The organism is uncultured Modestobacter sp., assembly GCF_947486615.1.
Lineage (GTDB): Bacteria > Actinomycetota > Actinomycetes > Mycobacteriales > Geodermatophilaceae > Modestobacter.
The window spans coordinates 395352-452729 of the sequence record NZ_CANKUD010000001.1 but is presented as its reverse complement, the minus strand read 5'-3'; the positions used below and the strand labels follow the sequence as shown (position 1 = coordinate 452729).

The window sequence follows — 57378 nt, the reverse complement described above, 5'->3', positions numbered from 1 at the left end:
CGGGGTGCACGGTCAGGTCGACGCCGGTGAGGACGGCGTCCCGGCCGTGCCCGAAGCTGCCGCCGCGCACGGTCAGCGCACTGTCACAGGCCACCGGGACGGCGGCGGGCGCCCGGCGGGGGCGGACGCTCAGGAGCACGTCTGCCCCTCCTGCAGGCTGGCCAGGTTGGCCCGCATCAGCGCCAGGTAGTCCCCACCCGCCGACTCGTCGGTCAGCCCCTCGATCGGGTCCAGCTGCCGGGTCTGCGCGCCGGTCTCCCGGGCCACGGTCTCGGCGACGGCGGGGCTGACCAGCGTCTCGAAGTAGAGGGTGCGCACGTCGTGCTCCCGGACGAACTCGGTCGCCTCGGTCAGCGCGTCGGTGGCGGGCTCGGCGTCCGGCGCCAGCCCGCTGATGCCGAACTGCTCGAGGTCGTAGGCGTCGGCGAGGTAGCCGAAGGCGGTGTGGCTGGTGACCAGCTCGCGGCTGGCGCAGTCGGTCAGGCCGGCGCGGAACTCCCCGTCCAGCTCCTCGAGCTGGGCCCGCAGGTCCGCGGCGTTGGCGGTGTACTGATCGGCGTTGGCCTCGTCCGCGGTGGCCAGGCGCTCGGCCAGCGCGTCGCCGACCGCCGCCATCCGCATCGGGTCGTGCCAGAAGTGCGGGTCGGTCACCGGCTCGTCGGCGTGCTCCTCGTCCGCGTGCTCGTCCTCGGCGTGCTCATCCTCCGCGTGCTCGCCGTCCGCGTGCTCGTGGTCGTGGGCCTCGTAGGTGAGCGACAGGTCGGCCGGCTCGCCGGCGTCGAAGGCCCGCTCGGCGGCCTGCTGCTCGACCGCGGCGTCCACGGCGGGCTGCAGCGTCGGCAGGAAGACCACCACGTCGGCCTCGGCGGTGGCGGCGACGTCGCGGGGGGTGAGCTCGTACTCGTGCGGCTCGGCGCCGTCCGGGGTGAGCGAGGTGACGTCGGCCAGGTCGCCGGCCACCTGCTCGCTCAGCCACGCCAGCGGGTAGAACGCCGCCACGACGGTCAGTTTGCTCTCGTCGGCACCTGCGGCGTCCGCATCGGCCGCGCCGGAACAGCCGGCCAGCGCCACCGCCGCGGCGCAGGTCAGGGACAGCGTGGACAGCGAGCGGGCGGGACGTCGGTGGCGCGGTGACTGCATGGCCCGATGGTCCGGGTAATGAGAATCGTTGTCAAACGGGCGCTGACGGGGCGGCCGGTGGTCACCCCACCGCGGCGGGCTGCTCCGGCGACGGGGCCGTCGTCCCGGCCGGCACCGCGACCGGCCCGGCCGGCCGGCGCGGGCGGCGGCTCAGCCCGGACAGCGAGACGGCGAGCACCGAGGTGGTCACCAGCGCCGCGGTCGGGGCGAGCACCGCCCAGGGCGCCCGCTCGACGTAGGGCATCCCCTCGGCCAGCAGCAGCCCCCACTCCGGGGCCGGCGGCGTGGCCCCTAGGCCCAGGAAGCCCAGCGCGGCCAGGGCCAGCGCGATGCCCGGCAGCCGGAGCACGGCGTTGCGGGCGGCGGCGGGCAGCACGGCCGGCACCACGTGGCGCCAGGTGACCGCCGCCGGCCCCACCCCCAGCACCGGCAGCACGGTGACGTGGCGTTGCCGCCGGACCTCCTCCGACGCGGCCGCGACGTACGCCGCGATCGGCGCCCAGGCGACCAGTGCGACGGCCAGCGCCGCCCCTGCCTGGGACGTGCCCAGCGCCGCGGCGACCAGCACGCCGACGATCACCGGGGGCGCGGCGTTGGCGACCTCCACCGGCCCGACCGACGCCCGGGGCAGCAGCCCCACCAGGACGCCGACCACGAGCGTGGCCAGCACGACCAGGGTCGCCGTGCCGACGGTCTGCACCGCCCCGTGGGCCACCCGGGCCAGCAGGTCACGCCCGCTGGCGTCGGCGCCGAACGGCAACGCGACGCTGGGCGCGGCCAGCCGGGGGTGCGCCGAGGCCAGCGGGTCACGACCGAGGCCGGCGGCCACCACGACGACGAGCAGCCCGGCCGCACCGGCCGGCAGCAGCCAGTCGCGCCGCCGGGACGGGGTGGTGCGGGCCGGTACCGGCACGCTGCCGCTGCGCAGCGCCCGGCCCAGCAGCAGTGCCCGGGTCAGCGCGGCCAGCCCGCCGAACACCGCCGAGACGCCGAGCAGCAGCAGCATCCCGGCCTGCAGGGTCGGCAGGTCCTGGGCCGACGCGGCGCCGAGCACCGCGCGCCCCAGCCCGGGGACGGCGAACACCTGCTCCACGGCGACCGCCCCGCCGGTCAGGCCGACCAGCACCAGCGCCACCTGGGTGGTCAGCGCCGGCAGGGTGCGGCGCACCAGGGCGCGGCTCAGCTGACCGGCCGACGCGCCGGCCACCTGCCAGGTGGGCACCCACCGCTCGGTGCCGGTGACGGTGAGCCCGTCGGCGACCAGCCGGCCGATCAGCCCGCCCGCGGGCAGGCCCATCGCCAGCGCCGGCAGCACCACCGAGGACGGGCCGGTCCAGCCGAAGGGCTGGAACCAGCCCAGCCACACCGCGCCGACCAGGAGCAGCACGGAAGCCAGCAGGAACTCCGGCAGCGCGGTGAGGGCGGCCCCGACCGCGCCACCGGTGCGGCCCCGCTCACCCCGGGCGACCCGGTGCAGCGGCGGCCAGCACAGCAGCGCCGCGGTGGCCAGCGCGACCAGCAGGGCCGCGGTCATCAGCGTCACCGAGACGCCGAGGGCCTCGATGAGCCCGGGACCCACCGGTCCGCCGGAGATCCACGAGGTGCCCAGGTCGCCGCGGAGCAGCCCGGACAGCCAGTGCCCGAGCAGCCCGAGCGGGCCGGCGTCCAGGCCGAGCTCGGCCCGGATCGCCGCGAGCGCCTCCGGGGTGGCCTCCTGCTCGGCCGAGCGTGCCCGCAGGATCGACAGCTCCGGGCTGCGGCCGGACAGCCAGGGCAGCACCCCGATCAGCGCCACCACGCCGAGGACGGTGACCGCCCGGGAGGCGGCGGTCACCCATCCCCGCCGTGGCACGGCTCAGTCCTCGCCGACGGTGGTGTCGGCGGTGATCAGCGCCCGCTCGCGCGGGTCGCGCACGGCACCGGAGACGCCGGCGGCCTCACCCTGGATGACCCGCTCGTGCAGCATCGGCACCGCGGCACCGGTGTCCAGGATCGCCCGCTCGGCGGCGATGACCGCCTGCTGGCGCTCCGGGCCCGGAGTGGCGGCCGCGGCCTCCTCGAGGGCGGCGTCCACCGCCGGGTCGCACAGCTGGGCGATGTTGAACGAGCCCTCGCAGGCGAAGTCGCTGTACAGGTAGGCGACCGGGTCGCCGGAGTCCAGCACCGTGGCGCGGGACAGGATGAACGCGTCGAACACGCCGGCCAGGGCGTCGGCCTCGATGAAGGCGTACTCCCGGACGTCCTGCTCCACGGTGAAGCCGACCGCCTCCAGCTGCTGCTCGAGCAGCACGGCGACCTCGGGCAGCTCGGCCCGGTCGGTGAAGGTGCCCAGGGTGATCGTCGTGCCGGCCGGCACGGCCGGCGCCGCGGCGTCCGCCTGGCCCTCGCGCAGGTCGGCGGCCCACGGGATGGCCGGGCCCAGCAGGCCCTCGGCGATGTCGGCCCGGCCCTCGTAGACGTTCTCCACGATGGTGGCCCGCTCCACCGCGGCCCGGGCGGCGGCGCGCACCGCCGGGTCGGCGAACGGCCCGGACACGGTGTTCAGGTAGAGGGTGTTGGTGCGCGGCATGGGCACCTCGTGCACCAGCTCCTCGTCGACCAGCCCGGCCTGGGAGACCGGCACCGCCTCGACGACGTCGGCGGTGCCGGTGCGCAGCGCCGCGGCCCGGGCGGTGCCGTCGGGCACGAAGGACACGTCGATGCCGGCGGCGGCCGCGGGGTCGCCCCAGTAGCCGTCGAAGCGGTCGAGGGTGGCGCCGGAGGTGCCGTCCACGGCGACCAGCTCGAACGGGCCGGTGCCGTGGCCGACCGGGTCGACCCGGCCGTCCGCGCCGTAGGCGGCCGCGGCGAGGACCGCCAGCTGCGGGCTGGACATCCGCTGCGGGACCAGCGGGTCGGCCTCACCGGTGGTGACCACGACGTCGGAGCCGTCGGCCACGGCGCTCAGCTCGACACCGTCCAGGATCCGCGGCCGGGGCGAGGCCTCGTTCGCGGCGGTCAGCGCGGCGGCGGCCTGCTCGGCGGTCAGCTCGGTGCCGTCGTGGAACTCGACGCCCTCGCGGACGGTGAACCGCCAGGTGAGGTCGTCGGTCTGGGTCCACTCGGTGGCCAGGGCGGGCTGGGCGTCGCCGTCGGCGTCCAGCACCACCAGGGTCTCGGCGGTGCTCCAGCGGGAGAGCTTGAACGCGTCGTCGGTCAGCGGGTTCAGCCCCGAGCGCGGCGGCTGCAGCATGGCCAGCGAGATCCGGCCCTCGGCGGCGGCCTCGCTGCCGCCGCCGTCGGTCGAGCTGCTGAAGCAGCCGGTGGTCAGCAGGGCGACGGTGGCGCCGAGCGCGAGCAGGCGGGGAGTGCGGGAGGAGGACATCGTTCCGTTCTCTGTGGGGTGGGTCAGCGGTCAGGCGGGCAGGGTGGGGACGGCGTCGAGCAGGTCCCGGGTGCGCGGGTGCGCGGGGCGGGTGAGGAGGTCGGCCGTGGGCCCTTCCTCGACCACGAGCCCGTCGGCGAGCACGACGGTGCGGTCGCAGAGCCGGGCGACGACGGCCAGGTCGTGGGAGACCAGCAGCAGCCCCAGGCCCTGGCGGGCGGAGAGGTCGGCCAGCACCTCCACCACCTGGTCGCGCACCGGCAAGTCCAGGCCGCTGACCGGCTCGTCGGCCAGCAGCAGCACCGGCTCGGGGGCCAGCGCCCGCGCCAGGGCGACCCGCTGGGCCTGGCCGCCGGAGAGCTCCCCGGGACGCCGGCCGGCCAGGTCGGGGTCCAGGCCAACCCGGGTGAGCGCGGTGGTGACGGCGGCGGCGTGGTCGCCGGGCACCTGCAGGTGCCGCAGCGGGACCGAGACCAGCTCGCGCACGGTCGAGCGCGGGTCGAGCGAGCCGGCCGGGTCCTGGGGCACGTACTGGACCAGCCGGCGGTACCAGCGCAGCGACGCCGTCGACCCCGGACGGACGGCGCGACCGGCGACGGTCACGGTGCCGCGATCGGGGCTCTCCAGCGCCAGCAGGCAGCGCAGCAGGGTGGACTTCCCCGAGCCGGAGGTGCCCACCAGCCCGACCCGTTCCCCGGCGGCGACGCGCAGGTCGACCCCCCGCAGCGCGGCCACGGTGGTGCGCGGCCCCCACGGGCGGCGCCGGGGCAGCGGGTAGCCGCGCTCGATGCCCGCGGCGGTGAGCACCGGGCCGTCCACCGGGCCGCTCACGAGGCGACCCCGGCCCGGGTGGGCAGCGCGCCGGCGCGGGCGGCGCGCACCAGTGCGGCGCTCTGCTCGTGCCGGGGGTCGGTCAGCAGCCGGGTGATCGGGGCGTCCTCCACGACGGCGCCCCCGTGCAGCACGACGGCGCGGTCGCAGAGGGCGGCGGCCACCGCCAGGTCGTGGGTGATGAAGAGCAGGGCGGCGTCCCGGGTGGCCTCGCGCAGCACGGTGACCACCTGGGCCTGGGTGACCAGGTCCAGGGCGGTCGTCGGCTCGTCGGCCACCAGCAGCCCGGCGCGGGAGGCCAGCGCCATGGCGATGCAGACCCGCTGCCGCTGACCGCCGGAGAGCTCGCCGGGGGAGCTGTGCAGCACCCGCTCGGCGTCGTCCAGGCCGACCGCCGCGAGCAGCTCGGTGCGCTGCCGCGCCAGCTCGGCGCCGCGCAGCCCGCGGTGGTTGCGCAGCGGCAGGGCCAGCTGCGCGCCGACCGGCACCAGCGGGTTGAGGGCGGCGGCCGGGTCCTGGCCCACCGCGGCGACCCGGGCGGCGGCGGGACGGCGGGCCGGCGGGCGGCCGGTCACCTCGACCCCGGCCACCTGGACGCTGCCGCGGACCTGCGCGCCGGCGGGCAGGGTGCCCAGCACCGCTGCGGCGGTCAACGACTTGCCCGAGCCCGACGCACCGATCAGCGCCACCCGCTCGGTCGCCCCGACCTCGAGCCGGACCCCGCGCACGAGCTCCCGGCCGCCGAGGGAGACCGAGAGGCCGTCGACGACGAGCGCCGGCAGCCGGTCCTCCGCTCGCGCCGGAGTGATAACCATTGTCGGCAATCTACCCGGTCGCGTCGGGCGCCCGTCAGCTGCCCGTCTCGAGCCGGTCGCCTTCCTGCAAGGTGGTTGCAATACCGTTCCACGGGCGAGGCCCCCTCGCGGACCGGGCCGGAGCCCCTCGCCCGGCCGGCACCACCCATCCCCAGGAGGAACACCTTGGCCGCACGCACCCCCTCCGGTCGCCGGGTGGGCGCCGTCCGCCCCGAGCTGGCCGACCTGCTCCGCGCCACCGGGGTCGTCCCGCAGTCGGCGGGCAGCGTCGAGGAGGCGCGGGAGCTGCTCGCCCGGGACGGCGCGGTCGTGGTGGCCGAGCCCGGTCCGGGGCCCGAGGCGCTGCCGGTGGTCGCCGCCCAGCTCTACGGCGACCGGCTCCGGCAGCTGTTCGCCGTCCGCCCGCTGCGCCAGCAGGCCGGCGAGCTGCTCGGGCTGCACAGCGACGGCGCCTACGTGGTGGTCGACGTGCACGGCCGTACGGTCGCCCTGCGCGACCCGGACGAGGACGGGCTGCTGCAGCGCTGCGTCCGGCCGGCGCCCGAGGGCGGCGACTCGTTCCTGGTCGACGGGTACGCCCTCGTCGACGCGCTGGCCACCGGCTGCCCGGAGCTGCACGCCTTCCTGACCGGCACCGACGTCGACTACTTCGGCGGGTGGCAGACCGCACCGCACGAGGTGCCGCGCACCCCGCTGGTGCGGCGGCTGGTCGAGCACACCCGGGCCGGCCGCCGGGTGGTGCGGGCCAGCGAGACCGCCGTCCCGGTGCCGCGCGAGCCGCGCGCCGCCGAGCACGAGGCCCACCTGGACCTGTGGGCCGACGTGCTCGCCACCGCCGTGGACGTGGTGCCGCACTTCCGGCTGGAGGCCGGCGAGGTGCTGGTGATCGACAACTACCGCTGCCTGCACGGCCGCGACCCGTTCACCGGCCAGCGGGACGTCGACGTGCTGACGGTGCTGACCGCGGACGCCTGGTGAGCGACGGGTTCCCCCTGCTGCAGGTCCGCGCGCTCACCGTCGGCTTCGGCGGCCGCACCGTCGTGTCCGGTGTCTCCTTCGACGTCGCCGCGGGGGAGCGGGTCGCCCTGGTCGGCGCCTCGGGGTCGGGCAAGACGCTGACCACGCTCGCCCTGCTCGGCCTGCTGCCCCCGGACGCCGTCGTCACCGGCAGCGTCCGGGTCGAGCGCACCGAGGTGGTCGGCGCCCCGGAGCGGGAGCTGCGCCCGCTGCGGGGGCCGGTGACCGCGCTCGTGCCGCAGGACCCGGGCACCTCGCTCAACCCGCAGGTGCGGGTGGGCCGGCAGGTGGCCGCTCCGCTGCGCCGGACCGGGACCGGTCGCCGGGCGGCCGCGGTGCGGGCCGGTGAGCTGCTGGCGGAGATGCGGCTGCCCGCGGGCACCGACCGGCGGTTCCCGGTGCAGCTGTCCGGCGGGCAGCGGCAGCGGGCCGCGCTCGCCATGGCGCTGGCCGGGAGCCCCCGGCTGCTGGTCGCCGACGAGCCGACGTCCGCACTCGACGCCACCGCCCAGCACGGGGTGCTCGCGGCGCTCGGCCGCGCCACCCGCGAGCGCGGCGCCGGGCTGCTGCTGGTCACCCACGACCTCGCCGCCGCGGCGACCACCTGCGACCGGGTGCTGGTGCTGGACGAGGGCCGGCTGCTGGCCGACGGGCCGCTGCACCAGGTGCTGGCCGGGCACGACCACCCCGCGGTGCGCGCCCTGGTCGAGGCCACCGCCGCGCTCAGCCCGCCGGCCCTGGTGGGTGCCCGGTGAGCGCCGGGTCCCGGACGAGCGACGTCCCGCTGCTGGCCGCACGCGGGCTGACCCGCCGGTACCGCGGCAGCGACGCACCCGCGCTGGACGGCGTCGCCCTGGTCGTCGGTGCCGGCCGGCGGGTGGCCGTGGTGGGGGAGTCCGGCGCCGGCAAGTCCACCCTCACCCGGCTGCTGCTCGGGCTGGAGCGGCCCGACGCCGGGGAGGTCACCTACCGCGGCCGGCCGGTGCACCCGGGCCGGCCCCGGTCGCTGCACTGGTTCCGCCGGGCCGTGCAGGTGGTGCCGCAGGACACCGGCCGCTCGCTGAACCCGCGGATGCGCGTCGGGGACGCCGTGGCCGAGCCGCTGCGCTGCCTGCGGGTGGCCGGCGACCACCGCGCCCGGGTCGCCGAGCTGCTGCTCGCCGTCGGGCTCGACCCGGACGCCGCCACGCGGCTGCCGCACGAGTTCTCCGGCGGCCAGCGGCAGCGGATCGCGCTGGCCCGCGCACTCGCCCCCCGTCCGGAGGTGCTGATCGCCGACGAGCCGGTGAGCGCGCTGGACGCCGCCGTCCGGCTGCAGGTGGTCGACCTGCTGCGCGAGATCGGTGACGCCGAGGGCGTGGCGCTGCTGGTCGTCTCGCACGACCTGGGCGTGGTCTCCGCGCTCTGCTCCGACGTGGTGGTGCTGGCCGGTGGCCGGGTCGTGGAGGCCGGCCCGGTCGACCGGGTGCTCACCGACCCGGCCAGCCGGGAGGCGCGCGCCCTGGTCACCGCCGTCCCGCGGCTGGTGCTGACGTGACCGGGCGGATCAGCTGGCAGCCGCTGGTGCTGTTCCGCCGGCTGCCCGCGGTGCCGCGGCTGCTGCTGGCCTCCCAGCTGGCCTTCAACGTCGGCTTCTACCTGGTGGTGCCGTTCCTGGCCGTGCACCTGACCGAGGACCTGGCGCTGGCCGGCGGGCTGGTCGGCCTGGTGCTCGGCGTGCGCACCTTCAGCCAGCAGGGCCTGTTCTTCCTCGGCGGTGGGCTGGCCGACCGGTTCGGCGTCAAGCCCGTGGTGGTCATCGGCTGCCTGATCCGGATCGCCGGGTTCGCGGTGCTCGCCGTCGCCGACGCGCTGCCGGCGGTGCTGCTGGGCACCGTGCTGGTCGGCTTCGCCGCGGCGCTGTTCTCCCCGGCCGTGGAGTCCGCGCTGGCCGACCAGGGGCACCGGCTGGAGGTCGCCGGGGTGGTGACCCGGGCCGAGGTGTTCGGCCTGGACGCGATCGCCAGCAAGCTCGGCTCGGTCACCGGCCCGGCGCTGGGCGCGGTGCTGCTCGCCGTGCCCTTCAGCGTCACCTGCTGGGTGTCCGCCGGCGTCTTCGGCGTCGTCCTCGCCGCGCACCTGCGCTGGCTGCCGCGCGACCTGCGCACCGAGGGCAGCGGGGAGGAGAGCGTGCTCGCCGGCTGGGGTCACGTGCTGCGCAACCGCACCTTCCTGGCCTTCACCGCCTGCTACTGCACCTACCTGCTCAGCTACAACCAGCTCTACCTCGCGCTGCCCGTGGAGCTGTCCCGGGCCACCGGCAGCCAGGGCGCGCTCGGCTGGCTGTTCGTGCTGGCCGCGGTGTCGGTGCTGCTGTTCCAGCTGCGGATCACCGCCCGCGCCCGGCGGGCGGGGGCGCACCGGGCGCTGCCGTTCGGGTTCGCCCTGATGAGCGCCTCGTTCCTGCTGGTCGCGGTGTGCGCCCCGCTCGCGCCACCGTCCGGCATCTGGGCGCTCGCGCCCGCGGTGGGCATGGTGCTGCTGCTCTACACCGGCCAGATGGTCGCCGTCCCGCTCGCCCAGGACCTGGTGCCCCGCCTCGCCGGCGAGCGGCGGCTGGGCGCCCACTTCGGCTTCCTCGCCTCCGCCGGCGGCGCCGCGGTGCTGGTGGGCAGCACCGGGGTGGGCGCCCTGCTCGACCTCGCCGACCGGCCGCAGCCGGCCGCCGCCGTCCCGTGGCTGGTGCTGGCGGCGCTGCCCGCGGCCTCCGCCGTCGGGCTGGCGCTGCTCACCCGGCGGATCGCCCGCACACCGCCGGCGGGGCTCCCGGCGCCCGCCGTCCCCGCCGAGGAACCGGCGCACCCGTGACCGGTCGACCGAGAAGAGGAACCATGTCCCGCCCCGCGCCCCGTGCCGTCGGCGCCCTGCTGGTGCTGCCCGCCCTGCTCGCCGGCTGCTTCGCCCCCGGAGCGGACGCGCCGGCCGAGGGCGAGCAACGGCTGGCGCTCGCCCTCGCCTTCCCGCCGGTCGCGGCGCTCTCCCCGTTCTCCGACGACGCGGTGCTGGTCACCCGGATGGGCGTGGGGGAGACGCTGGTCGGCCTGGACGAGGCCGGCGACCCCACCCCGCAGCTGGCGGAGAGCTGGGCCCGGGTCGACGACCGGACCGTCACCCTGGACCTGCGCGCGGGCGTGCAGTTCCACGACGGGACGCCGCTGGACGCCGAGGCCGCCGCCGGCGCGCTGACCGCCGCGGCCGCGGCCTCGCCCGCCCCGCGGTCGATCGACGGACTGGGCCTCACCGCCCGCGCGGTGGACGAGGACACCGTGGAGGTGCAGCTGGCCGAGCCCGACCCCCTGCTGCTGCAGCGGCTCGCCGCCCCCGGGCTGGTCGTGCTCGCGCCGGCCGCCTATGGCGACCCCGCGGCGCCGGACCCGGTGGGCACCGGCACCGGACCGTTCGAGCTGACCGAGCTGCGCGGCGCGTCCGGCGCCACCCTGACCGCGGACGCCGACCACTGGGGCGGGGCTCCCGAGCTGGACGGCGTCGACGTCACCTTCCCCGCCGACGCGGCCGCCCGCACCGCCGGGCTGCGCGCCGGTGAGCTGGACGTGGCGGTCAACCTGCCGATCGCCCAGCTGCCCACCCTGACCGACACCGAGGTGCTCTCGGTGCCGCTGCCGCGGCTGGTCTCCCTCTCCCTGGACACCGCGGACGGGCCGTTCGCCGACCCGGGCCTGCGCGCGGCCGCGGTCGCGGCGATCGATCCGCAGCCGGTCGTGGACGGCGTCTACGAGGGCCGCGCCGACGTCGCCGAGGGGCTGTTCAACGACGACACCGCCGGCGGGGCCGACCGGCCGGCGGTCGCCTTGCCGCCGGCCAGCGACCCGGCCGGCGCGAGCATCCGGCTGGCCACCTACTCCGACCGGGCCGAGCTGCCCGAGGCGGCCGCCGTGCTCGCCGAGCAGCTGCGGCAGGCCGGCTTCGCGGTGGAGGTCGTGGTGGCCGAGTACGCCACCTTGGAGACCGACCTGCTGGCCGGCACCTACGACGCCGTGCTGGCCAGCCGGCTGTACCTGGGCGACACCGGCGACCCGGTCGGCTACCTCGCCGCCGACCTGACCTGCGCGGGCAGCTACAACCTCGCCCGGCTCTGCGACCCGGCGGTCGACGCGGCCGTGGCCGCGGCGGCGGACGTGGCCGACCCGCAGGAGCGCCGGGCGGCCGCGCTGCGGGCCGAGGCGGCGGTGCTCTCCACCGGTGCCGTGGTGCCGGTGCTGCACGAGCGCACCCACACCGGGTACGCCCCGTCCGTCGGCGGCCTGGCCACCGACCCGTTCGACCGGCTGCTGCTCACCGCCGAGACGACGGTCGGGGAGTGACCGCCGCCGGCCGGGCAGGGCCGGCGGCCCCGCACCGGCCGCGGCGGGCACCCGGGCTGGCCGCGCTCCGCCCGGGGCTGACCGGGCTGGCGGCGGTGGCCGGCACCGGGCTGCTCGTCGGGGCGCTGCCCTGGCTGTCCGGGGACGACCCCGCCCGCACCGTGCTTCGCGCGCGGGAGGTGGAGCGTGAGCCGGACCCGGCGGTGCTGGACGCGGTGCGCGAGCAGCTGGACCTACCCGCCGACCCGGTGCGCGGCACGCTCGGCTGGCTCGGGCACGCCGTCACCGGCGACCTCGGCACCTCCTGGGTGAGCGGGCAGCCGGTCGCCGAGGTGGTGCCACCGGCGCTGGGCGTCTCGCTCACGCTGACCGGCGCGGCCGCGCTGGCGGCCGTGCTGCTGGCGGTGCTGCTGGCCGGGCCGGCGCTGCGCCGGGCGGCCGACGGGCGCGGGGACGGCGGCCGGGCCGTCGGCGTGCTGGCGGCCGCGCTGGCGGCGCTGCCGGAGTTCGTCCTCGCCGTCGTCGGCGTGGCGGTGCTCGCGGTCGGTTGGGGGCTGCTGCCCACCTCGGGGTTCACCGGCCCCGAGCACCTGGTGCTGCCGGTGCTCGCGCTGGCGCTGCCGGCCGGTGGGCTGCTGGGCCGGGTGCTGACCGGCGCGGTGCGGGACATCGCGGGGGAGGGCTGGGTGCGCAGCTGGCGGGCGGCCGGCGTCCCGCGGGCCGCGGTGCAGGGGGCGGTGGCGCGGCGCGCGCTGACCGTCGTCGTCCCGCAGGTGCTGCTGCTGCTGGTCGGCACGCTCGGGGCCAGCGCGGTGATCGAGTCGGTGTTCGACGTGCCGGGCCTGGGCCGGGTGGCGCTGGCCGCCGCGCTGGCCCAGGACCTGCCGGTGGTGCAGGCCGCCGTGGCGCTGCTGGTGCTGCTCGGGCTGGCCGCCGGGGGCGTGGGGGTGCTGGTGCACCGTGCGCTGCTCGGGCCGGCGGGCACCGACGGCGGGCTGTCCCCGGAGCTGCCCCCACCGGCGCCCGGCGCCGGTCGCTGGGCGGCCGGGCTGCTCGCGGTGCTGCTGCTGGTGGTCGCCGCCGGCCTGCTGCGCGACCCCGACGCCCAGGACCTCACCGACCGGCTGGCCGCCCCGTCCTGGGCCCATCCGCTGGGCGCCGATGCCCTCGGCCGGGACGTGCTGGCCCGGTTCGGTGCCGGCGCGCTGCACTCGGTGGGGCTGGCCCTGCTGATCAGCGCCGTGGTGCTCGTGGTGGGGGTCGCCGCGGGGCTGGCCGGGCGCGGGCGGGCGGGGCTGGCCGACGTGCTCAACGCGCTGCCCGCGGTGGTGGTCGGCATCGCGGTGGCCGCCGTCGCCGGGCCCAGCCTGACCGGTGCGGTGGTCGCGGTGTGCCTGGTCGCCTGGATCCCGCTGGCGGTGCACACCCGCACCCTGGCCGCCGAGGCGCGCGCCTCCGGCTTCCACCTGGCCGCCCGCACCAGCGGCGCCGGTCGCTGGCACCTGGTGCGCCACCACCTGCTCCCGCTCGTGCTGCCGCCGGTGAGCCGGCACGCCCTGCTGCGGGTGCCGCACACCGCCCTCGCCCTGGCCGGGCTGTCGTTCCTCGGCCTGGGCGCCGGCGCCGAGTCGCCGGAGTGGGGGCGCACCCTGGCCGACGGGGTGACCTACCTGGAGCGCGCGCCCTGGCTGGTGGCGGTGCCGGCGGCCGGGCTGGTGCTGCTCGGGGTGGCCGCCGGGCTGGTCCGCACCGGGCGCTGAGGGCCCGCCGCCTCGGCCTCGGCGTCCCGCCAGGCCGCCGAGCGCAGCAGTCGCAGCCCGTTCAGCGCGACCAGCACCGTGGACCCCTCGTGCCCGGCGACGCCGAGCGCCAGCGGCAGCGTGCCGAGCAGGTCCCAGGCCACCAGCACCACGATGACCGTGCCGGCGATGACCAGGTTCTGCACCACCAGCCGGCGGGCCCGGCGGGCCAGCGCGATCACCGTGGGCAGCGTGGCCAGGTCGTCCCGGACGACGATGGCGTCCGCGCTCTGCAGCGCCAGGTCCGAGCCGATGCCGCCCATCGCCACGCCCACGTCGGCGGTGGCCAGCGCCGGGGCGTCGTTCACCCCGTCGCCGACCAGCGCGACCCGGTGTCCGGCGCGCTGCAGGTCGCTGACCACGGCGGCCTTGTCCTGCGGCAGCAGCTCGGCCCGCACGTCCCGCAACCCGACCTGGGCGGCCAGCGCCCGGGCGGCACCGGCGTTGTCGCCGGTGAGCAGCACCGGCTCCGCGCCGGTCTGCCGGCGCAGCGCAGCCACGGTGTCGGCGGCCTCGGGGCGCACCCGGTCGGCCAGCGCCAGCACCCCGGCGGGCCGGCCGTCCACGGTGACCACGACGGCGGTGCGGCCGTCGGCCTGCTCCTCGCCGACCAGCTCCGCCACCGCGGCGTCGTCCGGGCTCGGTGCGGCCACGGTGACCCGGCGACCGTCCACGGTCGCGCTCACGCCGGAGCCGACCGTGGCCCGGAAGTCCGTGGCCGGTGCCGGGGGCGACCCGGCCGCGGCGACCACGGCGCGGCCGATCGGGTGCTCGCTGGACGCCTCGGCGGCCGCGGCCAGTGCGAGCAGCTCCTCGCCGGTCGTGCCCGGCAGCGGGCGGACGGCGACCACCGCGGGCGCGCCGTCGGTGAGCGTGCCGGTCTTGTCCAGTGCCACCACCGTGGTCGCCCCCAGCTGCTCGAGCACCACGGCCGAGCGCACCAGCACCCCGTGCCGGCTGGCGTTGGCGATCGCCGACAGCAGCGGCGGCATCGTCGACAGCACCACCGCGCACGGCGAGGCGACGATCATGAAGGTCATCGCCCGCAGCAGCGCCTCCTGCAGCGACTCCCCGAACAGCTGCGGGACGCCGAACACGGCCAGCGTGCTCAGCACCACGCCCATCGAGTACCGCTGCTCGACCTTCTCGATGAACAGCTGGGTGCGGGCCTTGGTGGCGCTGGCCTCCTCGACCAGGGCGGCGATCCGGGCGACGACCGCGTCGGCCGCCGGCCGGTCGACCCGGACGGTGAGCGCCCCCGTGCCGTTGGCCGTGCCGGCCCAGACCTCGTCACCGGCCACCTTGTCCACCGGCAGCGGCTCGCCGGTGATCGATGCCTGGTCGACGTCGGACCCACCGTCGACGACCGTGCCGTCGGCCGGCACCCGCTCGCCGGGTCGGACCAGGACGACGTCGCCGACCGCGAGGTCGGCGACCGGCAGCTGCCGTTCCTGCCCGCCGGCCAGCACGGTGGCCTGCTCGGGGGTGAGGTCGGTGAGCCCGCGCACGGCCTCGGCGGTGCGCCGGGTGGCGACTGTCTCCAGGGCGCCGGAGGTGGCGAAGATGACGATCAGCAGTGCCCCGTCGAACACCTGGCCCAGCGCCAGCGCGCCGATCGCGGCCAGCACCATCAGCAGGTCGACGTCCAGGGTGCACTCGCGCAGCGCGGTGAGCCCCGCCCAGGCCGGCTCCCACCCGCCGGTGACGTAGCAGCCCAGGTACAGCGCCCAGGCCAGCGGCTGCGGCCCGTCCAGCAGCTGCACCAGGCCGCCGGCGAGGAACAGCGCCAGCGCGGCGGCGGCCCACCGCACCTCCGGGACCGCCGTCCAGCCGGGCAGCCGACGGCGCGGCCGCGCGGCGGGGACTGTGCGCGGCGGTGCCGCCAGTGAGGTCACCAGTGGAGCCTATCTGCGCAGATGCGCAGGTGTGCAAACGGGAGGTGACTCCTCAGTCCGTCGGTGCCGGGGACGGCGCCGGGCTGTCCACCGATCGCGCCGGGCGGTGCCGCACCAGCCGGGCGGAGTTGACCGCCACCGCGACCGAGGAGGCGTTGTGCAGCACCGCGGCCAGCACCGGGGAGAGCGCGCCCCCGCCGGCGACGGCCAGCCCGATGCCGTTGACCGCGATCGACATGCCGTAGTTCTGCCGCACCACGCCCAGCGTCTGCGCGCCCAGCTCCCGCAGGTCCAGCAGGTGCCGCAGGTCGTCGCCGACCAGCGCGACGTCGGCGGTCTCCACCGCGACGTCGGTGCCGGAGACGCCCATGGCGATGCCGATGTCGGCCGCGGCGAGCGCCGGGGCGTCGTTCGTGCCGTCACCGACCATCGCCACGGTGTGCCCCTCGGCCTGCAGCGCCGCCACGACGTCCTGCTTGTGCTCGGGCAGCACCTCGGCCCGCCACTCGGTGACGCCCAGCTCGGCGGCGACGGCCGCGGCGGTGCTCTCGTGGTCACCGGTCAGCATCACGATCCGGCGCACCCCGGTGGCGCGCAGCGTCTCCAGCACCTCCCGCGACTCCGGCCGCACCTCGTCGCGCAGGCTGACCAGCCCCACCAGCTCCCCGTCGACCGCCAGCAGCAGCGGGGTCTCGGCCGCGGCGCGCAGCCGGTCGAGCCAGCCCTGGGCGGCGTCGCCGACGGCCACGCCCTCGCTGGCCATCAGGGGCTCGCTGCCCAGCAGCAGCACCCGCCCGTCGGCCTGGGTGCGCATGCCCAGGCCCAGCAGCACCTCGCACTCCTCGTGCGGCGGGATGAACACGTGCCGCTCCTCGGTGGAGCGGATCACCGCCTGCGCCAGCGGGTGCCGGGAGTGCACCTCGGAGCTGGCGGCGTAGCCGAGCACCCGCTCCGGCGTCCAGTCGTCGGAGAAGGAGACGACGTTGGTGACCACCGGGCGGCCGATGGTCAGCGTGCCGGTCTTGTCGAACACCACGGCGTCCACCCGGCCGGCGGCCTCCAGGTGTGCACCGCCCTTGATCAGCAGGCCGCGGGAGGCGCCGTTGCCGATCGCGGCGCTGACCGCGGTCGGCGTGGCCAGGCCGACCGCGCACGGGCAGGCGATCAGCAGCATGGTCATCGCCCGGCGCACGTCCCGGGTGACCAGCCAGGTGAGCCCGGCCAGGGCGAAGGAGGCGGGGACGAAGCGGCGGGAGAAGTTCTCGCCGACGGTCTGGATCGGCGCCCGGTCGTCGGTGGCCTGCTCGACCCGGGCGATGATCCGCCCGATCGCGGTGTCCGAGCCGGTCGCCGAGGCGCGCACCACCAGCCGGCCGCGCACGTTCACCGACCCGGCGTGCACCGTCGCCCCCGGGGTGACCTGCACCGGCAGCGGCTCGCCGGTGATCGCGGCCTGGTCGACCACGCCGGTGCCCTCGACCACGACGCCGTCCACCGGCAGCGTCGTCTGGTCGTGCACCACCACCAGGTCGCCGACCCGCAGCCGGGCCAGGTCGACCTGGCGCTCGACGTCGAGCTCGCCGCCCTCGCCGGGGACGAGCACCCAGGCGGTGGTCTCGGTGCCGGCCAGCAGGGCGGAGATCGCGCGGCGGGTGCGGCGCAGGGTGACCGACTGCAGCCACTCGCCGATGTTCAGCAGCCACAGCACGGTGAGGGCGACGACGTTCTCGCGCAGCAGCAGGCTGGCGATGGTGGCGGCGGTGACCAGCGCGTCGGTGCCGGCGCTGCGCTTGCCGGCCAGCGCACCGGCGGCGCCCTTCACGAACGGGTAGCCGGTGAAGATCGTCAGCGCGGTGGCGACCAGCCGGCTGCGGCCGGTGAGCACCGGCGGGCGGCCGAACCCGTACCGGCGCACGCCCAGCAGCGCCAGCGCGGCACCGCCGACGGCGATCCGCACCAGCTCGCCGTTGGCGACGTCGGCCGACCGCGGCGGGCGGGCGACCTCGGCCGCGGCGGGCAGCGCGACGGTGGAGGCGGCCACCCGGAGCACCTCGGCCCGCGGGTCGGTCTCGGCGTCGGCGTCGGCGTCCAGCCAGACCAGCACCTGGCCGGTGACCGGGTAGGCGTGCGCGGTGCGGACGCCGGGCACGGCGTCCAGCAGGTCCTCCAGGGCCACTGCCCGGGCGGGGGCGCCGGTCAGCGCCGGGACGGCGATCCGCAGCCGGCCGCCGGCGTCGCTGATCAGCCGGGCGGTGCCGGTCGCCGTCTCCACCGGGCTCAGTGCTGGTGGTCGTGACCGCCGGAGCGGTCGGCCGGCGGGGGGACCTGCTCGCCGAGGTCGGCGTAGGCCTGGGCGCGCACGTCACCAGCGGCGAGGCGGGCCTTCTCCACGCCCACCTCGGCGCGGCGCGTGCCGCGGATGCCGAGCTTCGTCGCCCCGACGGCCAGCCGGCGGGGCAGGCTGCCGGTCTCCCCGCGCTCGGCGGCGCGGACGACGACGACGCCGACGACCCCGGTGGCCACGGTGCCCACGGCCTTGCGCAGCACCCGGCCGGCGCTCGCGCTGCGGTTCTTCTTCGACTCGGCCATGGACGGGCTCCTCGGTCGTGCAGTGGGATGGGGGGTCCGTGAGAACGTGGACCCGAGTCACGGTAACGGGAACCGTGTTCGTCCACCCCTCCGGGAGGTCAGGTGACCCAGCTGCGGCTGCCCGTCGACGAGCCGGCCGGCCGGAGCGGACTGCGCAGCACCGACCTGCTGGCCGCGGTGGTGGCGCTGCTGGTGGTGCTGCACTTCGCCGCGCCGGGGCTGTTCGACGCCCCGGTCGTGCTGGCCTGGAGCACCGTGTTCGTCGCCGTCTGCCTGCAGGCGCTGCCGTTCCTGGTGCTCGGCGTGGCGCTGTCGGCGGCGATCAGCACGCTGGTGCCGGCGTCGTTCTTCACCCGGGCGCTGCCCCGCCGTCCGGCGCTGGCGGTACCGGTGGCCGGCGTGGCCGGGGTGGTGCTGCCCGGCTGCGAGTGCGCGTCGGTGCCGGTCGCCGGCAGCCTGGTGCGGCGCGGGGTCCCCCCGGCCGCCGCGCTGGCGTTCCTGCTCGCCGCCCCGGCGATCAACCCGGTGGTGCTGGTGGCCACCGCGGTCGCCTTCCCCGGCCAGCCGGAGATGGTGGCCGCCCGCTTCGCCGCCTCGCTCGGGGTCGCCCTGGTGATGGGCTGGCTCTGGACGCTGGTGGGCCGGACGGAGTGGTTCCGGCTGGCCCGGCCGGCCCCCAGCGCGCCGGGTGCCGGGCGGGCGGCGGTCTTCCGCGACGCCATGCAGCACGACCTGGTGCACGCCGGGGGCTTCCTGGTGGTCGGCGGTGCGGCCGCGGCGACGCTGGGCGTGCTGGTGCCGCGCAGCTGGCTGGAGCAGGTCGCCGCGCAGCCGGTCCTCGCCGTGCTGGTGCTGGCCGCCCTGGCCGTCGTGCTGGCGATCTGCTCGGAGGCCGACGCGTTCGTCGCGGCCAGCCTCACCTCCTTCTCGCTCACCGCACGGCTGGTCTTCCTCGTCGTCGGGCCGGCGGTGGACGTCAAGCTGATCGCGCTGCAGGCCGGCACCTTCGGCCGGGGCTTCGCGCTGCGGTTCGCCCCGGCCACGCTGGTGGTCGCCGTCGGCGTCGCCGTGCTGGTGGGGGAGGTGCTGCTGTGACCCGGCCGGACCGGACCACCCAGCACCTGCTGCTGCTGCTCCTGGGCGTCGCCGTGCTGCTGGTCGCCGGCACCGACCGGTACCTGGACTACGTGCAGGCCGGGTTCCGCCCGCTGCTGCTCGGGGCGGGCGTCGTGGTGACCGGGCTGGGGCTGACCGGCCTGCTCCGGGACCGCGCCGGCCGGGCCGGGGGCCACGAGCACCCCGGCCCGGCGGTCGGCTGGCTGCTGGCCGCCCCGGTCGCGGTGGTGCTGGTCGTCGCGCCGCCGGCGCTGGGGGCCTGGTCGGCCGGCCGGCAGGCGGCCGCCCCGCTCGAGGTGCCCGCGGCACCGTCGTCGGTGGGGATCGGCCCGGACGACGCGGGGGCCGACCACCGCACGATGACGCTGTTCGTCTACCACGTCTGGTCGCAGGCGCCGGAGCCCAGCGCGCTGGAGGGGCGGCGGGTCCGGCTGGTCGGCTTCGTCTCCGCGCGGGCGGCCGGTGGCTGGTACGTCACCCGCTTCGACATCAACTGCTGCGCCGCAGACGCCACCGCCATCCGGGTCGCCGTCCCCGGCGGTGGAGAGGAGTTCGCCCCCGACGAGTGGGTCGAGGTGATCGGCACCTCCACCCCGCCGCTGGTCGACCCGGCCGTCGGCTACCCGGAGCCGGCGATCGACGCCGAGTCGGTGCGGGCCGTACCGGCGCCGGCGGAGCCCTACGAGTGAGCGCTCGACCGGCGCACAGTCGACAACAGTTCTCACATGCCGTTATCCTGATGTGATGACCGCCGCACCCCACTCCGAGGAGACCGCGGCACCGCCGGTCGCCCCGGAGACGGTGCAGGCGGCCAGCTCCCTGCTGGCCGCGCTCGCGGCCCCGATGCGGCTGTCGATCGTCGCCCAGCTGCTCCGGCACGGCAGCCGCTGCGTGCACCAGCTGGTCGACGACCTCGGGGCACCGCAGCCGCTGGTGTCCCAGCACCTGCGGGTGCTGCGGGGGGCCGGCCTGGTGGTGGGCGAGCGGCGGCACCGCGAGGTGCACTATGCGCTGGTCGACCCGCACGTCGGGCACATCGTGCGCGATGCGCTCGACCACGTGTCGCACGCGGCCGTGGGAGATGGACCCGTGCCCGTCGTCGAGGACGGCGCGGGGTGCCCGGTAGACGATGGGATGAGCACGAGATGATCCGCAACACCCGCCAGCGCACGGCCGTCAACGCCGTCTTCGAGGAGCTCGAGGGCTTCGCCAGCGCCCAGGAGGTGCACGCCCGGATGCGCGCCGGCGGCGACTCGATCGGCCTGTCGACGGTGTACCGCGCCGTGCAGGCCCTGGTCGACGACGGTGAGCTCGACTCGATCCGCACCGACTCCGGCGAGGCGATCTACCGCCGGTGCAGCACCCGGCACCACCACCACCTCGTCTGCCGCGTCTGCGGCCGCACCGAGGAGGTCGAGGGGCCGACCGTCGAGCGCTGGGCCGACCGGGTGGCCGGCGAGCACGGCTTCGTCGACGTCAAGCACACGCTGGAGATCTTCGGCACCTGCGCCGCCTGCCACGCGCCGGCAGAGCCGTCCCCGGTCGACGCGCCCGCTGACCAGCGCTGAGGTCGGGGCGCCGGTCCGGTAGCCCGAACCGGCGCCCGCTCAGCAGATCAGAGGGTGCCCTCGCGCGCGGCCCGCCAGATGTCGATGCCGCCGTCGACGGCGTGCTGGTCGATCGCGGCCAGCTCGTCGGCGGAGAAGTCCAGGTGCTCCAGCGCGGCGACGTTCTGCTCCAGCTGCCGCACGCTGCTGGCCCCGACCAGCACGGAGGTCACCCGGCTGTCCCGCAGCGCCCAGGACAGCGCCAGCTGCGCCAGGCTCTGCCCGCGGGCGGCGGCCATGTCGTTCAGCGCGCGGGCGTGGGTCAGGTACTGGTCGGTGATCATGCCGGCGTCCAGGGACTTGTCCTGCGCCGCGCGTGAGCCCTCCGGCACCCCGCCGAGGTACTTGTCGGTGAGCATCCCCTGCGCCAGCGGCGAGAACGCGATGCAGCCGGCGCCGACGTCGGCGAGGGTGTCCAGCAGGCCCTCGGTCTCGATCCAGCGGTTGAGCATCGAGTACGAGGGCTGGTGGATCAGCAGCGGGGTGCCCAGGTCGGCCAGGATCGCGGCGGCCTCGGCGGTCATCGCCGGGGAGTAGGAGGAGATGCCGGCGTAGAGCGCCTTGCCCGACTGGACGGCGGTGTGCAGCGCGCCCATCGTCTCGGCCAGCGGCGTGGTCGGGTCGGGGCGGTGGCTGTAGAAGACGTCGACGTACTCGAGGCCCATGCGCTGCAGCGACTGGTCCAGGCTGGACAGCACGTACTTGCGGGAGCCGCCGCCCTGGCCGTAGGGCCCCGGCCACATGTCGTAGCCGGCCTTGGTGGAGATGACCAGCTCGTCCCGGTAGGGGCGGAAGTCGTCGCGCAGGTGCCGGCCGAAGTTGGTCTCCGCCGACCCGTAGGGCGGTCCGTAGTTGTTGGCCAGGTCGAAGTGGGTGATCCCCAGGTCGAAGGCCCGGCGCAGGATGTCCCGCTGCCGGTCGAAGGGGACGTCGTCACCGAAGTTGTGCCACAGGCCGAGGCTGACGGCCGGCAGGTCCAGGCCGCTGGCGCCGGTGCGCCGGTAGGTCATCGAGTCGTAGCGGGTGCTCTCCGCGCGGTAGCCCATGGGCAGATCGTGCCGGGGCGCACCCGGTTCAGCGACGGCGGGGGCGGCGCCCCCGGGCGCCGCCGGCCGGCGAACGGGCCCCGCCGGGCGGCGCCGTGACGGTGTCCGGCCAGTGCGCGGGCCGGGTCAGGGCCGCGGGCAGCCGGGTGCCGGCGTCACCGGTGGCCGCGGTCAGCTGCGGGCCGGTGAGGAACAGCGCGCCGGTCAGGTCGGCGCCCCGCAGGTCCGCCGCCCGCAGGTCGGCGCCGAGCAGGTCGGCCCGCCGCAGGTCTGCACCCCGCAGGTCGGCCCCGATCAGCAGGGCCCCGCGCAGGCTCACCCCGTGCAGGTCGGCGCCGCGCAGCTGCCTGCCGACCAGGTCCGCCCCGCGCCGGTCGCGGGCCCGGCCGGGGACGCCGGCGCGCACCACCTCACTGACCCGGCCGAGCAGGTCGCCCACCTCCCGGCGGAGGCCGGCGGCGTCCAGGGCCCTCAGCTCGTCGGCCGTGCCGTGGGTGAGCCGCTCGGCGCGGGCCCGGGCTGCGGCGGCCTCCTCGCGCAGGTCGCCGGCGGGCACCAGCGTCTCGGCCTCGGTGAGGTGCCAGAGCAGCTCGGTGAGCTGGCGCATGACGGGGAAGACGGCCGACAGCGCCGCCAGGCCGGCCGCATCGGTGGGCCGGTCCGCGCCGCCGAAGGTCTGCTGGGTGACCCGCTGGCCGGCGCCGAAGCAGTCGAAGACGACGCAGCCGGGCATGCCGCGGTCGCGCAGCTGGTCGTGCACCCCGCAGCGGGCGTCGTCCTGCAGGTGGCGGCAGGGCGTGCCGGCCGGCTTGTCGAAGGCGAAGTCGGCCGAGGCGGCGAAGGCCGGCAGCACGCAGCACAGCCCCACGCAGCGGCTGCAGTCGGCGGTCAGGTCGCGGCGGGCCAGGCTCAGCTCGTCGCGCGGGGTGAGCACGAGGTCCACCGGGTCCCCGGGGCGGGCTGGCACGAGGTGGTCCTCCGGAGGTCGGGGCGGGCGCCCCCACGGTAGGTGACACGCGGAGGCGCGTCGTCCGACCGGCTACCGGCTGCAACGGCACGCCCTCGCCGGGCAGGAGCCCGTTGAAGCGGGGCCGTGCAGGCGAGCAAGGTCCCCGGCGTCCACAGCACGTTCACAGCCACGGGGGACTGTCCAGGAGGAGCTCGATGAAGCGCTTCAGGAGGACCGCGGTCGCCGTTGCCGGCGCCGCGTTGGTGGTGGCACCCGCGACGGCGGCGCAGGCCGGCGACCGCGGGCACGGCCACGGCGGGGACGCCGGGGTCACCACCGTCGCGACCGGGCTGGACGGCCCGCGTCAGCTCACCGGGTACCGCGGCCACCGGGTGCTGGTGGCCGAGGCCGACAGCGGCGAGGTCTCCGCCGTCTCGCGGCGCACCGGTGAGGTGCAGACCCTGCTGAGCGGGCTGGTCAGCCCGCAGGGGGGCGACTTCGACCGCAACCGGCTGTTCGTGGCCACCGGTGAGCCGGCCCCGCCGATGGAGGACGCCGCGCCGGGCGCCGAGACGCCGCCCCCGCCGGAGGGTGCGACGTCGCTGGTGGTCGCCGAGCCGGGCGGGGAGGTGCTGCAGACGATCGACCTGCTGGCCCACGAGCTGGCCGAGAACCCAGACGGGCAGGTCCAGTTCGACGATGCCGGCGCACCGGTCGAGACGCTGTCCAACCCCTACGCGGTGCTCGCCCAGCCCAGGCGGGTGCTGGTCGCCGACGCCGGCGCCAACGCGGTGCTGTCGGTGGACCGGCGCACCGGTGAGGTGTCGACGTTCTTCGTCCCGCCGGTGGTCACCGACGTGCCCGGCTGCGCGGAGGCGCCGAACAACCCCGGCACCGTCGGCTGCGACCCGGTGCCCACCGGGATCACCGAGGGGCCCTGGGGGCTGATCTACGTCAGCACCCTGGGCGCCGAGGTGCCCGGCGCCGGCCGGGTCTACGTGCTCACCCCGCACGGTTCCGTGGTGCACGTGATCGACGACCTGACCGCGCCCACCGGGCTCGCCGTCGACCGCCGGGGCACCGTCTACGTGTCCAACGTGGCCGAGGGCTTCCCGGAGGGCGAGCCGGGGCCGGAGTTCGACCTCTCCAGCGTCGGCGAGGTGACCCGGATCGCCTGGCACGGCGAGCGCAGCACCGCCCAGGTGACCATGCCGACCGGGCTGCTCGTGGACGGCGGCGAGCTCTACGCCTCGGCGTGGAGCGTCGCCTCCTTCCTCGGCCTGCCGGCCGGCTCGGGTGAGCTGGTGCGGGTCGGCGAGGGCGCCTTCACCCCGTCCGGCGGCTGACCCCGGCCGGTGGCGTCCCGGTGGCCGCGGGCCACCGGGACGCCACTGCCCGGCTCAGCGGGGCGCCAGGCCCGTCTCGTAGGCGACCACCACCGCCTGCACCCGGTCGCGCAGCTGCAGCTTGTGCAGCACCCGGCTCACGTGGGTCTTCACCGTCGACTCCGACAGCACCAGCCGGGCGGCGATCTCGGCGTTGCTCAGCCCGGAGGCCAGCTCGCCCAGCACCTCGCGCTCCCGGTCGGTGAGCGCGGCCAGCGCGGGGTGATCCGGTCCGCGCGCCGGCAGCCCGGCCGGCAGCCGGTGCGCGTAGGCGTCCAGCAGCCGCCGGGTCAGCGCCGGCGCGACCACGGCGTCCCCGCGGGCGACCGCACGGACCGCGCCGGCCAGCTCGGCGGGCGGCACGTCCTTGAGCAGGAAGCCGCTGGCCCCGGCGCGCAGCCCGGCGAAGGCGTGCTCGTCCAGGTCGAAGGTGGTCAGGATGAGCACCCGCACGTCCGGGGCGAGCCGGGCCAGCCGGCGGGTCGCCTCGATGCCGTCCATCCGCGGCATCCGCACGTCCATCAGGACGACGTCGGGCCGCAGCCGCACCGCCCGGTCGACCGCCTGCACGCCGTCGGCCGCCTCGCCGACCACGGTCAGGTCGGGCTCGCCCTCCAGCACGAGCGTCATGCCCTGGCGCAGCAGCGGCTGGTCGTCGGCGAGCAGCAAGCGGATCACGACCGCACCCCGGCCGGTGCGGCCGCCGGCAGGCGCAGCGCCACCCGCCAGCCGCGGTCCCCGGCCGGGCCGGCGGTCAGCTCGCCCCCGTGCAGCGCGGCCCGCTGGCGCATGCCCAGCAGCCCGCGCCCGGCGTCGGCCGCGGGGACGGCGGTGCCGTCGTCGACGACCTCCAGGCCGACGCCGGCGGTGTCCCGGCACAGCCGGACGTCGACCCGGGTGGCCGAGCCGGCGTGCCGCAGGGCGTTGGTCAGCGCCTCCTGGGTGACCCGGTAGAGGGTCAGCTGCGCCATCGGGTCCAGCTCCTGCGGGCGGCCCTCGACGTGCAGGGCGGCGGCCAGCCCGGCGTCGCGCACCCGCTGCACCAGCTCACCGATCTGCTCGACCCCCGGCTGGGGTGCCGAGTCCGCGCCGGGCCCCTCGCCCGGCCGGTCGCCGGCGGACAGCACACCCAGCAGGCCGCGCAGCTCCCCGAGCGCCTCCCGGCCGGTGGCCGACACCTGAGCCATCACCGCCCGGGCCCGGTCCGGTGCGTGCGCCACCGCCACCTGGGCGCCGTCGGCCAGCGACACCATCACGGTCACCTGGTGGGCCACCACGTCGTGCAGCTCGCGGGCGATCCGCGCCCGCTCGGCCGCGATCGCCTCGTCGGTGCGCCGGGCCTCCGCCCGGGCCCGCTCGGCGGCGCGTTCGGCGGCCCGCTCGGCCAGCACGGTCCGCCGCTCCCGGGCCAGCCGGCCCGCGGCACCGACGGCGACCGCGGCCACCAGCGCCGCGCCGGCGGCGACCAGTTCCGCGCGGCTGCGCACCCCGCCGGCCACGGCGGCCAGCACCGGGACGCCGACGGTCGCCAGCCCGGCGGGCACGGCCGCCGCCGGCCAGCTGGGCGAGGCGGCGACCGCGGTGGCCAGCGCGACCAGCAGGGCGAGCTCCCCGCCGGTGGCGCCCAGCGTCGACACGACGACCAGGGCGAGGACGAGGACGGCGGCCAGCGTCACCAGGGGTGCCCGGCGGCGCCAGACCAGCGGGGCCACCAGCGCCAGGTTGACCAGCGCGCCCAGCCCGTTCCCCAGCGGTGAGGTCACCTCCGCGGTGGTGGTGACCGCCGTGGTGGCGAGCGCCCAGAGCAGCAGGGCCAGGCCGGCGTCGACCAGCAACGGGTGCCGGCCCGGTGCCGCCGTCCAGCGTGGGGCGGCGTCGTCCTCGTGCACGCTCAGACGTCCCGCCGGCGCAGCACCGTCGCCGCAGCCATCGCCGCCACGACGGCCCAGGCCACCAGCACCGCGGCGGCGGCCGCGCCGGGCAGCAGGTGCGCCTCGGGAGGAGCTCCGGTGAACACCAGCCCCTGCGCCGCGCGGCCGGGCAGGTACGCGGTGACCTCCGGCGCGGTGACCACCACGACCGGCAGCACGACCAGCGCGAACACCGCGGCCAGCCCGCCGGCGGGGGAGCGGGTGAGCAGTCCGGCCGACACCCCCAGGACGACGACGCCCAGCAGCGTCAGCGCCGTCCCACCGACCGCCCGCAGGACCAGCGGGTCCAGCGGGCTGCCGGCCGCCTCCGGCGCCCCGATCGCGGCCGCCGTCCCGCCGGCGACCGCCGCGACCGCGAGGACGGCGAGCAGCGCGCCGCCGTGCGCGAGCAGCTTGCCGACCAGCACCGGGGTGCGCCGGGGGACGGCGGTGAAGGTCGAACGGGCCGTGCCGGCGCTGAACTCACCCGCGGCGGCCAGCACCGCCACCCCGGCGACCAGCAGCTCGGCCAGCAGCAGCGCGGCGAACACCGGGTCCTCGGTGCCACCGCCGGGCAGGGTGAGGCACAGCCCGCAGAGTGCGGCCAGCACGGCTGCGATCGCGGCGTAGGCGGTCACGGTGGAGCGCAGGCTGCGCAGCTTGACCCACTCCGAACGGACGGCGCCGGACCACGCTCCGGCAGCGGGCCCCGGGGCGGTCACCGGCGCACCCGGCCAGCGTCGAACTCGACGGCGTCCCCGGTCAAGGCCGCGAACGCCTCCTCCAGGGACGGCTGCTCGGTGACCAGCTCGTGCACCGGCACGCCGTGCGCCCGGGCGACCTCGCCGACCTGCTCGGCGGAGGCGCCCTCGACCAGCAGCACGTCCTCGGCCGGGCTGCCGAGCACGACGCCCGGGCCGTGCAGCAGGTCGCGCAGTTCCCGGGCCCGCGGGCTGCGCACCCGCACGGCCGGGCGGGCGCCCGACGCGAGCAGCTCCGCCAGCGGGGCGTCGGCCAGCAGCCTGCCCCGGCCGAGCACCACCACGTGATCGGCGGTGCCGGCCATCTCGGCCAGCAGGTGGCTGGAGACCAGCACCGTGCGGCCCTCGTCGGCCAGCTGCCGCAGCAGGCCGCGCAGCCAGCGGACGCCGTCGGGGTCCAGGCCGTTGGCCGGTTCGTCGAGCAGCACGGTGGCCGGGTCGCCGAGCAGCGCGGCGGCGATGCCCAGCCGCTGGCCCATCCCGAGGGAGAACCCGCCGGACCGTCGGTGCGCGACCTCGGTCAGGCCGACCAGCTCGAGCACCTCCTCGACCCGGCGGCGGGAGAACCGGTGGGTCGCCGCGAGCGCCTGCAGGTGGGCCCGGGCGCTGCGTCCCGGGTGCACGCCGCGCGCCTCGAGCAGCGCGCCGACCCGGGTCAGCGGCGCCGGGTGCTCGGCGTAGCGCCGGCCCTCCACCAGCACCCGGCCGCTGGTCGGGGAGTCCAGGCCGACCACCATCCGCAGGGTCGAGGACTTCCCGGAGCCGTTCGGCCCCAGGAAGCCGGTCACCCGCCCGGGCCGCACGGTGCAGCTGAGCTCCCGCACCGCCCAGCGGTCGCCGTGCCGTTTGCTCACGTCCTGGATCTCGATCACGGCGTCGACGCTAGGGACGGCGGGCCGTGCCGTAGTCCTCCCTGCGGAGGACCTTCCGCCCCGGCCGGTCCCTCAGGAGGAGGACCCGGCAGCGAAGGTCAGCGCAGCTGCTGGACGAGCAGCTCGCGCAGGGCGGTGACGACCATCGCGTGGTCCTCGACCTGGGGGAGGCCGGAGACGACCACGACCCCCACCGGGCCGACGTCCCGGACCAGCACCGGGAAGCCGCCGCCGTGGGCGACGTAGCGCTCGGGGTCCAGGCCGAACTGCTCCTCGAACGTCGTCCCGGCCTCGCGGGAGCGCTGGCCGACGTAGAGCGAGCTGTGCCCGAACCGGTGCACGGTGGCGGCCTTGCGGGCGATCCAGGTGTCGTTGTCCGGGGTGGCCCCGGTCAGCGCGGCGTGGAAGAGCTGGTGGGAGTGCCGGGAGACCTCGATCGCCACCGGCAGCCGGGCCGCCCGGGCGCGGGCGACCAAGGCGGAGCCGAGGGTCCAGGCGTCGTCGTTGGTGAAGCTGCGCAGCTGCAGCTCCTCCTCCTGGGCGGAGAGCTCGGCCAGGGTGGGGAAGTCGCTCATGGTCAGACCTCGGTGACGTCGAAGGTGGTCGTGGGGGAGACGTACTCGTCCTGCGCGGCGACCAGCAGGATCTCCCGGGACGATGCCTCCGCGGTCATCCGCAGCAGCCCGAAGACCGAGGCGGCGGCCCGGCCGAGGGCGTCGGCGGCCGAGCGGGTGCCCAGCCAGTGCGCCAGGAACAGCGCCGCGATCGCGTCGCCGGCGCCGTTGACCGACAGGTCCAGCCGCGGAGTGCGCACCCGGAAGTGCCGCCCGCCCTCCGAGGCGAGCAGGTCGACGGCGTCGTCCGGGGTGTCCTCGGCGACCAGCGAGGTGATCAGCACCACCCGCGGGCCGAGGGCCTGGACGGCGGCGACGGCGTCCTTGACCGAGGCCAGCGACCGGGTCTCGGTCTCGGAGAGCAGGTCGAGCTCGTAGTGGTTCGGGGTGACGATGTCCGCGGCCGGGACGGCGACCTCCCGCATGAACTCCGGGATGCCCGGCCGCACGAACACCCCGCGGCCGACGTCGCCGATCACCGGGTCGCAGGCCCAGACCGCCGCCGGGTTGGCGCTGCGCACCTTGGCCACCGAGCCGAGCACCGCGTGGCCGATGTCGGCCGAACCGAGGTAGCCGGAGAGCACCGCGTCGCAGCTGCCGAGCACGCCACGGTCCTCGATGCCCTGCACGACCTCGTCCACGGCCTGGCCGTCGAACACCCGGCCGGTCCAGGCGCCGTAGCCGGTGTGGTTGGAGAACTGGACGGTGTGCACCGGCCAGACCTCGACGCCCAGCCGCTGCAGCGGGAACACCGCCGAGGCGTTGCCGGCGTGCCCGTAGGCCACGTGGGACTGGATCGACAGGACGTTCACCATGCGGCAGAACATCGCACACCGCCGGCCCCGGCCGGTCAGCCGCGGGGCTGGACCTCGCCCATCGGGCCCCAGCCGGCCAGGTCGGGGGAGTCGACGTACATGATCGACGGCGTCGCCGACACCCAGTCCGGCATCTCCGAGATCGCCTTCCGGAAGTGGTCGGAGGCGGTGTGCACCGCACCGGCCTGCGCGTCGGTGAAGCCCTCGACGAGGACCCAGGTGTGCGGCTCGTCGACGCTGCGGGACCACTCGAAGAAGACGTTGCCCGGCTCGGCGCGGACCGCCGCGGTGAACTCCCCGACCAGCTCGGGCCACTGCTCGTCGAACTCGGGGCGGACCGGCCACTTCACCACGATGAGGATCACCCGCGCAGCGTAGGACGGGGCGGCTCGCGAGAAGCGGCCCGGGCGAGTTCCGAGACGCCGTTGACCCGGGTCGGTGTGGTGCGGTTCACTCTTCCGGGCGACTTCCGATAGTTCTCGGAAGTCGCTGGTCACGCAGCAGAGCCGCTACGCGAGCCGAACCCGAGGGGACACGGGACATGGGACGACGACGTCTGGGAGCCGGAGCAGCGATGCTCGGCATGGTCGCCACCGCGGGGGTGGTCGCGGCTCCCGCGGCCACCGCCGCGCCGGCCACCGTGCACACGGCCGACTTCGAGCAGGACACCGCCGGCTGGGCCGGCCGCGGGACGGCGCAGCTGGCACCGAGCACCGCCCAGGCGCGCAGCGGTGCGCAGAGCCTCGCGGTCACCGGGCGCACCGACACCTGGCACGGCCCGGGGCTGGACGCCGCCGCGCTGCTGCCGGCCGGCAGCTGGGAGGTCGAGGCGTGGGTGCGGCTCGCGGACACCACGCCGGAGCCGGAGACCGACGTCGTCACGCTGAGCGCGGCGCGCACCCCCACCGGCGGCGCCACCGCCTACGACACGGTGGCCTGGCAGGTCGCCGTCTCCGACAGCGCCTGGACGCGGGTCGCCGGCACCTACGAGTTCGGCACCAGCAACAGCGGCCTGGAGCTCTACCTGGAGAGCCCCGACGCCACCCAGGCGTTCTTCGTCGACGACGTCACCATCACCGGTGAGCCGGCCGCTCCGGTCGAGCCGGGCACCCGCGCCGACCTGGCCACCGACTTCGAGTCCGGCACCGGGGGCTGGACCGGCCGTGGCGAGGCGCAGGTCGCCACCACCACCAGCGACGCGCACGGCGGGACCACCAGCCTGCTGACCACCGGCCGCACGCAGGGCTGGCACGGCCCGGCCGTCGACGTCACCGACGGACTGGCGCTGGGGGAGACGGTGCAGGTCTCGGTCTGGGCGAAGCTCGCCTCCGGCCAGGCCCCGGCCTCGCTGCGGGTGTCCGTCCAGCGCGAGCGCGGGACGGCGATGAACTACGACAACGTCGCCGGTGCCAGCGCGGTGGTCACCGCCGACGCCTGGACCGAGCTGCGCGGCACCTACACCCTCGGCGCGGCGATCGACCGGGCCCAGCTCTACGTCGAGGGCGACGCGGGTGTGGACTTCCTGATCGACGACTTCGCCCTGGCCGGGTTCGCCGAGACCCCGCTGCAGGACGTGCCCGGGCTCGCGGACGTCCTCGGCGCGGACGGGTTCGAGCACGTCGGCGTGGCGATCGACCAGCGGGAGACCGTGGGCCGGCCGGCGCAGCTGGTGCAGCGGCACTTCGACGCGTTGACCCCGGAGAACGACGGCAAGCCGGCCGAGGTGCAGCCGACCGAGGGGACCTTCACCTTCGGCGACCTGGACGCGCTGCTGGACTTCGCCGACGCCACCGGCACCGACGTCTACGGGCACGTGCTGGTCTGGCACTCGCAGACCCCGGACTGGTTCTTCCTCGACGGCGACCGTCCGCTGACGAACGCCCCGGCCGACCAGGCCCTGCTGCGCGCCCGCATGGAGGCGCACATCAAGGGCATCGCCGACCACCTCGCCGCCCGCTACCCCGACGGGGACTCCCCGATCTGGGCGATGGACGTGGTCAACGAGGTCATCGCCGACGGCGACAACGCCAACCCGCACGACATGCGGGACAGCCGCTGGTTCCAGGTGCTCGGCGAGGGCTTCGTCGACGAGGCGTTCCGGCTGGCCGACCGGTACTTCCCGGACACCGCGCTGTTCATCAACGACTACAACACCGAGATGCCGGCCAAGCGGGCCGACTACCTGGAGCTGGTCTCCGCCCTCGTCGAGCGCGGGGTGCCGATCGACGGCGTCGGCCACCAGGCGCACGTCGACTTCGCCCGCCCGGTGCAGTGGCTCGACGACTCGCTCACCGCGGTCGAGCAGCTCAGCGCCCGGACCGGGACGCCGCTGCTGCAGGCGATCACCGAGCTGGACGTCAGCGACTCGAAGGAGAACAACGGTGCCGACGTGAGCAACGGCACCGTGCCCCAGCACTCCCCGGCGATGGCCGACCAGGACGCCGCGGAGACCGAGCTCGGGTACTACTACCGGGACCTGTTCGACATGCTGCGGGGCCACTCGGACTCGATCGAGGCGGTGACCTTCTGGGGGATCAGCAACGGCCGCAGCTGGCTGCGCACCTGGCCGGCGGCCCGGCCGTGGGAGTCGCCGCTGCCCTTCGACGACGACCTGCAGGTCATGCCCGCCTACTGGGGCATCGTCGACCCGACGCAGCTCGCCCCGCGGCCGGCCGACGTGCTCCCGCCGCGGATCGCCGCGCAGGACCCGGTGCGCGCCACCGCCACCAGCACCGCCGGTGCGCTGGTGCGCTACCCGCTGCCGCAGGCCGGGGACACCCGGGACGGGCGGGTCACCCCCACCTGCAGCCCGCGGCCCTGGACGGTGTTCCCGATCGGCACCACCCAGGTCAGCTGCACGGCCACCGACTCGGCCGGCAACCGGTCGAACCCGGTCACCTTCGACGTGGTGGTCACCGCACCGCCGACCGGGACCCGGCTGTACCAGCAGATCAACAACGGGCCGGTGGTGCGGGCCAACGTGAAGCAGACCGTGCAGCTGGTGGTGCAGTTCGGCAACCGGGGCACGGGCGTGCTGCTGGGCGACTCGTTCGGGTACGCCTGCACCCAGACGTCGGGTCCGGCGATGACGCTGGAGCTGGCGCCCGGGTCGGCCCGACAGGTCGCCAACCGCGACTACCCGGCCGGGCAGAACGGCAACGTCAGCCTGCGGGCCCGCCCCACGGAGACCGGCGCCGCCGCGTTCGACTGCACGCTGTCGATGACCGACAGCCGCGGGGCGGCGGTGAGCGCCACGACATCGGTCACCATCGACGTCCGGCGCTGACGTCCCAGCACACCGCGCCCCCGCTCACCGACCGGTGAGCGGGGGCGCGGTGCGTTCAGCCGCGGGCGGCCTCGAGCTCGGCCAGCGTCGGCGGGTCGGCGCCGGGCCGGGTGCAGGCGAGCGCGGCGACCAGTGCGGCGTCGTCCAGCAGGGCGGCCAGGTCGGGGCCGGGCAGCTCGAGCAGCCGGTCGCGGGTGAGCACGTCGGTGCGCACCAGCCCGGCGAACAGCCCCGCGGCCAGGCTGTCCCCGGCGCCCACGGTGTCGACCACGGTCACCGCCGGCGGGGTCCGGTGCAGCAGCGTGCCGTCGGGGCGGGCGGCCCGCAGCGTGCTGCCGCCGTCGGTGACCACCACCAGCGCCGGCCCCTCGGCGGCCCACCGGACGGCGGCCTCGTCGAGGTCGGCGCCGGGCTCCAGCCAGTCGAGGTCCTCGGCGCTGACCTTCACCACGTCGGCGGTGCGCCGCAGCCGGGTCACCTGCTCCCGGACGGCGTCGGGGTCGGTGATCAGCGTGGGCCGGACGTTGGGGTCGAAGCTCACCAGCGCCGTCCCCTCGGCCCGCACCCGGCCGACCAGGTCGGCCAGCGCGGCCGAGCCCGGCGGGGTCCAGCTGGAGATCGAGCCGACGTGCACGATCCGGGTGCCGGCCGGCCAGGCCCGCTGCAGCTCCTCGGCCGTCCACTGCCAGTCGGCGGCGCCGACGGTGTGGAAGGAGTAACCGGCCGAGCCGTCGGCGGCCAGCTCGACCACCGCCAGGCTGACCGGCTCCGCGGCCGGGCGCATCGCGTCGGTGGCCACCCCGTTGCGGGCGGCGTGCTCGCGCAGCACCGCCCCGAACGGGCCCGGCCCCACCCGGGCCATCAGCGAGGTGGGGGCCTGCAGCCGGGCCGCGGCGACCGCCACGTTGAGCGCGTTGCCGCCGGGGAAGGCGGTGTACTGCGGCGCCGCGCCGGGCGCCGGGTCCCCGCTGGGGATCAGGTCGATGACGAGCTCGCCGCAGACGGTGATCACGGCCACACGGTAGCCGGGGCGGTCGCCCCGGTCGCAGCGGCCGGGAGGGCGTCGTCTCCCCTGATCGGGTGGTCTGCCTGCCGGCCGCTCAGCAACCGCCCGGCGACTGCCGATGACCCCGGATCGAGCAGGACCGGCGACGGACGGGGGAGGGGCCGTGGCGCACAGCTGGCTGACCGGCGCGCCGGTCGAGGGCCCACTGCCGCTGACCGGGGACGGCGTCCCCGGCGAGCTGCGGCGCGAGGTCCTCCGGGACGCCGCCGTGGTCGTCGTGCTGACCGTGCTGGCCACGGCCGCGGGCATCGCCTGGGAGCTGCCGCGGAGCATCGTCGGCTGGTCGGCGTCCGCCGGCGTGCCGCTGGACCACCTGGTGTTCCTGCTGGCCGCCTCGCACCTGCTGATGATGGTGTTCGGCGCCCGCCGCGGACGGCAGCTCAAGGCCGAGGCGGCTGCGCACCGCCGGCTGGAGGAGCAGCTCCGCGACCGGGCCGGCCGCGACCCGCTGACCGGGCTGGCCACGCTCACCGGCTTCCTCGCCGCGCTGGACCGACTGGCGCGCTCGGGCACCGACCCGGACGACGTCGCCGTCCTGCTGCTGGACATCGACCGGTTCACCGCGGTGAACGACACCCTGGGCCACGACGTGGGCAGCCACCTGCTGGTGGCGGTGGCCGACCGGCTCCGGGCAGTGCTGCCCGCCGGCGCGGTGGCGGCGCGCACCGGCGGCGACGTCTTCGCCCTGCTGGTGCCCGACGCGCCCGACGGGATCGCGACCACGGTGGTGGCGGCGCTCCGCCGGCCGTTCGCCGTCCGCGACCTGCAGCTGGAGGTCGACCTCAGCGCCGGCCTGGCCCACGGGCTGGGGGCCGGGAGCGCCGAGCTGCTGCGCCGGGCCGACGTGGCGCGCGGCACCGCGAAGCGCCAGGCCACCGGGGTGGCCGTCTACTCACCGGAGCTGGACTCCTTCGACCCGGGCCTGCTGGCCCTGCACGCCGAGCTGCGCTGCGCCATCCGGGACGGCGGCCTGGAGGTGCACCACCAGCCGAAGGTGAGGCTGGCCGACGGCCGGGTGACCGGGGTGGAGGCGCTGGTCCGCTGGCCACACCCGCAGCTGGGTCTGCTGGCGCCCGACCGGTTCATCGTGCTGGCCGAGCAGACCGGGCTGATCGCCCCGCTCACCGACGTCGTGCTGCGCTGCGCGCTGGCCGACGTCCGGGCCTGGCGGGAGCAGGGCCGGCGGCTGACCGTGGCGGTCAACCTCTCCGCCCGGCTGCTGCACGACCTGGAGCTGCCCGACCGGGTGGCCGCGGCGCTGCGCGAGGAGCGGGTGTCGCCTGCGGACCTGGAGCTGGAGGTCACCGAGACCGCCGCCATGGACGACCCGGACCGGGCGATGACCGTGCTCGGCCAGCTGCGCCAGCTCGGCGTCCGGCTGTCGGTCGACGACTTCGGCACCGGCCACGCCTCGCTGGCCCACCTGTCCAAGCTGCCGGTGGACACCCTCAAGATCGACCGCAGCTTCGTGGCCGGGCTGGGCACCGAGCCGGCCGCCCGGGCGATCGTCCGCAGCACCGTCGACCTCGGCCACGCCCTCGGCCTGACCGTGGTGGCCGAGGGCGTGGAGACCGCCGAGCAGTGGCACCAGCTCGCCGCCTGGGGGTGTGACCTCGCGCAGGGCTGGTGGCTGGCGCGGGCGGTGCCGGCGTCCGTCGTCCCGGCGGTGGCAGACGAGGTCGAGCGCCGCGTCGCCGGGCTCCAGCGGCCGGCCGTCGCAGCGATCGTGCCGGCTCAGCGGTCGTTGGGGTAGACCACGCCCAGCTGCTCGCGGACGCCGTCCAGCAGCCGCATCGTGGCCAGCGAGTGCTCCAGCGGCAGCACCGGGCTCTCGGTCAGCCCCTGCTGAAGGCAGCGGGTGACCTCGCGGAGCTCGTGCACGTAACCGGAGCCGATCAGCCCGAACTCCTCAGTGCGTGCGGGACCCTCGCCGGCCTGCACGTCCAGCCGGGTGGGCCGGTAGACCGAGTCGGCGCCGTCGGTGCGCACCCAGCCGTCGGTGCCGCAGATCATCGCGGTGTGCGGTGAGCGGGCCAGCAGCGAGGTGGTCAGCTGCGCCTGCGCGCCCGAGGCCCAGGTCAGGGTGAGCGCGTTCTGCGCGTCGACGCCCTCGGCGTTGAGCGTGCCCACCGCGCGCACCTCGTCGGGCAGGCCGAGGGTGCCCCAGGCCCACAGCAGCGGGTAGACGGCGAGGTCCAGCAGGGCGCCGCCGCCGTCGGCCGGGGCCCAGATCCGGGCGGTCCGGTCGGCCGGCGCGGGGAACCCGACCTCCGCCGAGACCCACTGCACGGTGCCGATCTCGCCGGACGCGGCGATCTCCAGCGCCCGCTGGTAGGCCGGCAGGAAGCGGGTCCACACCGCCTCCATCAGGAACAGCCCCCGCTCGCGGGCCAGCTCGACCAGCTCGGTCGCCTCGCGGGCGTTGATCGTCAGCGGCTTCTCGCAGAGCACCGACTTGCCGGCGGTCAGCGCGGCCCGGACGACGGCGGCGTGCTGGGCGTGCGGGGTGGCGACGTACACCGCCTCCACCGCCGGGTCGGCCAGCAGCGCGTCGACCCCGGAGCCCTGCGCGTCGTCGGCGTACCAGGCGGTGGCGCCGAACCGCTCGGCGAAGGCCTGCGCCCGGTCGGCCCGTCGGGAGCTCACCGCCTGCAGCTCGGCGTCGGGGAGCAGTAGCAGGTCGGCGGTGACCTTTGCGGCGATCGACCCGGTGGCCACCACGCCCCAGCGGACCGGGCGGCCGGTGGCCGCCAGCGGGTCGGCGTCGAGGAGTTCCGGTCGGGCGATGAACGGCGAGGTCATGCCGCCCACGCTAGGGGAGCGGTTCGCCGGGCCCTCCGCCGAGCTGCGTCCCGCTGTGGTGTCCGCGGGCCGGGATGCCGCGGCGGGGGCGCACCCGGGCAGGTCACTACCGTGCCGGCATGACCGACGACGTGGTGCAGCAGCCCTGGGGTGCCGGCACCTGGACGACTCCGCCGGTCTCCGCGACCGAGGACGGGCCCGACCTGCTGGTCACCGCCGCCGAGGGCAGCGACGCCTGGCGGCACACCTCCTACGGGTTCGTGCACGACGACGCCCACGCGCTGCTCGCCCCACTCCACGGCGCGGTCGAGGTGACCTTCCACGCCGACCTGGACCAGCAGTTCGACCAGGCCGGGCTGATGCTGCGGGCCGATGCGGAGACCTGGCTCAAGGCCGGGGTGGAGTTCTCCGACGGAGCAGCGCAGCTGGGAGCCGTGGTCACCCTCGGCCGCTCCGACTGGTCGGTCGCGCCGGTGCCGGACTGGGCCGGACGGCGGGTCACCGTGCGGGCCAGCCGGGCCGGGGACGCGGTCACCGTGCGGGCCCGGGTGGACGACGAGCCGTTCCGGCTGGTCCGGGTCGCCGCCTTTCCGGCGGACGTGCCGGTCGCGGCGGGCCCGTACTGACCCGCGCCGACCCGCGCCGGTCTGGTGGTCCGCTTCCGCAGCTGGAGCACCGGGCCGGCGGACGCCGACCTGCACTGACACCGCCGTCCGTTTCCCGCGCCCCCGGCTCCGGGAAGGGGACGGCGACCCACCGGCTGAGAAGGAGACCCCACCCATGCGCGGAGCAGTCCTGCACGCCCCCGGCGACGTGCGCGTCGAGGAGCTCGACGACCCCCGGGTCCTCGAGCCGACCGACGCCGTCGTCCGGGCCTCGGCGACCTGCGTCTGCGGCTCGGACCTGTGGTCCTACCGCGGCATCAACGAGGTCACCGAGCCCAAGCCGATCGGCCACGAGTACTGCGGGATCGTCGAGGCGGTCGGTGCCGACGTCACCACCGTGCGGCCGGGCCAGTTCGTGATCGTGCCGTTCATCGCCTCCGACGGCACCTGCCCGGCCTGCCGGGTCGGCTACCAGAGCGCCTGCACCGACCGCGTCGGCATCACCGGCGCGCAGGCCGAGCTGCTGCGGGTGCCGCACGCCGACGGCACCCTGGTCGCGACGCCCGAGGTACCGGCCCCGGAGCTGCTGCCCAGCCTGCTCACCCTCTCCGACGTCATGGCCACCGGCTGGTTCGCCGCCGTCGCCGCCGGGGTGCAGCCGGGCATGACCGTCGCCGTCGTCGGGGACGGCGCGGTCGGCCTGCTCGGTGTGCTCTCGGCCCGCCAGCTGGGCGCCGAGCGGATCATCGCGATGAGCCGGCACGCGCCGCGCCAGCAGCTGGCCACCGAGTTCGGCGCCACCGACGTGGTCACCGAGCGCGGCGAGGAGGGCGTGGCCCGGGTCCGCGAGCTGACCGACGGGGTGGGCGCGGACGCCGTGCTGGAGTGCGTGGGCACCGGGGAGTCGATGGACCAGGCGATCCGCTCGACCCGCGCCGGCGGTGGGGTGGGCTTCGTCGGCGTTCCGCACGGCGTCGAGATCACCGGCCGCCAGCTGTTCTCCACCATGGTGCGGCTGCACGGCGGGCCCGCGCCGGTGCGCCGGTTCCTGCCCGACCTGATCGACCGGGTCTGGCGCGGGGAGATCGACCCGGGCCGGGTGTTCGACCTGCAGCTGCCCCTCGACCAGGCCGCCGAGGGCTACCGGGCGATGGACGAGCGCCGCGCGATCAAGGCCCTCCTGACGCCCTGACCGTCGGGGGCGCGCACCGGAGGGGCACGGGGTGCGGCGAGGCGCTGTGCGGTACCTCGCCGCATTGGTTGCCGATCCCTGCGGCGGGTGGTCAGCTCTGCGCCGCCTCCAGCTCTGCGCGGGTCGGCGGGTCGGCACCGACCCGGGTGCACGCCAGCGCGGCCACCAGAGCTCCTTCGTCCGCGATCGAGGCCAGCGCGTCGTCGGGCAGCTCTTCCAGCGCTGTGCGGGAGGTGACGCCGGCACGGAGCAGGCCGGAGAGGAACCCGGCGGCGAGCGAGTCCCCGGCCCCGACAGTGTCCTGGACCTTCACCGCCGGTGGTGTCACCCGCTGCAGGCGCCCCCCCGGGCGGGCCACCCGCAGGGGCGCGCCGCCGTCGGTGAGCAGCACGACGGCGGGACCCCGTCCGGCCCAGCGGCAGGCCGCCTCGTCCAGGTCAGTGGTGTCCGGCTCGAGCCAGGCGAGATCCTCGGCGCTGATCTTGACCACGTCGCTGGCGGCCACCAACCGGTCCAGCCGGCGACGTACGTCAGCGGGGGTGTTGCCGAAGCTGTCGGTGAGCATGGGCCGGATGTTCGGGTCGACGCTCACCAGCGCCGCGCCACAGGCCCGCAGCCGCTCGGCCAGCGCCGCGATGGGCTCGCAGCCGGGCGCTGTCCAGCTGGAGATCGAGCCGATGTGCACCGCGCGGGAGTCCGGGGACCAGCCGGCCGCCAGTTCGTCCTCGGTCCACTGCCAGTCGGCCGCACCGAGGACGTGGAACCCGTAGTCGGCCGACCCGTCCGGCGCCAGACCGACGACGGCGAGGCTGACCGGGTCGGAGGAGTTGACCGCGCCGCCCAGGTCGACCCCGGCGAGTTCGGCGTGCCGACGCAGGTTGCCGGCCAGCGGGCCGCGGCCGAAGCGGGCCATCAGCCGGACGGGTTGGCCGAGCCGGGCGGCGGCGACGGCAACGTTGAGCGCATTGCCCCCGGGGCGGGCGATGAAGTGCGGGGTCGTTCCCGCCGGTCCGGCGTCGGCATCCCGGTCAGGGAGGAGGTCGACGACCAGCTCGCCGAGAACGGTGAGGACGGCCGGCGGTGCATGAGGTGTGGACGAGTCGCTTGACATCGGCGTGGACACCGCCCTAGCTTGCCACCTAATCGTTTAGGAAGAGACCCGGACCACGACGACGTGAAGACCTAATCGTTTAGGAGGTGGTGGCAGTGAGTCGCAAGCCCACCCTGCGGGACGTCAGCCGGGCCAGTGGTCTGTCCACTTACACGGTCTCCCGAGCGCTGAGCTCGGGGGAGGGGGTGTCGCCCGCTTCCCGGGAAGCGGTGCTGAAGGCGGCCCGCGAGGTCGGGTACGTGCCGAACGCCGCCGCCCAGCAGCTGCGCAAGAACACCCGCAGCAACGTCGCTGTGATCACCGCGAGCACCAGCAACCACTACTACCTCGAGTTGATGCGCGGCATCGAGGCGACGCTGCGCCGTTCCGGGCGCACGTCGGTCGTCGCCGACATCGCCGCCGAGGGCCACTACAGCGAGGCTTTCGAGGACGCCACGGTCCAGAACCTGATTCAGTCACGTACTGCCGGCGTGATCGCCACGCTCACGCTCCAGCAGCGGAACGTGGACCTGTTGCACGACTGGGACGTCCCGGTGGTCTTCGTCGATGCCGCGCCACCCGAAGAGGCGCGGGCGGTGCCCAGCATCACCACGGACAACGAGGCTGCCAGCCAGGCGGTCGGTGACCACCTGGCCGAACACGGCTACGACGACTGGGCGCTGCTGGCCTACCCGCCGCGGTGGTCGACCCGGGTGCCCCGGGAGGCGGGTCTCCGGATCGCTGCGCGACGACACGGTGCCCGGCTGACCGTGATCGAGAGCGAGAACGACGTCGACTCCGCGGTCGCTGCTCTCTCTGCCCACCTGGACGGCGGTCCGGCGCCGCGCGCAGTGGTGGCGGGGAACAACCCGCTGCTGCAGGCCGCGCTTCGCGAGCTGCGGGCGCGCGGGCTGCGGGTGCCCGACGACGTCGCAGTGATCGCCTTCGACGAGTTCCCGTGGGCTGCCCTGCTGGACCCGCCACTCACCGTCCTGGACGAGCACAGCGAGTCGATCGGTGTGCTGGCGGCGCAGACCCTGACCCGGCTTATCGACGCCCAGGTCGCCGCTGAGGCGGCCGGCCGGTCCATCGCCCCGGCCTACCGGGCGGAAGACCGACGGGAGGTGGCTTTCGAGCTCGTCGTCCGGCGCTCGTGCGGCTGCTGAGAGCAGCTGACCGGCCACCACCCCCGCTCCTGCACTGCCGCGCCGTCCGGCGCGGCTCCCAGCCATGCCACTCCACCTGCACGCCCCGCCCCTGTCGAAGGAGACATCCCGTGGGAAGCACCAACCGCACGCCCCTGATCCGTTCGCTCGCCGCGCTCAGCGCCCTCGCTCTGCCGGTCTCGCTCGCCGCCTGCTCCTCCGGTGACACCGAGACGGCTGCCGGGCCGGAGGAGATCCGGAGCGTCGGGCTCCTGGTGCAGGACATGTCCAACCCGTTCTTCTCGGCGATGGACCGGGCACTGGACGAGGTCGCGGACGAGCAGGGCCTCACCGCCAACACCCAGGACGCGCAGCTGGACCTTGGCACGCAGACCACCCAGATGGACGCCTTCATCCAGCAGGGCGTCGACCTGGTCATCGTCAGCGCCGTCGACCAGGACGGCATCGAGCCGGCGATCCTGCGGGCCAAGCAGGCCGGGATCATCGTCATCGCCGTCGACACCCCCGCCGTGGGTGCCGACGCGGTCGTGGAGACGAACGCGGTGCAGGCCGGCGAGACGTCCTGCACCTACCTGTTCGAGCAGATGGGCGGCGAGGGGAACGTGCTGCTCGTGGACGGCACGCCCATCCAGACGATCATCGACCGGATCGAGGGCTGCCGGAACGTCGCCAGCGAGTACCCCGGCATCTCGATCGTCGGCCAGCAGTCCTCGGAGAACGACCGCGCCTCCGGCCTCGCGGTCACCACCGACATGCTCACGGCGACCCCGGACGTCCAGGGCATCTTCGGGATGAACGACCCCTCGGCGCTGGGCGCGGTGCTCGCCGTGGAGCAGGCCGGCAGGCCCGGCGTGCTGGTCACCGGCGTGGACGGCAGCCCGGAGGCCGTCGAGGAGCTGCAGCGGGCCGGCTCGCCGTTCATCGGCACCGCGACCCAGGCGCCCGGGGAGATGGTCCGCACGGCCATCGACCTGGCTGAGCAGCTCGTCGCCGGTGAGGAGCTGGAGGAGGACCACGTGCTGATCCCCTCTGAGCTGGTCACCCGGGACGACGTCGACGAGTACGCCGGCTGGTGACCGGGGGGTGGCCCGGGAGCCGGGCCACCCCGCACTGCCCGGTGTGCACCGGGACCCGACTCGGAGAGGACCGCAGCGATGACGCAGGACCGACCCCCGCTCCTGGAGCTGACGGGGGTGACGAAGCGGTACGGGGCGACGACGGCCCTCGACGGCGTCGACTTCGACCTGCGCCCAGGCGAGGTGCACGCCCTCATGGGCGAGAACGGTGCCGGCAAGTCGACCCTGATGAAGATCCTGTCCGGGAACGTGGCCCGGGATGCTGGGCGCATCGCCATCGACGGCGATCCGGTCGAGATCAGCGGGCCGCGGGACGCTGCCGCGCACGGCATCGCGATCATCCACCAGGAGCTGAACACCGTGCCGGCGATGACCGTCGCTGACAACCTGGCGCTCGGCCGCGAGCCGCGCACCCGGTGGGGGAGCCTGGACCGCCGGGCGGCCGTGCGGGAGGCGCGGGAGAAGCTCGAACACATCGGCGCGGACATCGATCCGAGCCGTGAGCTGGGCTCGCTCTCGGTCGGGATGCAGCAGATGGTCGAGATCGCCCGAGCGGTCAGTGAGAACGCCCGGGTCCTCGTGCTGGACGAGCCCACGGCCGCGCTGTCCCGCGGCGAGTCCCTGCAGCTCTACCGCCTGGTCGAGGAGATGCGCAGCCGAGGCGTCGGGCTGGTCTACATCTCGCACCGCATGGAGGAGGTCTGGCAGCTCGCCGACCGGATCACCGTGTTCCGGGACGGCAGGCTCGTCGGCACCCGTGAGCGCGCGGACGTGGTTCCCGACGACATCGTCCGGATGATGGTCGGCCGGGACGTGGGCGACCTCTACGGCCACCCACCCCGCCACCCCGGCGAGGTGCTGCTGTCGGTGGACGGGCTCACCGACGGTGAGCTCATCGGCCCGGTGAGCTTCACCGTCCGGGCCGGCGAGGTCGTCGGCATGTCCGGCCTGATCGGTGCCGGTCGCACGGAGACCTGCCGGCTGATCTTCGGGGCCGACAGCGCCCGCGGCGGCACCGTCCAGGTACGAGGCCGGACGATCAGGGCACGCAGCCCGCAGGCGGCGGTCGCGGCGGGCATCGCCATGGTGCCCGAGGATCGGAAGGCGCAGGCGCTGTTCCTCATCCACAGCGTGGAGGACAACATCTCGGTGAGCTCGTTGCGCGAGCTGAGCCGCTGGAGCGTCGTCCGCCGGGGCGCTGTGCGGGCGGGGGCCCGGGAGCAGATGCGCAAGCTGGGCATCCGGGAGAGCGCCCTGCAGCTGCCGGTCGCTGCGCTGTCCGGCGGCAACCAGCAGAAGGCCGTCCTGGGCCGCTGGCTGATGCGGGACGCCGACGTCGTGATCCTCGACGAACCGACCCGGGGTGTCGACGTCGGCGCCCGCCGGGAGATCTACGAGCTCGTCGAGCAGCTGGCAGCCGCGGGCAAGGCGGTGCTCGTCGTCTCCTCCGACCTGCCGGAGGTCATCGGCGTCAGCGACCGGGTGCTCGTCATGCGCGAAGGCCGGATCGTCGCCGAGCTCGACTCCACCACCACCACCGAGGAGGCCGTCATGTCGCACGCGACCGGTACGGCCTCGAGCCCTTCAGGAGCCCAGCATGTCTGACCAGACCGTCCGCGGTCACGCCGCGCCGCACCCGGAAGCCCCGCCGCCGCTGTCCCCACCCGAGGAGGAGCGGGTCGTCGCCCGCCGGGGCGTCGACCTGGCCAAGTGGTGGGACCGGGTCGGGATCCTCGTGGTGCTGGTCGCGCTCGTCGTGCTGATGATCGTCATCGCGCCGAACTTCGCCAGCGTCTCCAACCTGTTCAACATCGCCCGCTCGATCTCCATCAACGCCATCCTGGCCGCGGGCCTGACGTTGGTGATCCTCACCGCCGGCATCGACCTGTCGGTCGGGTCGATCCTCGCCGTCTCAGGGGTGGTCTCCGTGCTGGCCGCCACCGGCGGCTGGCCGGCGTGGCTGGCGATCCTGGCCGGGGTGGCCGCGGGGTGCCTGGCCGGTCTGGCCAACGGGTTGCTCACCGCCTACCTGGGGCTGGCCGCCTTCATCGTCACGCTTGGCACGATGACCGCGCTCCGCGGGCTGGCGTACACCATGACCGACGGCCAACCCATCGTGTCGAACACGCTGTCGTTCCGGGACATCGGTAACGGCTACATCCTCGGCATCCCGGCGCCGGTGATCGTGATGCTCCTGGTCTACGTGGTCATCTGGTTCGTGTTGGAACGCACCCGGTTCGGTCGGCAGGTGTACGCCGTCGGGGGTAACGCGGAAGCGGCGCGGCTGGCCGGCATCAACGTGCGCCGGGTCATCACCAGCGTGTACGTGATCGCGGGTGCGTGCGCCGGGCTGGCCGGCATCATCTTCGCTGCCCGGGTCGTCTCGGCCCAGCCGACCGCCGGGACCGGTTACGAGCTGGACGCGATCGCCGCCGTCGTCCTGGGCGGGACCAGCTTGGCCGGTGGCCGGGGGCGGCTCTACGGCACGCTGATCGGGTCGGTGATCCTCGGCGTGCTGAGCACCGGGCTGATCCTGCTCAACGTCCAGTTCTTCACCCAGCTGCTCATCAAGGGCGGTGTGATCATCCTGGCGGTTGCGATCGACGGGCTCAAGCAGCGGCCGCTCCGCCGGCAGCGGACCCGGGCCACCGCGTGACCGGCTCCAGCCACGCCCTGCCCAGCGCGCCAGCACCGACCAGCACGGAGGATCCGGCAGTGACCTTGCCCGTCGTCTCCGTCCACGACCCGCTGCCCGGGCGCCGGACCTGCGAGCCGATCGTCTTCACCGTTCCGGTCGAGCTGGCGGGGGACCTGTGGACCGCGGTCACCGCGGAGGGCGGCGAGGTGCTCTGTCAGGTGCTGCACGCCGACGCGGTACCCGGGCACACCAGGCTCGTCACCGCCCTAACCTTCACCGGCCGGACGACGCTGACGCTGCTTGGCCCGGCCACCGGGCCGCTGGCCGGGATCAGCGAGCTGCCCCCCCGGGAGGCCGACGCCGTTGTCCGGCTCGACACCGGCGCCTTCGACCTCGAGTTGTGCCGGGGAACGGCGCAGGGCACCGGTGACGCCAAGTGGGGGTTGCGGCACTTCGCCTCAATCGCGGAGGGGGTGGACCTACTGCCCTCTGGCAACAACGCGATCGGCGGCTTCTACGGCCCGTTCTTCACCCCGGAGAACGGCTTGGTCAACCCGCCGGAGCACACCGTGGTGGACGTCGAGGTCATCGAGCGGGGCCCGGTGCAGCACCACTACCGGATGCACGGGACCGTGCCCGACGGCCTCCTCCCCGAGCTGCGCGGCAAGCGGTTCAGCATCGACTGGGTGTTCACGTACGGCTCGTCGTCCTTCAAGCGGGTCTACCAGGTCGACGACTTCCAGACGGTGATCAACGGCCGGTCGGTGACCAACAAGATCACCGTGGGTGACGAGTTCGAGAGCGGGCAGGGGAGCGTCGTCTTCGACCGGTACGCCGCGCTCGGGGGGACGCGGTACCGCAGTGGCGATCCCTACGCCGAAGAGCTGGCGGACATGGTCGAGGAGACGCTGGCGGGTTCCACCTCGACCACCGAGACGTTCGGTCGGTTCCGGGCCGCGCTCACCGGGGACATCGAGGCCGCGCACTGGGACCTCTACTGGCGGCTCTTCTGCTCCTGGGAGGCCGCGCTCCCGGAGGCGGAGATCCGGGAGCGGCTCGGGCGGGTGCGGGAGACCTCGCACGTGCTGGCCGACCTGCCCGATCGCCGGTGGAAGCTAGCCACCGAACCGGTGGACGTCTCCACCACGGAGCACCAGACGATCTTCGCCGGACCGGCGGACAAGACCGTCGAGTTCCACTCGGTGACCGGTCGGGCGATGGTCTGGTGGACGTCGGCCCCGTCCGGTGCCTTCCAGATCGTCCAGCGTCCTCGGTCCGGATGGGTCAACTGGGGCACCAACGGTGAGAACGAGTGCCCGGAGCTGCCGGTCGGTGTCGTGGTGAAGACCGCGTACGGCCAACTGGTCGATCGGTGGACCGAGGTGGCCGACCAGCTGGAGACCCCGCCCGTTGTGACGACCGGTTGACCCGTCGACCCGACCACGTGAGCCACGGCCGACGTGGTCGGGTCGGCGGCACCGGCGTTGATCGGAGAGGATCGGTTGATGACCGATGCCCAGCTCCCGCCCATCGCCGTGACCGGGTCCACCGGGCGACTCGGTGGCCGGGTCGCCCGGCTGCTCGCCGACGCCGGGGTGCACCAGCGGCTGCTGGTGCGCGACCCGTCCCGCGCGCCGCAGCTGCCGGACGCCACGGTGGTGGTCGCGCCGTACGCCGACCGGCCGGTGGTGCGCGAGGCCCTGGGTGGCGTCGGTGCCGTGCTGATGGTCTCGGCCAGCGAGTCCGCCGACCGGGTGGAGGTGCACCGCAGCTTCCTCGACGCGGCGGCCGACGCCGGGGTCGGGCACCTGGTCTACGTGTCGTTCCTCGGCGCCGCGCCGGACGCCACGTTCACCCTGGCCCGTGACCACTGGGCGACCGAGCAGCACGCCCGGGCGCTGGGCCTGACCACGACGTTCCTCCGCGACGGGCTCTACGCCGACGACATGCCGGCCCTCGTCGGGGACGACGGCGTGCTCCGCGGGCCCGCGGGGGAGGGCCGGGCGTCGGTGGTCGCCCTGGCGGACATCGCGGCCGTCGCCGCGACGGTGCTGCAGGACCCGGCGGCGCACGCCGGGGCCGCCTACGACCTGACCGGCCCGGCAGCGCTGACCCTCGACGAGGTCGCCGGGACGATCACCGCGGTCACCGGACGGCCGGTGCGCTACCAGCCGGAGACCCTCGAGGAGGCCCACGCCAGCCGGGCCGCCTACGGCGTGCCCCGCTGGCTGGTCGACGCCTGGGTGTCCACCTACACCGCGATCGCCGCGGGGGAGATGGCCCCGGTGAGCACCGCCGTCCCCGACCTGCTGGGCCGGCCGGCCACCCCGCTGGCCGCGGTGCTCGCCGCGCTGGACCCGGCCGGATGACCCGCGCGCCGTACCTCTCCTCCCGGCTGCAGGGCTTCGGGACGACGGTCTTCGCCGAGATGAGCGCGCTGGCCGTCGCCACCGGGGCGGTCAACCTGGGGCAGGGCTTCCCGGACACCCCCGGCCCGGCCGAGGTGCTCGACGTCGCCCGCGCGGCGATCGGCACGCCGTACGACCAGTACCCGCCCGGCCCGGGCCACCCCGAGCTGCGCGCCGCGATCGCCGAGCACCAGCAGCGCTTCCGCGGGCTGTCCTACGACCCGGCCGACCAGGTGCTGGTGACCGCCGGCGCCACCGAGGCGCTCACCGCCGCGCTGATCGCGCTGCTGGAGCCCGGCGACGAGGTCGTGCTGTTCCAGCCGATGTACGACAGCTACGCGGCGGCCGTCGCGATGGCCGGCGGGGTGCTGCGCCCGGTACCGCTGCGGCCGCCGGCCACCACCGGTGCGGTCACCACCGGGGAGTGGACCTTCGACGAGGCCGAGCTGCGGGCCGCGGTCACCCCACGCACCCGGCTGCTGCTGCTCAACACCCCGCACAACCCGACCGGCAAGGTGTTCGCCCCCGACGAGCTGGCGGTGCTGGCCGAGGTGGCCACCGCCGCCGACCTGCTGGTGCTCACCGACGAGGTGTACGAGCACCTGGTCTTCACCGGCGCCGAGCACCGGTCGCTGGCCGCACTGCCGGGCATGGCCGAGCGGACCCTGGTGGTCAGCAGCGGCGGCAAGACGTTCTCCACCACCGGCTGGAAGATCGGCTGGGTGTGCGGCCCGGCGCCGCTGGTCGCCGCCGTGCGCACCGCGAAGCAGTACCTCACCTACGTCAGCGGTGGGCCGTTCCAGCCGGCGATCGCCGCCGGGCTGCGGCTGCCCGACGCCTTCTTCACCGGGATCGCCGCCGACCTGGAGCGGCGCCGCGACCTGCTGGTGACCGGGCTGGCCGGGGCGGGGCTGCCGGTGGTCAGCCCGCAGGCCGGCTACTTCGCCACCGTCGACGTCCGGCCGGTGCAGCCCGACGGCGACGGGTGGGCGTTCTGCCGGTCGCTGCCGGCGCGCGCCGGCGTGGTCGCCGTCCCGGCCGTGGTCTTCTACGACCCGGCGGACGCGCACCTGGGCCGGCACCTGGTGCGCTTCGCCTTCTGCAAGACCGACCACGTGCTCGAGGACGCCGCCCGGCGGCTGGAGGAGATGCAGTGAGGATCGCCGCGGTGCAGCACGACATCGTGTGGGAGGACCGGGACGCCAACTTCGACCGGCTCGCGCCGCAGGTGGCCCGGGCGGTGGGCGCCGGTGCGGAGCTCGTGCTGCTCACCGAGACGTTCTCCACCGGCTTCTCGATGACCCCGGGCATCGGTGAGCCCGAGGACGGTCCGTCGGCGCAGTTCCTCACCGCCCAGGCCGCCGAGCACGGCGTGTGGGTGGCCGGCACCTGCCCGGAGGTGGACGTGGCCGGCGAGCTGCCGCACAACACCTTCGTGCTCGCCGGGCCCGACGGCACCGCGCACCGCTACCGGAAGATCCACCCGTTCGCCGACGAGCGCACCCGGTTCCGCTCGGGCACCGGCCCGGTCACCGTCGAGGTCGGCGGGCTCCGGATCACCCCCTTCATCTGCTACGACCTGCGCTTCGCCGACGTCTTCTGGTCGGCCGCCCCGGAGACCGACGTCTACCTGGTGCCGGCGAACTGGCCCAGCGCGCGGCGGCACCACTGGACGACGCTGCTGCAGGCCCGGGCGATCGAGAACCAGGCCTACGTGGTCGGCTGCAACCGGGTCGGCACCGCCGGCGACGGCACCGAGCACGCCGGCGACAGCCGGGTAGTGGACCCGATGGGCGAGCTGCTGGCCACCGCGTCCGGGGTGGAGACGATCGTGCTGGCCGACGTCGACCCCGCCCGGGTCACCGCCACCCGCGACCGGTTCCCGTTCTTGGGGGATCGACAGGGCCTCGCCGACCGGCGCGGCTGACCCCCGGTGGGGAGGCCGACTCGTCCCGGCGGGCAGGCTGGAGGACCCTGGTACAGGTAGGTACCAGCTGGGACGTCGAGATGTGCAGGAGCTGAAGGATGCCGCAGGGCACGGTCAAGTGGTTCAACGCCGAGAAGGGCTTCGGGTTCATCGAGCCCGACGACGGCGGGCAGGACGTGTTCGCGCACTTCTCGGCGATCGCCGACGACGGGGGCTTCCGCAGCCTGGACGAGGGCCAGCGGGTCGAGTACACCGCCAGCTCCGGCGACCGCGGCATGCAGGCCGACTCCATCCAGCCGCTGGGCCGCGGCGGTGGCCGCCCGGTGCGCGAGGAGCGCGGCCACCGGGACGACCCGCGCCAGGTGCGGGCGCCGCGCGCGTCCCGCGGGGGCGGCGGGTCCGAGGGCACGGTGCGCTGGTTCAACGCGGAGAAGGGCTTCGGGTTCATCGAGCCCGACGACGGCGGGGACGACGTGTTCGTGCACTTCTCCGCCATCGCCGACGACGGCGGCTACCGCAGCCTGGACGAGGGTCAGCGGGTCGAGTACACCGCCAGCCCCGGCCAGCGCGGCATGCAGGCCGACTCGGTGCAGCCGCTGGGCGGTGGCCGGCCCCCGCAGCGTGAGGAGCGCGGACGCCGGGACGACCGGGCGCCGCGCGGTCGCAGCGGCGGCGGATCCGAGGGCACCGTGCGCTTCTTCAACGCCGAGAAGGGCTTCGGCTTCATCGAGCCCGACGAGGGCGGCGACGACGTGTTCGTGCACTTCTCCGCCATCGAGGACGACGGTGGCTACCGGAGCCTGGACGAGGGGCAGCGGGTCGAGTACACCGCCAGCCCCGGCCAGCGCGGGATGCAGGCCGACTCGGTGCGCCCCCTGGGCGGCGGACGCGCCCCGGCCCGGTACGACGACCGGCGCGACGACCGGCGTGACGACCGGCCTCGCCGGGACGACCGCGCCCCGCGGGCGCCCCGTGCGCCCCGGGCCGGCGGTGGCGGCGCCCAGGGCACCGTCCGCTGGTTCAACGCGGAGAAGGGCTTCGGCTTCATCGAGCCCGACGAGGGCGGCGACGACGTGTTCGTGCACTTCTCCGCCATCGCCGACGTCGGCGGCTACCGCAGCCTGGACGAGGGGCAGCGGGTCGAGTACACCGCCAGCGCCGGCGACCGTGGCATGCAGGCCGACTCCGTCCAGCCGCTCTGACACCCTCCCGCTGACCGCCGGGCACCCACGGCGGTCAGCGGGACGTACGGCCCACCGCCGACCTCGGGTGCGTCGCGGCGAACGAGGGAGCAGATGGTCACCGAGCCCGATCACGGGACGCCGGCTGAGCCGGCACCGGCCTGGACGCGGAGCTACGCCGAGGGCGTCCCGGCGGAGGTCGAGGTGCCCCGGGAGACCGTCCCGGACCTGCTGACCGCGGCGGCGCAGCGGTTCCCCGACCGGCCGGCGCTGGAGTTCTTCGGCGCGACGACCAGCTACACGGAGCTCGCCGACGCCGTCGCCCGGGCGGCGACCGTGCTGCACGACCTCGGGGTGCGCCCCGGTGACCGGGTGGCCCTGGTGCTGCCCAACTGCCCGCAGCACGTGATGGCGTTCAACGCCGTCCTCCGGCTGGGTGCGGTGGTCGTCGAGCACAACCCGCTGTACACCGCCGAGGAGATCGGCCAGCAGTTCCGCGACCACGAGGCCACCGTGGCGGTCGTCTGGGACGTGGTCGCCCCCGTCGTCCAGGGGCTCGACGCCCCCGGGCTGCGCACGGTGCTCGCCGTCGACCTCAGCCGGGCCCTGCCGCTGGTCAAGCGGCTGGCGCTGCGGCTGCCGGTCCCCAGGGCCCGCGCCACCCGGGCGGCGATGACGAAGCCCGCCCCCGGGACGACGTCCTGGGACGCCGCGGTGGCCGGGGCGACCCCGCTGGACGACGCCCACCCCGGCCCGGCGCACGAGGACGTGGCGCTGCTGCAGTACACCGGCGGCACCACCGGGGCCCCGAAGGCCGCGGTGCTCACCCACCGGAACCTGGTCGCCAACGTAACGCAGTCGCTGGCCTGGGTGCCGCAGTTGCGGGCCGGCGAGGAGGTCTTCTACGGCGTCCTGCCGTTGTTCCACGCCTACGGCGTGCTGCTCTGCCTGGCCGCCGCCGTGCGGCTGGGCGCCGTGCTGGTGCTCTTCCCGCGCTTCGACGTCGACCAGGTGCTGGCCGCGGCGAAGCGCCGGCCGCCGACGTTCTTCCCCGGCGTGCCGCCGATGTACCAGCGGCTGGCGACCGCGGCGCAGGAGCGCGGCGTCGACCTGTCCGGCACCCGGGTGGCGATCTCCGGGGCGATGCCGCTGCCGCTGGAGACCGCGCAGCTGTGGGAGCGGGTGACCGGCGGGCTGGTGGTGGAGGGCTACGGGATGACCGAGGCCTCGCCGATCGTGATCGGCAACCCGGTGGGGCCGACCCGCCGACCGGGCACGGTCGGCCTGCCGTTCCCGTCGACGGAGATGAAGCTGGTCGACCCGGAGGACCCCACGGTCGAGCGGGCGCCGGGGGAGCGCGGCGAGCTGCTGGTCCGCGGCCCGCAGGTCTTCACCGGCTACTGGCGCCGGCCGGACGAGACCGCCGAGGTGCTGCTGCCCGGCGGGTGGCTCCGCACCGGCGACGTGGTCGAGGTCGACGACGACGGTTTCGTCCGGATCGTCGACCGGATCAAGGAGCTGATCATCACCGGCGGCTTCAACGTCTACCCCTCCGAGGTCGAGGACGCACTGAAGGCCGTCGACGGAGTGACCGACGCCGCCGTCGTCGGCCTGCCCGGTGGCAGGGGCGGCGAGGAGGTCGTCGCCGCGGTGGTGCTGGAGCGGGAGCTGGACCTGGACGCCGTCCGGGAGGCACTGCGCGCGTCACTGGCGGCCTACAAGGTGCCGCGGCGGATCGTGGCGGTCGAGGACCTGCCCCGCTCCCAGATCGGCAAGGTGCTCCGCCGCGAGGTCCGCGACCGGCTGCTCGCCGGCTGAGCGCAGCGGTCAGGCCACCGGGCCCGGGCCGAAGTCGCCGAAGGTCTCCGGGGCCGGTGGCGCGATCGGCGTCTCGGCGGCCACCCAGCCGTTCGGGAGGAGCGTGCGCACCGTCCGGGCGTCGGCCGGCAGCGGGGTCACCGCGCTGCCGGCCTGCAGCGGCAGCGGGCCGACCACTCCGCCGCGGGAGTCCAGCAGCTCCGCGGTGGCCACCGTCGGCGGCGCGCTGACCACCAGCCACGCCGAGTCGCCCCGCGACCCGGGACCGGGCGGGTCGAACTCGCACACCCGGGCCACGGTGACCGTCTCCAGCGCTGTGGTGCCCGGTGGGGTCTGGGTGCCGCAGGCCAGGGCGGTCCCGCCGCTGCCGGCCCAGGTGGTCACCACCCGGGCCCCGCCGGGGCTCTGCACGGCCACGACGGCCACCGTCCCGGGCCCGCGGCCCGGCGGCAGCTCGCCGGACCACAGCAGCTGCGGCCGCAGCGCCGCCGGCTCGGTGCCCAGCGGCACCGCGAGGGAGACCAGCGCGGCGTCCAGCACCCGGGGGTCGGCCGGCGCACTGCCCGGCCGCAGCGCGGTCAGCACCGGCAGCGGCACCTCGCGGCCGGGCCGGTCGCCGAGCCAGTCGACCCCGGCCCGGTGCACCAGCCGGCCCTCCCGGCTCACCCGCACGCTGAGCGCCGGGCCGTCCTCGATGGTCCGGGCAGGCACCACGGCCACGCCGTCCGCGGCGGGCACCTCCGACCACTCGCGGCCGACCGTGCCGCGCGGCCCGGTCAGCAGCCGCTCGGAGACCTCGATCCGGTCACCCGGCGCGGCGACGACGACCAGGCTGGCCGGTCCCGGGCCGCCGAGCAGCAGGGTGACCGGCCGGGTGCGGCCCAGCTGACGGGGCAGGCGCGGGGTCAGCTGGTCGGCGGCCGCACCGGGAGCACCGGTCAGCCACACGCCGCGGAAGTCCTCCTCGACCGTGCCGACGACCAGCGCCACCCGGCCGTCCGGGGTGTCGGTGGCCAGCACCACCGACCGGTCGGCCGGAGCCGGCGCCTCCAGCGCGCCCCAGTCGACCTGCCGGACGGCGTCGACGAACGCGACGTCCCCGGCCAGCGAGCCCCGGGTCGGCCCGGCGAGCACCGGGACGGCGCGGGCCCCGGCGGGGGCGGGCGGTGCCTCGGCCGACGTGGGGGTCGCCGCGGGCAGGGCGGCGACGGAGGTGTCCGGGTCGTCCCGGACCCCGCCGGTCACGGCGCCGGCGAGGGCCAGCGCTGCCACCGCGGCGGCGGCCAGCAGCCGCCGGCGGGTGCGGGACCGGCGGTGGCCGACGTCGGCGGTCGCCTGCGGGGCGTCCAGCCGCCAGCGGCCGGTGGCGGTGGCGAGCCGCCGCAGCTCCTCGTGCAGCTGAGGCGTGGCGGTCGGCTGCTCGCGGCGGTACGGGTCGGCGCGCAGCGCGGCCTGCAGGCGGGCGGTCCCGGTGACGCGGTCCGGTTCCGCGGAACCGCCGAGCACCTCGGTCAGGGCGGGGGTGTCCAGACCGTCCAGCTCGGCCAGCACCGCGGCCGCGCGGACTCGTGGCGGCAGGTCGCGCAGCGCCTGCTCCAGCTCGGGGTCGCCGGCCGGGGTCGGTGGTGCGCCGTGCTCGGGCAGCGACTCGATGACCTGCGGGGCACCGGCCGACCGCAGCCGGCCGGTGGCGCCGCGCACCAGGGTCCGCCGCGCGGTGGTCAGCGGGGCGTCGTCCCGGCCCCAGGACCGACGGACCCGGGTCAGTGCCCGCTGCACCAGCTCCTCGGCGTCCGCCCGGTCCCCGGTGAGCAGCACGGTGGTGCGCAGCAGCCCGGGCCGGTGGTCGACGACGAACCGCGCGAAGCCCGCGTCGTCGGGCGGACCGTCGCCCCGGGGCTGCTCGTCGCGGGGTCCGTGGCCGTGTCGTCCGTCGTCCTGCACCCTGCTCCTCCCGGTCACCTGCAGCGTGTTCGCAGGGTGAGGGCCGACGGGTTCAGCTGCCCGCCGCTCCACGGTCGCCGCCGGGCCGCGGTTCCGCAGCCCGAGACCGGCTCCGGTCAGCCGGCCCGGTAGGCCCCGGCCAGCCGCTCGAAGCCCTCGTCCAGCGACACCTGCGGCGTCCAGGCCAGCGCCTCCCGGGTGCGGCGCTGGTCGAACCAGTGCGCGGTGGCCAGCTGCTCGGCCAGGAAGCGGGTGAGCGGGGGGGTGTCCCGCCGCCCGGTGAGCGCCCAGACACCGTCGACCACCGCGCCGACGCCCCAGGCGACCGGGAAGGGCACCCGGCGCCGTGGCGCGGGCACCCCGGCGGCGGCGCAGAGCCGGGCGATGACCTCCGCCACCGGCCGGGGCTCGCCGTTGCTGATCACCAGGGCCTCGCCGTGCACCGGCCCGCAGGCGTCCACGGCGGCGACCAGTGCGCCGGCGGCGTTGTCCACGTAGGTGGTGTCGATCAGCGCAGCGCCCGAGCCGATCACCGGCAGCCGGCCGGCCCGCGCCCGCGCCACGATCCGGGCCACCAGCTGGGTGTCACCCGGCCCCCAGACCAGGTGCGGCCGGACGGCGAGGACGGCGAGGTCCGTGGAGTCGGCGGCCAGCGCCGCCAGTTCGGCCATCGCCTTGGACCGGGCGTAGTGCCCGCGGGCGTGCGCCGGGTCGGCGGCACCGGCACCCACGCCGACCAGGGCCGACCCGCCGTGCGCGACCGAGGGGGAGGAGACGTGCACCAGCCGGCCGACGCCCGCGCGCTGGCAGGCGGCGACCAGCGTGCGGGTCCCTTCGACGTTGGCCCGGTCGTACTCCGCCCACGGGCCGGTCACGTCGACCTTGGCGGCCAGGTGCACGACGGCGTCCTGCCCGTCGGTGGCCCGGGCGACGGCGCCGGGGTCGGCGACGTCACCGAGCACCTCGCGGCAGGGCAGCCCGGCCGGGCGGCGCTGCAGCACCGTGACGTCGTCCCCGCGGGCGTGCAGCGCGGTGGCCGTGGCCCGGCCGAGCATCCCGCTGGCCCCGGTGACCAGCACCCTCATCGCCCCAGCACGCCCGTCTGCCCGGGCCAGGTGCGGCCGGTCCGGGGCCAGTCGGCCCTGCTGCGCCCGGCCCTCATGCCCGGCGCGACCCCGAGCCGGCCAGCGTGCGGGCGGCCTTCCGGGCCACGGCACGCCGGTCGACCTTCGACTGGTGCCGGATGTCGACCGGCAGCGCGCCGGTCACCAGCACCGCGGCGACCTCGACGCCGGCCGCGGCGCGCACCACGTCGGCGAGCTCCGGGTCGGCGACGGCGTGACCACGCCGCGGCGCCCCGGTGACCGGGACGACCACCACGACGACCGCCTGGGTGCCGGCCGGCCCGACGCCGACGACCGCAGCGGCAGAGACGCCGGTCAGCTGCTCCACCCGCTGCTCGACGCCCACCGGCGTCACCACCCCGGCGGCGGTGCTCACCACGTGTGGGAGCCGGCCCTCGATCCACAGCCGGCCTGCGCCGTCCAGGTGCCCCACGTCGCCGGTGCGGTGCCAGCCCGGCTCGCGGGAGGCCGCGCGCTCGGTGGCCCACAGCGCGTCGTACCGGTCCTTGACGTGCGCGGCCCGCACGGCGATCTCGCCGGTGGTGCCGGGGGCGTCGGTGAGCGGCCCGTCGGCGGTGCCGGTGCCGGTCAGCGGGCTGACCCGCACCTCGACGCCGGGCAGCGGACGCCCGACGCAGACGCCGTTGCCGGTGCCCGCGGCCTCGATCTCGGCGGCGGAGACGTCGGTGACCGGCAGCGCCTCGGTCATGCCGTAGGGGGTGTGTGCCTCGGCGGCGGGCAGCACCTCCCGCAGCTGCTGCAGCAGCAGGAGGGGCACGGGGGCACCGGCCGACATCAGCAGTCGCACCCCACCCAGCGCGGTCCGCTGGGCCGCGGTGAGCTCGCCGGCGGTGGCCACCACCCGCCGCAGCGCGGCCGGGGAGGCGAAGACGACGGTGCCGCCGACCGCGGCGACCGCGTCGGCCAGCTTGGAGGCGGTGAGCGTGCCCGGCGCGGTCACGTCGACGTCGGGCACGACCGAGCCGATGCTCAGGGCCGGGCCGAGGAGGGCGAACGGCGCGAAAGCCGCGACGAGCCGGTCGTCGGGAGTCAGGCCGTAGGCGGTGCGCACCAGCTCGAGCTGGGCCACGGCCTGGCGCTGGGTGTAGACCACGCCCTTGGCCGGCCCGGTCGCCCCGGAGGTGAAGAGCACGGCGCAGTCGGCGTCGACGTCGGTCTCCACCGGCGGGGCGGCGGTGGCGCCGAGCTGCTCCAGCCCGGCGAGGGTGTGCCGGGCGCCGAGCGCGCGGGCGGCTCGCCGGTCGACCCCCGCGGCGATCCGGGACCCGGGCAGGCCCATGAGCCGGGCGGCGGCGAGCCCCGGGGCGCCGCCGATGACGTGCCGCACGCCGGCGCTGCGCAGCGCCCGGCGCATGCCGGCCAGCCCGAGGCCCTTGTCGGCGACGACGATCACCCCGCCGGCCCGCCACACGGCGTAGACGCTCGCGGTCAGGTCGGCCGAGGGCTCGACCAGCAGCCCGACCCGGTCGCCGGGGCGGACCCCAGCGGCGGCGAGGCCGGCCGCGAGCCGCTCCACCCGCCGGTGCAGCCCGGCCCAGCTGACCATGCCGCCGGTGACCCAGCCGCCTCCGTCCGTGCCGGTCCCGGTCGTGGACCCACCGACCTCGACGACGGCGGGGGAGTCGTCTGCTGCCCGGTCGGCCAGGGCCGACCACGGGTGCCGGCCGGGGACGTCCGCGGCCGGCCGGGGCACGGCGCGGTCGCTGTCGAGGTCGAGGACCCACTGTGCGATGGCCCTGGCGTACTGCGGGGCGTCCTCGGGCAGCAGGTGCGAGGCGCCCTCGTAGCGGTGCAGCTGCGCCTGCGGCAGCCGCTCGCGCAGGTCGGCCAGGTAGCGCTCGCCGAACACCGGGTCGCGCGGCCCCCACAGCAGCAGCGCCGGGACGTCGAGGTCGCGGATGCCCTCGGCGATCGCCTCCTGGGCGGCGCGGGAGGGGTGGCCGGGGGCGAAGGGGATGTCGGCGACGAAGTCCCCGACCGAGCGCCGGCGCTCCGCCGTCCGGTAGGGCGCGGCGAAGGCGTCCCGCACCTCGGCCGGCAGCGGCGGCCAGGAGAGCGCGGTCGTGGCGCGGACGAACAGCGGGGTGCCGACGGTGGCGGCCGGCCGCACGCCGGGGGCGTGCGCCAGCCGGATCAGCGCCGGGCCCAGGTCACCGGGGGGCATGGCCACCGCGGTGTTGCCGAGCACCACCCCGCGCAGCTGCTCGCGGTGGGCCAGCGCCCAGCCCAGCGAGATGACCCCGCCCCAGTCGTGGCCGACGGTGATGACCGGGCCGGTGACGCCGAGGGCCGCGGTCAGGTCACCGAGGTCGGCGACCCGCTGCGCCAGCGGCCGCAGCTCGGGCAGCCGCTCGGAGAAGCCCATGCCGAGCTGGTCGGGGGCGATGACCCGCCAGCCGGGCGGCGCGGCGGCCAGCAGCCGGCGCCAGAGGTAGGACCAGGTGGGGTTGCCGTGGACGCAGAGCAGCGTGCCCACCGGCTCGCGGACGCCGTTGTCCAGCACGTGCCACTCGTGCTTGGTGCCGGTGGCGTCGGCGACGGTCACCCGGCGGGACCAGGCCGGGTCGAGCCCGGGGAGGCCGGGCGGCAGGTCGCCGGCTGCGGAGGAGGTGTCGGTCACCAGGCGATCTCGAGGCAGGAGGCGTTCAGGCCCGAGCCGATGCCCATCAGCAGCACCCGGTCGCCGTCCACGAGCTCGTCCTGGATGCCGGCGAGGGTGAACGGCACCGACGCCGGGCCGAGGTTGCCCCGGGTCGGGAAGGTCTTGGGCACCCGCGACTCGTCGATGCCGAACCGCTCGCACATCGCCGCGGTGTGCACCTTGGAGACCTGGTGGATGACATAGCGGTCCATGCCGCGCTGCCAGTCGAACTCCCCGGCGGCCTCGGTCCACATGTCCATCGACAGCTCGAGGCCGGCGTCCAGCAGGCCCTTGAGGTCGGTGCGCATCATGTCGTTGTCGCCGATGCACAGCTCGTGGTGCTCGGTGCCGGCCCGGCTGACCGAGCCGACCAGCCGGTGGCCCTCGGGGTGCTGGTCGGAGCGGCCGAGCACCATCGCCACCGCGCCCGACCCGAGGGTCAGGGTGGCGAACTGGGCGATCACGTCGCGGGCGGTGGTGTCGGGCTGGTTGAGCCGCTCGATGGTG

The 57378-nt window shown here is 76.1% G+C and carries 49 protein-coding genes and 4 pseudogenes (2 of these 53 running past the window's edge); 28 read left to right on the top strand and 25 right to left on the bottom strand.

Annotated features, from left to right (window positions below; genetic code table 11):
* The 6 genes from Q1A09_RS02175 to Q1A09_RS02150 form a co-directional block, all read right to left on the bottom strand.
* Positions 1-139 carry the start of a metal ABC transporter ATP-binding protein gene (locus Q1A09_RS02175; protein ID WP_299951586.1) on the bottom strand. 572 nt of this gene lie to the left of the window's left edge, so only the first 139 of its 711 coding nucleotides appear in the window; its start codon is at positions 137-139; the stop codon falls past the left edge of the window.
* On the bottom strand, positions 130-1140 hold the full coding sequence (locus Q1A09_RS02170; protein WP_299951584.1) for a metal ABC transporter substrate-binding protein: 1011 nt from the start codon (positions 1138-1140) through the stop codon (positions 130-132). The genes Q1A09_RS02175 and Q1A09_RS02170 overlap by 10 nt, the downstream gene beginning before the upstream one ends.
* 61 nt (positions 1141-1201) lie before the next feature.
* A complete protein-coding gene (locus Q1A09_RS02165; protein WP_299951581.1) occupies positions 1202-2992 on the bottom strand; it encodes an ABC transporter permease subunit in 1791 nt (596 codons plus the stop codon).
* 3 nt (positions 2993-2995) lie between these two features.
* Positions 2996-4504, bottom strand: a complete 1509-nt coding sequence (locus Q1A09_RS02160) for an ABC transporter substrate-binding protein (protein ID WP_299951579.1) — start codon at positions 4502-4504, stop codon at positions 2996-2998.
* Between the two features lie 30 nt (positions 4505-4534).
* The gene (locus Q1A09_RS02155) at positions 4535-5335 is read right to left on the bottom strand and encodes an ABC transporter ATP-binding protein (RefSeq protein WP_299951577.1); all 801 of its coding nucleotides are present in this window, start codon (positions 5333-5335) and stop codon (positions 4535-4537) included.
* Positions 5332-6150 (bottom strand): ABC transporter ATP-binding protein, encoded by an 819-nt coding sequence (locus tag Q1A09_RS02150; protein ID WP_299951575.1) that lies wholly within the window; start codon positions 6148-6150, stop codon positions 5332-5334. Before Q1A09_RS02150 ends, Q1A09_RS02155 begins: the two co-directional genes overlap by 4 nt.
* A 165-nt stretch (positions 6151-6315) precedes the next feature.
* On the opposite strand from Q1A09_RS02150, the gene Q1A09_RS02145 reads away from it, so the two are divergent.
* Genes Q1A09_RS02145 through Q1A09_RS02120 form a run of 6 tightly spaced genes read left to right on the top strand, consistent with a single transcriptional unit; the run spans position 6316 to position 13288 of the window.
* On the top strand, positions 6316-7128 hold the full coding sequence (locus Q1A09_RS02145; protein ID WP_299951573.1) for a TauD/TfdA family dioxygenase: 813 nt from the start codon (positions 6316-6318) through the stop codon (positions 7126-7128).
* Positions 7125-7922 carry an ATP-binding cassette domain-containing protein gene (locus Q1A09_RS02140; RefSeq protein WP_299951570.1) on the top strand — a complete coding sequence of 266 codons (798 nt, stop codon included), beginning with the start codon at positions 7125-7127 and terminating at the stop codon, positions 7920-7922. The genes Q1A09_RS02145 and Q1A09_RS02140 overlap by 4 nt, the downstream gene beginning before the upstream one ends.
* A complete protein-coding gene (locus tag Q1A09_RS02135; protein ID WP_299951568.1) occupies positions 7919-8704 on the top strand; it encodes an ABC transporter ATP-binding protein in 786 nt (261 codons plus the stop codon). The genes Q1A09_RS02140 and Q1A09_RS02135 overlap by 4 nt, the downstream gene beginning before the upstream one ends.
* Positions 8701-10014 (top strand): MFS transporter, encoded by a 1314-nt coding sequence (locus Q1A09_RS02130; protein ID WP_299951566.1) that lies wholly within the window; start codon positions 8701-8703, stop codon positions 10012-10014. Before Q1A09_RS02135 ends, Q1A09_RS02130 begins: the two co-directional genes overlap by 4 nt.
* Before the next feature lie 23 nt (positions 10015-10037).
* The gene (locus Q1A09_RS02125) at positions 10038-11528 is read left to right on the top strand and encodes an ABC transporter substrate-binding protein (protein ID WP_299951564.1); all 1491 of its coding nucleotides are present in this window, start codon (positions 10038-10040) and stop codon (positions 11526-11528) included.
* A complete protein-coding gene (locus tag Q1A09_RS02120) occupies positions 11525-13288 on the top strand; it encodes an ABC transporter permease subunit (protein ID WP_299951562.1) in 1764 nt (587 codons plus the stop codon). Before Q1A09_RS02125 ends, Q1A09_RS02120 begins: the two co-directional genes overlap by 4 nt.
* Here the strand turns inward: Q1A09_RS02120 and Q1A09_RS02115 are convergent.
* From Q1A09_RS02115 to Q1A09_RS02105, 3 genes are read right to left on the bottom strand one after another with little or no spacing between them, the layout of a single operon-like run.
* Positions 13195-15222, bottom strand: a complete 2028-nt coding sequence (locus tag Q1A09_RS02115) for a heavy metal translocating P-type ATPase (RefSeq protein WP_299951559.1) — start codon at positions 15220-15222, stop codon at positions 13195-13197. The two genes, Q1A09_RS02120 and Q1A09_RS02115, sit on opposite strands and share 94 nt — an antisense overlap.
* A 52-nt stretch (positions 15223-15274) precedes the next feature.
* Complete coding sequence (locus tag Q1A09_RS02110; RefSeq protein WP_299951557.1) at positions 15275-17494, bottom strand: cation-translocating P-type ATPase; 2220 nt, start codon at positions 17492-17494, stop codon at positions 15275-15277.
* 5 nt (positions 17495-17499) lie between these two features.
* Complete coding sequence (locus Q1A09_RS02105) at positions 17500-17811, bottom strand: DUF1490 family protein (RefSeq protein ID WP_299951554.1); 312 nt, start codon at positions 17809-17811, stop codon at positions 17500-17502.
* Positions 17812-17913: 102 nt separating this feature from the next.
* Here Q1A09_RS02105 and Q1A09_RS02100 point away from each other — a divergent pair, with 102 nt between their 5' ends.
* Genes Q1A09_RS02100 through Q1A09_RS02085 form a run of 4 tightly spaced genes read left to right on the top strand, consistent with a single transcriptional unit; the run spans position 17914 to position 20495 of the window.
* Entirely contained in the window at positions 17914-18906 is a 993-nt protein-coding gene (locus Q1A09_RS02100; protein ID WP_299951551.1) for a permease, read from the top strand.
* Positions 18903-19616: a TIGR03943 family putative permease subunit gene (locus Q1A09_RS02095; protein ID WP_299951548.1), complete on the top strand. Its 714-nt coding sequence runs from the start codon at positions 18903-18905 to the stop codon at positions 19614-19616. Before Q1A09_RS02100 ends, Q1A09_RS02095 begins: the two co-directional genes overlap by 4 nt.
* A 55-nt stretch (positions 19617-19671) precedes the next feature.
* Positions 19672-20076 (top strand): helix-turn-helix transcriptional regulator, encoded by a 405-nt coding sequence (locus Q1A09_RS02090; protein ID WP_299951545.1) that lies wholly within the window; start codon positions 19672-19674, stop codon positions 20074-20076.
* Positions 20073-20495 carry a Fur family transcriptional regulator gene (locus Q1A09_RS02085; protein ID WP_299951542.1) on the top strand — a complete coding sequence of 141 codons (423 nt, stop codon included), beginning with the start codon at positions 20073-20075 and terminating at the stop codon, positions 20493-20495. Before Q1A09_RS02090 ends, Q1A09_RS02085 begins: the two co-directional genes overlap by 4 nt.
* Before the next feature lie 47 nt (positions 20496-20542).
* Here Q1A09_RS02085 and mgrA read toward each other — a convergent pair whose 3' ends face one another.
* Positions 20543-21580 (bottom strand): L-glyceraldehyde 3-phosphate reductase, encoded by a 1038-nt coding sequence (gene mgrA, locus Q1A09_RS02080; RefSeq protein WP_299951540.1) that lies wholly within the window; start codon positions 21578-21580, stop codon positions 20543-20545.
* A 28-nt stretch (positions 21581-21608) separates the two neighbouring features.
* Entirely contained in the window at positions 21609-22547 is a 939-nt protein-coding gene (locus Q1A09_RS02075; protein ID WP_299951537.1) for a pentapeptide repeat-containing protein, read from the bottom strand.
* 197 nt (positions 22548-22744) lie between these two features.
* Here Q1A09_RS02075 and Q1A09_RS02070 point away from each other — a divergent pair, with 197 nt between their 5' ends.
* Positions 22745-23875 (top strand): ScyD/ScyE family protein, encoded by a 1131-nt coding sequence (locus tag Q1A09_RS02070; protein ID WP_299951534.1) that lies wholly within the window; start codon positions 22745-22747, stop codon positions 23873-23875.
* Between the two features lie 54 nt (positions 23876-23929).
* Here Q1A09_RS02070 and Q1A09_RS02065 read toward each other — a convergent pair whose 3' ends face one another.
* The 7 genes from Q1A09_RS02065 to Q1A09_RS02035 all read right to left on the bottom strand — a co-directional run bounded on the left by Q1A09_RS02065 (position 23930) and on the right by Q1A09_RS02035 (position 29251).
* On the bottom strand, positions 23930-24592 hold the full coding sequence (locus Q1A09_RS02065) for a response regulator transcription factor (protein WP_299951531.1): 663 nt from the start codon (positions 24590-24592) through the stop codon (positions 23930-23932).
* Positions 24589-25803: a sensor histidine kinase gene (locus Q1A09_RS02060; RefSeq protein WP_299951528.1), complete on the bottom strand. Its 1215-nt coding sequence runs from the start codon at positions 25801-25803 to the stop codon at positions 24589-24591. The genes Q1A09_RS02065 and Q1A09_RS02060 overlap by 4 nt, the downstream gene beginning before the upstream one ends.
* Before the next feature lie 2 nt (positions 25804-25805).
* Positions 25806-26546, bottom strand: coding sequence for a hypothetical protein (locus tag Q1A09_RS02055; RefSeq protein WP_299951525.1), 741 nt, complete (start codon positions 26544-26546; stop codon positions 25806-25808).
* Positions 26543-27457 (bottom strand): ATP-binding cassette domain-containing protein, encoded by a 915-nt coding sequence (locus Q1A09_RS02050; protein WP_299951523.1) that lies wholly within the window; start codon positions 27455-27457, stop codon positions 26543-26545. Before Q1A09_RS02050 ends, Q1A09_RS02055 begins: the two co-directional genes overlap by 4 nt.
* A 98-nt stretch (positions 27458-27555) precedes the next feature.
* On the bottom strand, positions 27556-28032 hold the full coding sequence (locus Q1A09_RS02045; protein ID WP_299951520.1) for a heme-degrading domain-containing protein: 477 nt from the start codon (positions 28030-28032) through the stop codon (positions 27556-27558).
* Between the two features lie 2 nt (positions 28033-28034).
* Entirely contained in the window at positions 28035-28886 is an 852-nt protein-coding gene (gene pdxY, locus Q1A09_RS02040; protein WP_299951517.1) for a pyridoxal kinase PdxY, read from the bottom strand.
* A 35-nt stretch (positions 28887-28921) separates the two neighbouring features.
* Positions 28922-29251 (bottom strand): putative quinol monooxygenase, encoded by a 330-nt coding sequence (locus tag Q1A09_RS02035; RefSeq protein ID WP_299951514.1) that lies wholly within the window; start codon positions 29249-29251, stop codon positions 28922-28924.
* Between the two features lie 209 nt (positions 29252-29460).
* Here Q1A09_RS02035 and Q1A09_RS02030 point away from each other — a divergent pair, with 209 nt between their 5' ends.
* Complete coding sequence (locus Q1A09_RS02030) at positions 29461-32172, top strand: endo-1,4-beta-xylanase (protein WP_299951511.1); 2712 nt, start codon at positions 29461-29463, stop codon at positions 32170-32172.
* A gap of 55 nt (positions 32173-32227) precedes the next feature.
* Here the strand turns inward: Q1A09_RS02030 and Q1A09_RS02025 are convergent, their stop codons facing one another.
* Positions 32228-33184: a PfkB family carbohydrate kinase gene (locus Q1A09_RS02025; RefSeq protein WP_299951508.1), complete on the bottom strand. Its 957-nt coding sequence runs from the start codon at positions 33182-33184 to the stop codon at positions 32228-32230.
* Between the two features lie 157 nt (positions 33185-33341).
* Between Q1A09_RS02025 and Q1A09_RS02020 the strand changes: the two genes are divergently transcribed.
* On the top strand, positions 33342-34991 hold the full coding sequence (locus Q1A09_RS02020) for a bifunctional diguanylate cyclase/phosphodiesterase (protein ID WP_299951505.1): 1650 nt from the start codon (positions 33342-33344) through the stop codon (positions 34989-34991).
* Here Q1A09_RS02020 and Q1A09_RS02015 read toward each other — a convergent pair.
* Entirely contained in the window at positions 34973-36040 is a 1068-nt protein-coding gene (locus Q1A09_RS02015; protein ID WP_299951502.1) for a Gfo/Idh/MocA family protein, read from the bottom strand. The genes Q1A09_RS02020 and Q1A09_RS02015 overlap by 19 nt on opposite strands.
* Before the next feature lie 119 nt (positions 36041-36159).
* Here Q1A09_RS02015 and Q1A09_RS02010 point away from each other — a divergent pair, with 119 nt between their 5' ends.
* A complete protein-coding gene (locus tag Q1A09_RS02010) occupies positions 36160-36666 on the top strand; it encodes a DUF1349 domain-containing protein (protein ID WP_299951499.1) in 507 nt (168 codons plus the stop codon).
* Positions 36667-36820: 154 nt separating this feature from the next.
* Positions 36821-37837, top strand: coding sequence for a zinc-dependent alcohol dehydrogenase family protein (locus tag Q1A09_RS02005; RefSeq protein ID WP_299951496.1), 1017 nt, complete (start codon positions 36821-36823; stop codon positions 37835-37837).
* Positions 37838-37928: 91 nt separating this feature from the next.
* Here Q1A09_RS02005 and Q1A09_RS02000 read toward each other — a convergent pair whose 3' ends face one another.
* Entirely contained in the window at positions 37929-38948 is a 1020-nt protein-coding gene (locus tag Q1A09_RS02000) for a PfkB family carbohydrate kinase (protein WP_299951493.1), read from the bottom strand.
* A gap of 95 nt (positions 38949-39043) precedes the next feature.
* Between Q1A09_RS02000 and Q1A09_RS01995 the strand changes: the two genes are divergently transcribed.
* From Q1A09_RS01995 to Q1A09_RS01935, 13 genes and pseudogenes are all read left to right on the top strand, one after another.
* On the top strand, positions 39044-40093 hold the full coding sequence (locus tag Q1A09_RS01995; protein WP_299951490.1) for a LacI family DNA-binding transcriptional regulator: 1050 nt from the start codon (positions 39044-39046) through the stop codon (positions 40091-40093).
* A 110-nt stretch (positions 40094-40203) separates the two neighbouring features.
* Positions 40204-41169 (top strand): ABC transporter substrate-binding protein, encoded by a 966-nt coding sequence (locus tag Q1A09_RS01990; RefSeq protein ID WP_299951487.1) that lies wholly within the window; start codon positions 40204-40206, stop codon positions 41167-41169.
* Between the two features lie 78 nt (positions 41170-41247).
* A complete protein-coding gene (locus Q1A09_RS01985) occupies positions 41248-42774 on the top strand; it encodes a sugar ABC transporter ATP-binding protein (protein WP_299951484.1) in 1527 nt (508 codons plus the stop codon).
* On the top strand, positions 42767-43825 hold the full coding sequence (locus Q1A09_RS01980; protein WP_299951481.1) for an ABC transporter permease: 1059 nt from the start codon (positions 42767-42769) through the stop codon (positions 43823-43825). The genes Q1A09_RS01985 and Q1A09_RS01980 overlap by 8 nt, the downstream gene beginning before the upstream one ends.
* Positions 43826-43884: 59 nt before the next feature.
* Positions 43885-45234 carry a hypothetical protein gene (locus Q1A09_RS01975; protein WP_299951478.1) on the top strand — a complete coding sequence of 450 codons (1350 nt, stop codon included), beginning with the start codon at positions 43885-43887 and terminating at the stop codon, positions 45232-45234.
* A 78-nt stretch (positions 45235-45312) separates the two neighbouring features.
* Complete coding sequence (locus Q1A09_RS01970; protein WP_299951475.1) at positions 45313-46176, top strand: NmrA family NAD(P)-binding protein; 864 nt, start codon at positions 45313-45315, stop codon at positions 46174-46176.
* Positions 46173-47372: a pyridoxal phosphate-dependent aminotransferase gene (locus tag Q1A09_RS01965; RefSeq protein ID WP_299951472.1), complete on the top strand. Its 1200-nt coding sequence runs from the start codon at positions 46173-46175 to the stop codon at positions 47370-47372. The genes Q1A09_RS01970 and Q1A09_RS01965 overlap by 4 nt, the downstream gene beginning before the upstream one ends.
* Positions 47369-48142 carry a nitrilase-related carbon-nitrogen hydrolase gene (locus Q1A09_RS01960; protein ID WP_299951469.1) on the top strand — a complete coding sequence of 258 codons (774 nt, stop codon included), beginning with the start codon at positions 47369-47371 and terminating at the stop codon, positions 48140-48142. Before Q1A09_RS01965 ends, Q1A09_RS01960 begins: the two co-directional genes overlap by 4 nt.
* A 98-nt stretch (positions 48143-48240) precedes the next feature.
* Positions 48241-48441, top strand: a pseudogene (locus Q1A09_RS01955) (cold-shock protein); the annotation flags it as partial.
* A 63-nt stretch (positions 48442-48504) separates the two neighbouring features.
* Positions 48505-48738: pseudogene (locus Q1A09_RS01950) on the top strand (cold-shock protein); the annotation flags it as partial.
* Between the two features lie 93 nt (positions 48739-48831).
* A pseudogene (locus Q1A09_RS01945) lies at positions 48832-49017 on the top strand (cold-shock protein); the annotation flags it as partial.
* A 129-nt stretch (positions 49018-49146) separates the two neighbouring features.
* A pseudogene (locus Q1A09_RS01940) lies at positions 49147-49344 on the top strand (cold-shock protein); the annotation flags it as partial.
* Positions 49345-49437: 93 nt separating this feature from the next.
* On the top strand, positions 49438-51141 hold the full coding sequence (locus Q1A09_RS01935; RefSeq protein WP_299951466.1) for a long-chain-fatty-acid--CoA ligase: 1704 nt from the start codon (positions 49438-49440) through the stop codon (positions 51139-51141).
* A 9-nt stretch (positions 51142-51150) separates the two neighbouring features.
* Here the strand turns inward: Q1A09_RS01935 and Q1A09_RS01930 are convergent, their stop codons facing one another.
* The 4 genes from Q1A09_RS01930 to Q1A09_RS01915 all read right to left on the bottom strand — a co-directional run.
* Entirely contained in the window at positions 51151-53085 is a 1935-nt protein-coding gene (locus tag Q1A09_RS01930) for a hypothetical protein (RefSeq protein WP_299951463.1), read from the bottom strand.
* A gap of 116 nt (positions 53086-53201) precedes the next feature.
* Complete coding sequence (locus Q1A09_RS01925; protein ID WP_299951460.1) at positions 53202-54170, bottom strand: NAD(P)-dependent oxidoreductase; 969 nt, start codon at positions 54168-54170, stop codon at positions 53202-53204.
* 73 nt (positions 54171-54243) lie between these two features.
* On the bottom strand, positions 54244-56850 hold the full coding sequence (locus Q1A09_RS01920) for an alpha/beta fold hydrolase (protein WP_299951457.1): 2607 nt from the start codon (positions 56848-56850) through the stop codon (positions 54244-54246).
* Positions 56847-57378, bottom strand: partial view of a 3-oxoacyl-ACP synthase III gene (locus tag Q1A09_RS01915; protein WP_299951454.1) — the 3' portion only. The gene runs 494 nt beyond the window's last position; only the last 532 of its 1026 coding nucleotides appear in the window; its start codon lies beyond the right edge, outside the window — the gene reads right to left on this strand; its stop codon occupies positions 56847-56849. The genes Q1A09_RS01920 and Q1A09_RS01915 overlap by 4 nt, the downstream gene beginning before the upstream one ends.

Coding starts and splice junctions, on each gene's coding strand:
- Q1A09_RS01935 (WP_299951466.1), top strand. CDS start 49,438: ATGGTCACCGAGCCCGATCACGGGACGCCGGCTGAGCCGGCACCGGCC.
- Q1A09_RS02005 (WP_299951496.1), top strand. CDS start 36,821: ATGCGCGGAGCAGTCCTGCACGCCCCCGGCGACGTGCGCGTCGAGGAG.
- Q1A09_RS02070 (WP_299951534.1), top strand. CDS start 22,745: ATGAAGCGCTTCAGGAGGACCGCGGTCGCCGTTGCCGGCGCCGCGTTG.
- Q1A09_RS01925 (WP_299951460.1), bottom strand. CDS start 54,170: ATGAGGGTGCTGGTCACCGGGGCCAGCGGGATGCTCGGCCGGGCCACG.
- Q1A09_RS02010 (WP_299951499.1), top strand. CDS start 36,160: ATGACCGACGACGTGGTGCAGCAGCCCTGGGGTGCCGGCACCTGGACG.
- Q1A09_RS02090 (WP_299951545.1), top strand. CDS start 19,672: ATGACCGCCGCACCCCACTCCGAGGAGACCGCGGCACCGCCGGTCGCC.
- Q1A09_RS02000 (WP_299951493.1), bottom strand. CDS start 38,948: ATGTCAAGCGACTCGTCCACACCTCATGCACCGCCGGCCGTCCTCACC.
- mgrA (WP_299951540.1), bottom strand. CDS start 21,580: ATGGGCTACCGCGCGGAGAGCACCCGCTACGACTCGATGACCTACCGG.
- Q1A09_RS02030 (WP_299951511.1), top strand. CDS start 29,461: ATGCTCGGCATGGTCGCCACCGCGGGGGTGGTCGCGGCTCCCGCGGCC.
- Q1A09_RS02160 (WP_299951579.1), bottom strand. CDS start 4,504: ATGTCCTCCTCCCGCACTCCCCGCCTGCTCGCGCTCGGCGCCACCGTC.
- Q1A09_RS01985 (WP_299951484.1), top strand. CDS start 41,248: ATGACGCAGGACCGACCCCCGCTCCTGGAGCTGACGGGGGTGACGAAG.
- Q1A09_RS01970 (WP_299951475.1), top strand. CDS start 45,313: ATGACCGATGCCCAGCTCCCGCCCATCGCCGTGACCGGGTCCACCGGG.
- Q1A09_RS02150 (WP_299951575.1), bottom strand. CDS start 6,150: ATGGTTATCACTCCGGCGCGAGCGGAGGACCGGCTGCCGGCGCTCGTC.
- Q1A09_RS02105 (WP_299951554.1), bottom strand. CDS start 17,811: ATGGCCGAGTCGAAGAAGAACCGCAGCGCGAGCGCCGGCCGGGTGCTG.
- Q1A09_RS01965 (WP_299951472.1), top strand. CDS start 46,173: ATGACCCGCGCGCCGTACCTCTCCTCCCGGCTGCAGGGCTTCGGGACG.
- Q1A09_RS02015 (WP_299951502.1), bottom strand. CDS start 36,040: ATGACCTCGCCGTTCATCGCCCGACCGGAACTCCTCGACGCCGACCCG.
- pdxY (WP_299951517.1), bottom strand. CDS start 28,886: ATGGTGAACGTCCTGTCGATCCAGTCCCACGTGGCCTACGGGCACGCC.
- Q1A09_RS02085 (WP_299951542.1), top strand. CDS start 20,073: ATGATCCGCAACACCCGCCAGCGCACGGCCGTCAACGCCGTCTTCGAG.
- Q1A09_RS02045 (WP_299951520.1), bottom strand. CDS start 28,032: ATGAGCGACTTCCCCACCCTGGCCGAGCTCTCCGCCCAGGAGGAGGAG.
- Q1A09_RS02170 (WP_299951584.1), bottom strand. CDS start 1,140: ATGCAGTCACCGCGCCACCGACGTCCCGCCCGCTCGCTGTCCACGCTG.
- Q1A09_RS01980 (WP_299951481.1), top strand. CDS start 42,767: ATGTCTGACCAGACCGTCCGCGGTCACGCCGCGCCGCACCCGGAAGCC.
- Q1A09_RS02125 (WP_299951564.1), top strand. CDS start 10,038: ATGTCCCGCCCCGCGCCCCGTGCCGTCGGCGCCCTGCTGGTGCTGCCC.